Annotated in this window: 58 protein-coding genes and 1 tRNA gene (1 of these 59 only partly in view); 35 read left to right on the top strand and 24 right to left on the bottom strand. The window is 68.3% G+C overall.

Annotated features, from left to right (window positions below; genetic code table 11):
- Window positions 1-30 precede the first annotated feature (30 nt).
- From ABD088_RS10835 to ABD088_RS10870, 8 genes are all read right to left on the bottom strand, one after another.
- On the bottom strand, window positions 31-363 hold the full coding sequence (locus tag ABD088_RS10835) for a CHY zinc finger protein (protein WP_343901948.1): 333 nt from the start codon (window positions 361-363) through the stop codon (window positions 31-33).
- A complete protein-coding gene (locus tag ABD088_RS10840; protein ID WP_343901949.1) occupies window positions 360-956 on the bottom strand; it encodes an energy-coupling factor transporter transmembrane component T family protein in 597 nt (198 codons plus the stop codon). Before ABD088_RS10840 ends, ABD088_RS10835 begins: the two co-directional genes overlap by 4 nt.
- Complete coding sequence (locus ABD088_RS10845) at window positions 950-1,588, bottom strand: energy-coupling factor ABC transporter ATP-binding protein (protein WP_343902363.1); 639 nt, start codon at window positions 1,586-1,588, stop codon at window positions 950-952. The genes ABD088_RS10840 and ABD088_RS10845 overlap by 7 nt, the downstream gene beginning before the upstream one ends.
- Before the next feature lie 44 nt (window positions 1,589-1,632).
- The gene (locus ABD088_RS10850; RefSeq protein WP_343901950.1) at window positions 1,633-2,760 is read right to left on the bottom strand and encodes a thiolase family protein; all 1,128 of its coding nucleotides are present in this window, start codon (window positions 2,758-2,760) and stop codon (window positions 1,633-1,635) included.
- Window positions 2,750-3,919 carry a class I adenylate-forming enzyme family protein gene (locus ABD088_RS10855; protein ID WP_343901951.1) on the bottom strand — a complete coding sequence of 390 codons (1,170 nt, stop codon included), beginning with the start codon at window positions 3,917-3,919 and terminating at the stop codon, window positions 2,750-2,752. The genes ABD088_RS10850 and ABD088_RS10855 overlap by 11 nt, the downstream gene beginning before the upstream one ends.
- Window positions 3,916-4,542, bottom strand: a complete 627-nt coding sequence (locus ABD088_RS10860; protein WP_343901952.1) for a biotin transporter BioY — start codon at window positions 4,540-4,542, stop codon at window positions 3,916-3,918. Before ABD088_RS10860 ends, ABD088_RS10855 begins: the two co-directional genes overlap by 4 nt.
- 131 nt (window positions 4,543-4,673) lie before the next feature.
- Entirely contained in the window at window positions 4,674-5,126 is a 453-nt protein-coding gene (locus ABD088_RS10865) for a universal stress protein (protein ID WP_343901953.1), read from the bottom strand.
- A gap of 45 nt (window positions 5,127-5,171) precedes the next feature.
- Window positions 5,172-6,212, bottom strand: coding sequence for a YeiH family protein (locus ABD088_RS10870; protein WP_343901954.1), 1,041 nt, complete (start codon window positions 6,210-6,212; stop codon window positions 5,172-5,174).
- Between the two features lie 70 nt (window positions 6,213-6,282).
- Between ABD088_RS10870 and ABD088_RS10875 the strand changes: the two genes are divergently transcribed.
- Window positions 6,283-7,173, top strand: a complete 891-nt coding sequence (locus ABD088_RS10875; protein WP_343901955.1) for a LysR family transcriptional regulator — start codon at window positions 6,283-6,285, stop codon at window positions 7,171-7,173.
- A gap of 4 nt (window positions 7,174-7,177) precedes the next feature.
- Here ABD088_RS10875 and ABD088_RS10880 read toward each other — a convergent pair whose 3' ends face one another.
- From ABD088_RS10880 to ABD088_RS10910, 7 genes are all read right to left on the bottom strand, one after another.
- Complete coding sequence (locus ABD088_RS10880) at window positions 7,178-7,522, bottom strand: SdpI family protein (protein WP_343901956.1); 345 nt, start codon at window positions 7,520-7,522, stop codon at window positions 7,178-7,180.
- 127 nt (window positions 7,523-7,649) lie between these two features.
- A tRNA-Arg gene (locus ABD088_RS10885) sits at window positions 7,650-7,725 on the bottom strand.
- 82 nt (window positions 7,726-7,807) lie between these two features.
- Window positions 7,808-8,407, bottom strand: a complete 600-nt coding sequence (locus ABD088_RS10890) for a hypothetical protein (RefSeq protein ID WP_343901957.1) — start codon at window positions 8,405-8,407, stop codon at window positions 7,808-7,810.
- Window positions 8,404-9,765, bottom strand: coding sequence for a DUF58 domain-containing protein (locus tag ABD088_RS10895; RefSeq protein WP_343901958.1), 1,362 nt, complete (start codon window positions 9,763-9,765; stop codon window positions 8,404-8,406). Before ABD088_RS10895 ends, ABD088_RS10890 begins: the two co-directional genes overlap by 4 nt.
- Window positions 9,762-10,769: an AAA family ATPase gene (locus ABD088_RS10900; RefSeq protein ID WP_343901959.1), complete on the bottom strand. Its 1,008-nt coding sequence runs from the start codon at window positions 10,767-10,769 to the stop codon at window positions 9,762-9,764. The genes ABD088_RS10895 and ABD088_RS10900 overlap by 4 nt, the downstream gene beginning before the upstream one ends.
- Entirely contained in the window at window positions 10,766-11,284 is a 519-nt protein-coding gene (locus tag ABD088_RS10905; RefSeq protein ID WP_343901960.1) for a hypothetical protein, read from the bottom strand. The genes ABD088_RS10900 and ABD088_RS10905 overlap by 4 nt, the downstream gene beginning before the upstream one ends.
- Window positions 11,281-12,036: a DUF4129 domain-containing protein gene (locus tag ABD088_RS10910; protein ID WP_343901961.1), complete on the bottom strand. Its 756-nt coding sequence runs from the start codon at window positions 12,034-12,036 to the stop codon at window positions 11,281-11,283. The genes ABD088_RS10905 and ABD088_RS10910 overlap by 4 nt, the downstream gene beginning before the upstream one ends.
- A gap of 160 nt (window positions 12,037-12,196) precedes the next feature.
- On the opposite strand from ABD088_RS10910, the gene argS reads away from it, so the two are divergent.
- From argS to ABD088_RS11020, 22 genes are all read left to right on the top strand, one after another.
- Window positions 12,197-13,837, top strand: coding sequence for an arginine--tRNA ligase (argS, locus tag ABD088_RS10915; protein ID WP_343901962.1), 1,641 nt, complete (start codon window positions 12,197-12,199; stop codon window positions 13,835-13,837).
- 2 nt (window positions 13,838-13,839) lie between these two features.
- Complete coding sequence (lysA, locus tag ABD088_RS10920) at window positions 13,840-15,258, top strand: diaminopimelate decarboxylase (RefSeq protein WP_343901963.1); 1,419 nt, start codon at window positions 13,840-13,842, stop codon at window positions 15,256-15,258.
- Between the two features lie 7 nt (window positions 15,259-15,265).
- A complete protein-coding gene (locus ABD088_RS10925) occupies window positions 15,266-16,573 on the top strand; it encodes a homoserine dehydrogenase (protein WP_343901964.1) in 1,308 nt (435 codons plus the stop codon).
- Entirely contained in the window at window positions 16,574-17,674 is a 1,101-nt protein-coding gene (thrC, locus tag ABD088_RS10930) for a threonine synthase (RefSeq protein ID WP_343901965.1), read from the top strand. It begins immediately after the preceding gene.
- A gap of 3 nt (window positions 17,675-17,677) precedes the next feature.
- On the top strand, window positions 17,678-18,682 hold the full coding sequence (gene thrB, locus ABD088_RS10935) for a homoserine kinase (RefSeq protein ID WP_343901966.1): 1,005 nt from the start codon (window positions 17,678-17,680) through the stop codon (window positions 18,680-18,682).
- 317 nt (window positions 18,683-18,999) lie between these two features.
- A complete protein-coding gene (gene rho / locus ABD088_RS10940) occupies window positions 19,000-21,099 on the top strand; it encodes a transcription termination factor Rho (protein ID WP_343901967.1) in 2,100 nt (699 codons plus the stop codon).
- Window positions 21,100-21,246: 147 nt separating this feature from the next.
- On the top strand, window positions 21,247-22,332 hold the full coding sequence (prfA, locus tag ABD088_RS10945) for a peptide chain release factor 1 (protein ID WP_343901968.1): 1,086 nt from the start codon (window positions 21,247-21,249) through the stop codon (window positions 22,330-22,332).
- The gene (gene prmC, locus ABD088_RS10950; protein ID WP_343901969.1) at window positions 22,304-23,188 is read left to right on the top strand and encodes a peptide chain release factor N(5)-glutamine methyltransferase; all 885 of its coding nucleotides are present in this window, start codon (window positions 22,304-22,306) and stop codon (window positions 23,186-23,188) included. The genes prfA and prmC overlap by 29 nt, the downstream gene beginning before the upstream one ends.
- A gap of 29 nt (window positions 23,189-23,217) precedes the next feature.
- The gene (locus ABD088_RS10955; RefSeq protein WP_372710563.1) at window positions 23,218-24,009 is read left to right on the top strand and encodes an L-threonylcarbamoyladenylate synthase; all 792 of its coding nucleotides are present in this window, start codon (window positions 23,218-23,220) and stop codon (window positions 24,007-24,009) included.
- Between the two features lie 123 nt (window positions 24,010-24,132).
- Window positions 24,133-25,950 carry a polysaccharide biosynthesis protein gene (locus ABD088_RS10960; RefSeq protein WP_343901971.1) on the top strand — a complete coding sequence of 606 codons (1,818 nt, stop codon included), beginning with the start codon at window positions 24,133-24,135 and terminating at the stop codon, window positions 25,948-25,950.
- On the top strand, window positions 25,947-26,960 hold the full coding sequence (locus ABD088_RS10965) for an MraY family glycosyltransferase (RefSeq protein WP_343901972.1): 1,014 nt from the start codon (window positions 25,947-25,949) through the stop codon (window positions 26,958-26,960). Before ABD088_RS10960 ends, ABD088_RS10965 begins: the two co-directional genes overlap by 4 nt.
- A gap of 131 nt (window positions 26,961-27,091) precedes the next feature.
- Window positions 27,092-27,574, top strand: coding sequence for a hypothetical protein (locus tag ABD088_RS10970; protein WP_343901973.1), 483 nt, complete (start codon window positions 27,092-27,094; stop codon window positions 27,572-27,574).
- Entirely contained in the window at window positions 27,574-27,816 is a 243-nt protein-coding gene (locus ABD088_RS10975) for an AtpZ/AtpI family protein (RefSeq protein ID WP_343901974.1), read from the top strand. The genes ABD088_RS10970 and ABD088_RS10975 overlap by 1 nt, the downstream gene beginning before the upstream one ends.
- Window positions 27,817-27,900: 84 nt before the next feature.
- Entirely contained in the window at window positions 27,901-28,707 is an 807-nt protein-coding gene (atpB, locus tag ABD088_RS10980) for a F0F1 ATP synthase subunit A (RefSeq protein ID WP_343901975.1), read from the top strand.
- 69 nt (window positions 28,708-28,776) lie between these two features.
- Entirely contained in the window at window positions 28,777-28,995 is a 219-nt protein-coding gene (gene atpE / locus ABD088_RS10985) for an ATP synthase F0 subunit C (protein WP_343901976.1), read from the top strand.
- A gap of 55 nt (window positions 28,996-29,050) precedes the next feature.
- Complete coding sequence (locus ABD088_RS10990) at window positions 29,051-29,602, top strand: F0F1 ATP synthase subunit B (protein WP_343901977.1); 552 nt, start codon at window positions 29,051-29,053, stop codon at window positions 29,600-29,602.
- Window positions 29,602-30,417 carry a F0F1 ATP synthase subunit delta gene (locus ABD088_RS10995; RefSeq protein WP_343901978.1) on the top strand — a complete coding sequence of 272 codons (816 nt, stop codon included), beginning with the start codon at window positions 29,602-29,604 and terminating at the stop codon, window positions 30,415-30,417. Before ABD088_RS10990 ends, ABD088_RS10995 begins: the two co-directional genes overlap by 1 nt.
- Window positions 30,418-30,527: 110 nt before the next feature.
- A complete protein-coding gene (gene atpA, locus ABD088_RS11000; RefSeq protein WP_343901979.1) occupies window positions 30,528-32,165 on the top strand; it encodes a F0F1 ATP synthase subunit alpha in 1,638 nt (545 codons plus the stop codon).
- Window positions 32,166-32,236: 71 nt separating this feature from the next.
- Complete coding sequence (locus tag ABD088_RS11005) at window positions 32,237-33,127, top strand: F0F1 ATP synthase subunit gamma (protein WP_343901980.1); 891 nt, start codon at window positions 32,237-32,239, stop codon at window positions 33,125-33,127.
- A 57-nt stretch (window positions 33,128-33,184) separates the two neighbouring features.
- Complete coding sequence (atpD, locus tag ABD088_RS11010) at window positions 33,185-34,639, top strand: F0F1 ATP synthase subunit beta (RefSeq protein WP_343901981.1); 1,455 nt, start codon at window positions 33,185-33,187, stop codon at window positions 34,637-34,639.
- A gap of 2 nt (window positions 34,640-34,641) precedes the next feature.
- Window positions 34,642-34,926, top strand: coding sequence for a F0F1 ATP synthase subunit epsilon (locus ABD088_RS11015; protein WP_343901982.1), 285 nt, complete (start codon window positions 34,642-34,644; stop codon window positions 34,924-34,926).
- Between the two features lie 7 nt (window positions 34,927-34,933).
- Entirely contained in the window at window positions 34,934-35,365 is a 432-nt protein-coding gene (locus ABD088_RS11020) for a DUF2550 domain-containing protein (protein ID WP_343901983.1), read from the top strand.
- A gap of 93 nt (window positions 35,366-35,458) precedes the next feature.
- On the opposite strand, the gene ABD088_RS11025 is transcribed toward ABD088_RS11020, so the two are convergent.
- The 3 genes from ABD088_RS11025 to nucS form a co-directional block, all read right to left on the bottom strand.
- Window positions 35,459-35,662: a cold-shock protein gene (locus tag ABD088_RS11025; protein WP_343901984.1), complete on the bottom strand. Its 204-nt coding sequence runs from the start codon at window positions 35,660-35,662 to the stop codon at window positions 35,459-35,461.
- A gap of 208 nt (window positions 35,663-35,870) precedes the next feature.
- Window positions 35,871-37,106 (bottom strand): N-acetylglucosamine-6-phosphate deacetylase, encoded by a 1,236-nt coding sequence (locus ABD088_RS11030; RefSeq protein WP_343901985.1) that lies wholly within the window; start codon window positions 37,104-37,106, stop codon window positions 35,871-35,873.
- Between the two features lie 64 nt (window positions 37,107-37,170).
- Window positions 37,171-37,866: an endonuclease NucS gene (nucS, locus tag ABD088_RS11035; protein WP_343901986.1), complete on the bottom strand. Its 696-nt coding sequence runs from the start codon at window positions 37,864-37,866 to the stop codon at window positions 37,171-37,173.
- Window positions 37,867-37,940: 74 nt separating this feature from the next.
- On the opposite strand from nucS, the gene ABD088_RS11040 reads away from it, so the two are divergent.
- Window positions 37,941-38,285 (top strand): hypothetical protein, encoded by a 345-nt coding sequence (locus ABD088_RS11040; RefSeq protein ID WP_343901987.1) that lies wholly within the window; start codon window positions 37,941-37,943, stop codon window positions 38,283-38,285.
- 35 nt (window positions 38,286-38,320) lie between these two features.
- On the opposite strand, the gene ABD088_RS11045 is transcribed toward ABD088_RS11040, so the two are convergent.
- Complete coding sequence (locus ABD088_RS11045; RefSeq protein ID WP_343901988.1) at window positions 38,321-39,682, bottom strand: AI-2E family transporter; 1,362 nt, start codon at window positions 39,680-39,682, stop codon at window positions 38,321-38,323.
- Window positions 39,683-39,878: 196 nt separating this feature from the next.
- Here ABD088_RS11045 and ABD088_RS11050 point away from each other — a divergent pair, with 196 nt between their 5' ends.
- The 8 genes from ABD088_RS11050 to ABD088_RS11085 all read left to right on the top strand — a co-directional run bounded on the left by ABD088_RS11050 (window position 39,879) and on the right by ABD088_RS11085 (window position 50,798).
- Window positions 39,879-41,567, top strand: coding sequence for a hypothetical protein (locus tag ABD088_RS11050; protein WP_343901989.1), 1,689 nt, complete (start codon window positions 39,879-39,881; stop codon window positions 41,565-41,567).
- 60 nt (window positions 41,568-41,627) lie between these two features.
- Window positions 41,628-42,557 (top strand): tetratricopeptide repeat protein, encoded by a 930-nt coding sequence (locus tag ABD088_RS11055; RefSeq protein ID WP_343901990.1) that lies wholly within the window; start codon window positions 41,628-41,630, stop codon window positions 42,555-42,557.
- An 82-nt stretch (window positions 42,558-42,639) separates the two neighbouring features.
- Window positions 42,640-43,419: an ABC transporter ATP-binding protein gene (locus tag ABD088_RS11060; RefSeq protein WP_343901991.1), complete on the top strand. Its 780-nt coding sequence runs from the start codon at window positions 42,640-42,642 to the stop codon at window positions 43,417-43,419.
- On the top strand, window positions 43,401-44,972 hold the full coding sequence (locus tag ABD088_RS11065; protein ID WP_343901992.1) for a transporter: 1,572 nt from the start codon (window positions 43,401-43,403) through the stop codon (window positions 44,970-44,972). Before ABD088_RS11060 ends, ABD088_RS11065 begins: the two co-directional genes overlap by 19 nt.
- A gap of 29 nt (window positions 44,973-45,001) precedes the next feature.
- Window positions 45,002-45,313, top strand: a complete 312-nt coding sequence (locus ABD088_RS11070) for a DUF3039 domain-containing protein (RefSeq protein ID WP_343901993.1) — start codon at window positions 45,002-45,004, stop codon at window positions 45,311-45,313.
- A 175-nt stretch (window positions 45,314-45,488) separates the two neighbouring features.
- Entirely contained in the window at window positions 45,489-47,237 is a 1,749-nt protein-coding gene (locus tag ABD088_RS11075) for a DEAD/DEAH box helicase (RefSeq protein ID WP_372710589.1), read from the top strand.
- Window positions 47,238-47,359: 122 nt separating this feature from the next.
- Complete coding sequence (locus tag ABD088_RS11080) at window positions 47,360-48,826, top strand: GntP family permease (RefSeq protein WP_343901995.1); 1,467 nt, start codon at window positions 47,360-47,362, stop codon at window positions 48,824-48,826.
- Between the two features lie 304 nt (window positions 48,827-49,130).
- Window positions 49,131-50,798, top strand: coding sequence for an APC family permease (locus tag ABD088_RS11085; protein ID WP_343901996.1), 1,668 nt, complete (start codon window positions 49,131-49,133; stop codon window positions 50,796-50,798).
- Window positions 50,799-50,950: 152 nt separating this feature from the next.
- On the opposite strand, the gene ABD088_RS11090 is transcribed toward ABD088_RS11085, so the two are convergent.
- The 5 genes from ABD088_RS11090 to ABD088_RS11110 all read right to left on the bottom strand — a co-directional run bounded on the left by ABD088_RS11090 (window position 50,951) and on the right by ABD088_RS11110 (window position 54,702).
- Complete coding sequence (locus tag ABD088_RS11090) at window positions 50,951-51,586, bottom strand: maleylpyruvate isomerase family mycothiol-dependent enzyme (protein WP_343901997.1); 636 nt, start codon at window positions 51,584-51,586, stop codon at window positions 50,951-50,953.
- Window positions 51,583-52,161, bottom strand: a complete 579-nt coding sequence (locus ABD088_RS11095) for a TIGR03086 family metal-binding protein (RefSeq protein WP_343901998.1) — start codon at window positions 52,159-52,161, stop codon at window positions 51,583-51,585. The genes ABD088_RS11090 and ABD088_RS11095 overlap by 4 nt, the downstream gene beginning before the upstream one ends.
- Before the next feature lie 112 nt (window positions 52,162-52,273).
- The gene (locus tag ABD088_RS11100; RefSeq protein WP_343901999.1) at window positions 52,274-52,726 is read right to left on the bottom strand and encodes an SRPBCC family protein; all 453 of its coding nucleotides are present in this window, start codon (window positions 52,724-52,726) and stop codon (window positions 52,274-52,276) included.
- 8 nt (window positions 52,727-52,734) lie between these two features.
- Window positions 52,735-53,373, bottom strand: a complete 639-nt coding sequence (locus ABD088_RS11105; RefSeq protein ID WP_343902000.1) for an isochorismatase family protein — start codon at window positions 53,371-53,373, stop codon at window positions 52,735-52,737.
- Between the two features lie 15 nt (window positions 53,374-53,388).
- Window positions 53,389-54,702, bottom strand: coding sequence for a nicotinate phosphoribosyltransferase (locus ABD088_RS11110; protein WP_343902001.1), 1,314 nt, complete (start codon window positions 54,700-54,702; stop codon window positions 53,389-53,391).
- Between the two features lie 110 nt (window positions 54,703-54,812).
- Here ABD088_RS11110 and clpS point away from each other — a divergent pair, with 110 nt between their 5' ends.
- From clpS to murI, 3 genes are all read left to right on the top strand, one after another.
- Window positions 54,813-55,109, top strand: a complete 297-nt coding sequence (gene clpS, locus ABD088_RS11115) for an ATP-dependent Clp protease adapter ClpS (protein ID WP_343902364.1) — start codon at window positions 54,813-54,815, stop codon at window positions 55,107-55,109.
- A 4-nt stretch (window positions 55,110-55,113) separates the two neighbouring features.
- The gene (locus tag ABD088_RS11120) at window positions 55,114-55,698 is read left to right on the top strand and encodes a DUF2017 family protein (RefSeq protein WP_343902002.1); all 585 of its coding nucleotides are present in this window, start codon (window positions 55,114-55,116) and stop codon (window positions 55,696-55,698) included.
- Window positions 55,699-55,762: 64 nt separating this feature from the next.
- A protein-coding gene (murI, locus tag ABD088_RS11125; protein WP_343902003.1) for a glutamate racemase crosses the window boundary here: on the top strand, window positions 55,763-55,816 show its beginning. Its footprint extends 882 nt past the window's final position; the window shows 54 of its 936 coding nt (coding positions 1-54); it begins with the start codon at window positions 55,763-55,765; the stop codon falls past the right edge of the window.

The raw sequence follows: 55,816 nt of genomic DNA on the forward strand, positions 1-55,816 counted from the left end.
CGGGAGAACCTGGTCGTGGGCCGCTGCCGTTCAGCTCCCGGCCGTCTCGAAGTAGAGTCCGGCGTGCAGCAGGCAGCCCGGGTTGAACCGGGCGCCGCATCCGGGGCAGTCGGAGCGGGACAGGTACTCGGTGATGGGCAGCGTGGTGCCGCACACCCCGCACAGCAGGGCCCGCGCGTCGTGCAGTGGTGCTGGCCAGGGGGTCGCCGCGTGCTGGCCGGGGACCTCCGCGTGGCAGCGGTGGCAGGGGTAGAACTCCCCGCAGCAGTGGAAGCGGATGGCCACCACATCCAGCACGGTGCGATAGTGCACGCAGCGGGTCTGGCCGTCGACCACGGCGCCGCGGACCACGGGCCGGGTCACCGCACGCCCCGGGCGGTGAGGGCCTCGCCGAGTTCGTCGGCGTGCTTGAGCGAGACGACCAGGAACGGGATGACGAACCGGGCCAGGCTGGCGCGGGCGCCCCGGGCGCGCTGGGCCTCGCGGACGCCGGCCCCCAGGCGGGCCAGGACGGGGACGGTGGTGATGGTGATGCTCAGCAGCAGGGAAGCCCGGGCCGGGTCCAGGCCCCAGCGGGCCGTCGGCGCCAGCACCTTCTCCACGGCGTCGAGCAGGTCGGTGATCCGGGTGGTGAACACCAGCAGGGAGGCCAGCAGGATCGTGGCCAGCACCCGGCTGGTATTCGCCGCAGCGGCTTCGGGGCTGAGGAAGACCAGCTGGAACCCCAGGGTGATGGCCAGCAGCCAGCGCAGCGCGAGGAGCTGGCGGAACAGGGTGCGCGGGCCCAGCCCGGCGACGGCGTAGCCCAGCGGCGGGACGGCCACGGCCACGCCGGCGGCCCACCAGCTCGAGGGCAGGAAGGACAGGCCCAGCACCACCACAGCCAGGGCGAGGGCCTTGGGCCCGGTGGGCGCGCGGTGCAGCAGGCCGGTGCCCGGCTGGTAGAGGCTCAGCACACCAGCAGCCGTTCGTAGGCGGCGATGACCTCGTCCGGGGCACCGGTGGCGGCAATCCTGCCGCCGGCCACCATCACGGCCACATCGCAGCGCGCGGCCAGGGCCAGGTCGTGGGTGACCAGCACCAGCCGGTGGCCCGGGCGCTCCAGCAGGTGCGAGGCGACCCGGCGGGCATTGCGGGCATCGAGCAGCGCCGTCGGCTCGTCCGCGATGACCAGTTCCGGGGCGCGCACGAACGCCCCGCAGACGGCCAGCAGCTGCTTCTGCCCGCCGGAGAGCTCATGGGCCGAGCGCCCGGCGAGGTGGGCCAGCCCGAAGTCGGCCAGCGCCGCCTCCACGCGCCGGGCGGCCTCGGGGCGGGGCAGCTTCTGCGGGCGCAGCGAGAACGCCACGTCCTCGGCGACCGTGGGCATGATGATCTGCGCGTCCGGGTTGCTGAAGACCACTGCCGTCTTCCGGCGCAGGGCCCGCGCATCGCGCACCGCATCGACCCCCTGGACGTGCACCTCGCCGCTGCTGGGGGCGACCAGGCCGCCGATCACCCGGGCCAGCGTCGACTTGCCCGAACCGTTCTCCCCGATGATGGCGATCCGCCGGGCGTCGAGCTCCAACGAGGCGGCCTCCAGCACCATGGACCCGCCCAGGGCAACCGAGACGCCGGCCAGCGAGATGGCGCTCACCGGACCACCTCGAAGACCGCGGCCACGCCGAGCCCGCCACCGACCGAGGCCGCCGCCACGCCGAGGGTCCCGGCGGGGGCGCCGCCACGGACCAGCCGGCTGAACAGGCGCACCACCGAGACCGCACCGCTGGCTCCCCACGGGTGGCCCCAGGCCAGGGCCCCGCCGTCGGCGCAGACCCTCGGGTCCTCGTCGGCGACGCCAATGGCCTCCAGGACCGCGAGGGTCTGGACGGCGAAGGCCTCCACCAGTTCGATGGCCGCCAGGTCGGCGACGTCCAGCCCGGCGGAGGCCAGCGCCGCGATGATGGCCGGTGCGGCACCGATCCCGGGCAGTGCCGGGTCGCAGCCGATGACGGCGTGGGCCCGCACTGCCAGGCCGGGCGCCGTGTTCGCGGGGCCGGGTACCAGGGCGACGGCCGCCGCGCCGTCGCTGGTGCGGCAGCTGTTCCCCGCGGTGAGGGTGCCGCCGGGAAAGAGCGGGGTGAACCGGGCGAGCAGGGACTCCGCGCGTCGGGGGAGCTCATCGGCAGCCAGTGGGCCGGTGCCGACCAGTTCCGCGTCCAGCGCGCCGCGGCGCAGTGCCGATGCGGCCCGGCGGTGGGACTGCGCCGCATAGGCGTCCTGGCGGGTGCGGCCGATTCCCGTGGCGGCGGCGAGGTCCTCGGCGGCACGGACCATGCCGGGATCCGGCCAGCCGGCCGGGACAAAGGGGGCCCTGTCGTAGGGGACCCCGTCGATGGAGCGCACCGGTGCTGTGGAGGCGCTCTCGGTGCCGCCGGCCAGGTGCAGCCGGTCGTCGCCGGCGGCAATGGCAGTGGACGCGGTGATGATGGCGGCCAGGCCGCTGCCGCATTGGCGGTCGATGCCCATCCCGGGGACCTCGTGGCCGAGTCCCGCCGCCAGTGCGGCCACCCGGGCGGTGTTGCCCCCCGGGCCCATGCAGTTGCCCAGCACCACGTCCCCGACCCGGTGGTCCCGGCCCGTCGCGGCGCGGGCATCGGAGAGGGCCGCGCCCAGCACCGGGGCGGCGAGGGCGTCGACGCCGAGCCGTGCCAGGGAGCGCCCGCGCGTGGCGATCGGCGTCCTGCGGGCGGCAACGACCACCGGGTTCCTAGTGTCCAAGGGGGGCCACCTCCCCGGCGGCCACCTGGCGGGCCAGCTCGGCCCGGGCGGGTTTGCCGCTGGCGGTGCGTGGCAGCGTGACGGTGAACCAGCGCCGGGGCCGGTGGGCCGGGCCGAGCAGTTGCCCGGCGGCCCGGCGCAGCGTGGCGGCATCAGGCGCCGTGGCGCCGGTGGAGGGTTCGATGACGGCGGCCAGCAGCGAGCCGATCGACGGTGCGGGCAGGCCCAGCACGACGGCGTCGCGTACCCCGGGCACCAGGCGCAGGCTGGCTTCGACCTCCTCGGGGACCACTGTCGCCGAGGCGGTGAGGATCGCGCCGTCGGCCCGGCCGCCGAACACCAGGGTGTCACCGGACCACGTCGCCCGGTCCCCGACCGTGTGCCACCCGTCGACGCGACGCAGCGGGCCCGGCCCCTGGTGCGTGCCGGACTGGGGCAGGTAGCCGTCGGCGACGTAGGGCGAGCGGACCCAGACCTGGCCCTCGCGCAGCTGGATGCCGACCCCGGGGAACGGGCGGTACCCGGTGCCGTCGTCCACGGCCACCAGCGACAGCTCGGCGGCCCCGTAGTAGGACAGGACCCGGATCCCCTGCGCGGTGGCCTGCCGGCGCAGGGCGGGATCCAGCTGGCTGCCCCCGACCAGTGCCGTGCGCAGCCGGGGCGGGGCACCGTGGTCGAGCAGGCGGGCCAGCGCCTGCGGGGTGCCGTGGAAGGCGGTGGCCGCAGCGAAGTCCTGCGAGCCGCCGGCCTGTCCGGAGGGCAGGAGGGGGCGGGGGCCGCCGTCGAGGGCGTGGGCCAGCGAGAACAGCGAAATCGAGGCCGAGGGCGGAGCGGGCAGGGCGACGATGTCCTCGGAGTCCAGCCCGGCCAGGGCCTCCAGGGCGGCGAAGGAATCCGACCAGGAGCGCCGGGAGCGCAGCACGATGCGCGGGAAGCCGCTGCTGCCGGAGGTCAACGCGGCCCACCCGGTGCCTTCCGGGACGCGGGAGGTGGCGCACAGCGCCTCCACGCCGTCCCACTGCCCGGCGGACCAGCGATCGTCTCCGACCAGGGGGACGTCCCCGGCGGCAAGGATGCCCGCGAGCCGTTCCAGCAGGCGGGTCGCCGCCGCGGGGGCCGCGGGCCGGAAGCGGACCGGGACCAGGGCCCCGCCGCTCATCGGGTGTGGTCCGCGACGCGCTCGCCGGTTGGCGTTGACGGGGCGGGGGCCTGCGGCGTGGCGGCCAGGGGGCGGCGGAAGGCCCGGGGGTAGGCGCGGGCCAGGGTCAGGGTGATCGCCACGGCCAGGGCCGCCTTGACCAGGTCCCCGGGCAGGAAGACGAGCGACTGGAAGGCCGTGCCGTCCAGCGGCAGGCGGGTCACGGCCGCCTGGACCGGAATGCCGACGGCGTAGATGGCCACGATGCCCCCGACGAGCATTCCGGCCAGGGTGCGCGGCCGGGTGATCCGGGCACCGCCGTGGACGATCGCCCCGATGACTGCGGCGCCGAGGACCCAGCCGATGAGGTAGCCGGCCGAGGGGCCGACCAGGGCCCCCAGACCGCCGCGGCCACCGGAAAGCAGCGGCAGGCCGAGGGCCACCAGGGCGAGCAGCACGACCATGGACAGTGCGCCGCGCCAGGGGCCCAAAACGGCGCCGGCCAGCATGACGCCCAGGGTCTGGGCGGTGATGGGCACGGAGCCGAAGACCGCAAATCCTCCCGGCAGGCCCAGGGCCGCAACGAGTGCGGCGAAGATGGCGATACGGGCAAGGTCGGTGGCATCGAGTCGGAGGCGGTTCATGGTGGTCCTGGCGCTGGTACGGGTGGCACGCCTTGAACGGCGTTCACTTGAACAGCGTTCAGCCTAGCCGGACCGCACCGGAAACCACAAGAACGGGCCCGCCGAGGACACGGGCCCGTCATGCGGTGCGATCAGGCGTCCGGACCGTGCAGCCCGGCACGAACGGTGAGCACCGGGACCGCTGCATGGGCGATGCATTCGAGCGAGACCGAGCCCAGCAGCATGGACACGAATTCGTTGTGGCCGCGGGTCCCCAGCACCAGCAGGCGCGCATCGGCGGATGCGGCGACCAGTTCGTGCCCCGGCCGGCCGTGGCGCAGGACGCGTTCGAGCGGCACGGGGCAACCGGAGGCAAACGCCGCGGCGAGCAGCTCCTCCTGGGCGGTCCGGGCGTCCGCCTCGAATTCCGTTTCCTCCAGGCGTAGGTCCGCGTTGTAGAACTGCGGGACGGTCCAGCAGGTCACCACGCGGAGACCCGTGCCCAGCGACGCGGCAAGCGCGGCGCCCTGGTGCAGGGCCGCTGCCGAGGAGGGGGAGCCGTCGATGCCGACGACGATCGGGCGGGAGGTTGCTGGGGAGTTCATGGCGGGCCTTTCCTGGGGGCATGGGGGTTGGGGGTGGGGCGGGGATCAGCTGCCGAGGTGGACCAGCAGGATGCCGCCGAGGGCGATGCACGAGACCAGGACGGTGGAGGCCGCCGCCAGGACGAAGGGGCGCAGGCCCACCCGGACGAGGTTGCGGATCTTCACCCCGCATCCCAAGCCGAACATGGCAGCGGCGAGCAGGGCCGTCTGCACGAACTTGCCGGCCTCGAGCACCCCGCCGGGCAGATCGAGGGTCGAGCGCAGGGCGATCATGGCCAGGAAGCCGATGATGAACAGCGGGACGATGGGGGGACGCTTGCCGTCGGCGGCCGCGCCGTTGCCCTTGCGGCGCTGGATGACGCTCAGCACGGCGACGACGGGGGCCAGCAGGAGGACTCGGGCGAGCTTGACGATGACGGCGACGGCGAGCGCGCCGCCGCCAATGATCCCCCCGGCGGCGACGACCTGGGCGATCTCGTGGATGGACCCCCCGGCCCAGAGCCCGTTCATCTCCGCGTCGAGGCCGAGGGCGCCGCCGACGAGGGGAACCAGCGGGATCATCAGGGTCCCGAAGATGACCACCAGGGCGACGGCGGTCACGACGTCCTCCTCGTCGGAGTCGGCAACGCCTTCAACGCCGGCGACGGCGGCTGCACCGCAGATGGAAAAGCCGCAGGCGATCAGCAGGACCTGGCCGGGGCGCATCTTCATCAGACGGCCCATCAGCAGCGTGCCGAAGATGCCCCCGGCGACGATGCAGACGATGACCAGCAGCATGGGCGCGCCCAGCGAGACGATGTCCCCGATGACCAGTTGCAGGCCCAGGAAGACGATGCCCAGGCGCAGCAGCTTCTTCGCCGCGAACGTGATGCCCGGTGCGGTGCGCTCGGGCAGGCGGAGCAGGTTCGTGGTGGCGATGCCCAGCACGATGGCGATGATCAGGGCGCTGACCCCGGGCAGCAGGTGGCTCAGCGTCATCGCCACGGCGGTGGCGAGCGCGCAGACCAGCAGCCCGGGGCCGAAATGTTGAAGGAGGTGGCTGCCGCGGGTGGCGGCGCCTGGACGGGGTGCGGGGGTGATGCTCATGTTTCGACGATTTCACGGTGCACCGGCCCGCGGTAGCCATCGATCGGGCATGGGGTCATATCATGTCCATATGGGTGGTGAATGGCCGGATCTGCATGCGCTGGAACTCCTGGTGGCCGTGGTGGACGCGGGCAGCGTGGGCGCGGGAGCCCGCAGCCTGGGCATGGCCCAGTCCAATGCCAGCCGCCTCGTCTCCCGGCTGGAAACCACGGCCGGGGCCCCGTTGCTGCAGCGTGGCCCCCGGGGATCGGTGCCCACCGACAAGGGCGTGGAGCTGGCCGCCGCGGCGCGCACGCTGCTGGAGCAGTCCCGGCAGTTCCTGGCCATGCTGGGCGAGGGGCGGGCCAGCGGCCCGGTGGAGGTGCGGGTCGGGGCCAGCCAGACGGTCGCCGAGGTCCTGATGCCTGCTTGGTTGGCCGAACTGCGGCGGCGCCTGCCCGAGGTGCGGGTGCAACTCCAGGTCCTGAATTCCTCCCAGGTGATCACCAAGGTCCACCAGGGGGAGTTGCAGCTGGGGTTCGTGGAGACGCCGCAGCTGCAGGTGGGGATCAGCGCCGCGGTCGTCCAGGAGGATGAGCTGGCCGTGGCGGTGGGTCCGGGGCATCCGTGGGCCAACCTGCGCGGGCGCCTGTCCCTGCGGGAGCTTGCGGCGACGCCGTTGGTGGTGCGGGAGCGCGGATCCGGCACGCGGGAGGCCCTCGAGCAGCTCCTGGCCGGGCGGGAGGCAGCCGAACCCGCCCTGGTGCTGCAGGGCAACGCCGCCGTGCGCATCGCCGTGGCCTCCGGCGCCGGGCCAGCGGTGCTGAGCGAGCTGGCCCTGCGCGAGCAGCTGGCCGCCGGGTCGCTGCTGCGCGTCCCCCTGGAAGTCGAGGTCCCCAAGCGCCCGTTGACAGCGGTCTGGCTGGGCCCGCAGCGCCTGGCCGGGGCCATGGCCGAGCTGGTGGCGATCGCCGCGTCGTAGCGGATCAGGGGGCCGTGGCGGCCGCCCGCGTCGCGAGCACGAAGGACGTGGCGACGGTGGCCGCGAAGACCGCCACCGCCCCGAGCCGGGCGAGGGGAACCGCCAGGCCAACGAGCAGGCAGGTGGCGGCGAGGCCGAATCCGCACCAGGAGATGGGCAGAGCGGCTGCATGCCCGGCCCGCCAGCGTGCGTCGCTGCTTTTGAGCCGGGGGGTGCGCAGGCCCAGCAGGGAGTTCGGAGCCAGCCGGCCGTGGGCGGCCAGCTGGCAGACGATCCCCAGGCAGAGCAGCAGCAGGGTGAAGACCGCGGAGACGATGGCCAGCCAGGCCGGCCCGAATGCCGTTCCCATGGTGTCAGGGTAGCTCCCGGCGCGGTCCGCGTCCCGGGGCGAAGGTCCCCTGGCTCGTCGGGACTGCCGGAGGCGCGAAAAAGGCCCCCGGCATGACTGCCGGGGACCTGATCCGTGTGCCCCCCAGTGGTGCCCTCGAAAGGATTCGAACCTTCGACCTGCTGCTCCGGAGGCAGCCGCTCTATCCCCTGAGCTACGAGGGCGTGCCGCGATCGTGCCTGCGGCGGGAACCTCAAAGAGCTTAGCAGGAAGTCGGGGCCGTCGCGTAACCGGTGGCGGCGGGCCCTAGCCAGGGTTCTCGGGGCGCCCCGCGATCCGTGAGGCGGCCAGGGCGCCACCGGCCAGTACACAGGCCGAGACGATCCCGGCGGCGGCCCCCAGGGCACCGGAGGCCCCCCGGCCCCACCACGCCAGCAAGAGCGCGACGGCGGCGAGCAGCTGGGCGCCGATCTGGGCCCAGAGGGCCGCCCGGGCCGCGGCGCGCAGGGCGGCGCGGGTGAACCGGGAGGACCGCGGGCCCATCGCGGCCAGGCCGAGCAGCACATAGAGGAGGTGTGCATCCAGCACGTACAGCGGCAGCGTCCAGGCACCCACCGCGGCGATGCGCACATAGGCCGCCCCCAGCAGCAGCAACGCGATGAGCGCGCTGATGTGCTGGGGCCACAGCAGGACGAGTGCGGCACCGGCGCCGACGGCCGCCAGGGCGCCGACCCATTCGAGCAGGCCCTGCCCGGCCGCCGCAGCGATCGCCGCCGGCAGTGTCCCGGCCACCAGCAGGGCGGCGGCAGCCAGGGCCAGGGCCGCCCCGGGAACCGTGCCCGGCCCCAGCGGTTCCAGGGAGGCGTGCCGGTGGACCGGGGCCAACGCCCGGATCATCGGCTTCACCGGGCGCCACCGGGGACGGTCCGGGAGCGGGTGTGTTGCAGGGCCCACTGCTCGAGGGATTCACGCAGGTTGTCTGCGGGCAGGACCGGGATGCCCTCCCGGGCCAATTCGGCCCGGACGGCGGCCCGGGTGGCCAGCAGCAGGGAGAGGGCCTGCGCCTCGGCGGCCGGCAATCCCGTGGCATCGGGGTCCGGCAGGGTGTCCACGACGGCGACGAGGTGCCCGGATCGCACCCAGTGGGCCGGAACCGCTGCGGTATCGGGGTCAAGCAGCGGCGAAAAGAAGTAGACGAGGCTCCCGGGGGCGGGGGCCGGGGTGCGGGAGGGCTCGATGCTGGTGGAGGGCACGGCCAGTGCGGCCAGCCGGCGGCGCAGCAGCTCGAGCTGGCGGTGCCCGCCGGCGGGACGCAGGGGGGCGCCGAATCCAAAGGCGTCCAGCAGCCCGACCCGGTCGCCCCGGGCGGCATACGCCGCCGCCACCGATCCGGCGGCACGGCGGGTCAGCTGCAGGCTGGAGGGCATCCGCAACGCGTCCAGGCTCGGGGCGATCCAGGCGGCCACCCGGGAGGGGATGTCCACCCGGGCATCGATGGCCAGGGTGACCCCGGCGTCGGCCGGCGCGAGGTAGCGGCGCACCAGCGGCGTGGCTGCGGCATCGGTGCTGCGCGCGGTGGCCCGCCAGTCGATGTGGCGCCGGTCATCGCCGGGGCGCATCGGGCCGATGTCGCGGATTTCGGTGCCGCCGCCGCGGAGCCGGGCATGGTGCGAGCCGGCGTGCGCCCGCAGGGCCGAGGGCACCGGAAGCCGGCGCAGTGGTTCGGCCTGCGGTTGGAGCATGGCGGTGAGCACCCCGGTGGTGGCTTCGTCGCGGCTAATGCCCAGGTCCGGGCTGTACGTCGACACCCGGTAGTCCAGCAGGTCCCGCCGTCCCCCCAACGGCACGCGGACCCCCACCAGCGTGGTCTCGGCCGTCGTGGCGATCAGCGCGGATTCCCTGCCGCCCGGGGCCAGGGCGCGCACGGCCATCAACGCGGGTGCCGCGTCGGCGGTGCCTGCCTGGTCGCTAAAGGCGACGGCCCGCCGCGCCCCCCGGGCGCCATCCCGGACGGTGTCCGGCACGAAACCCAGCCCGGGTGCGTGCCGTTGGCTGAAGCGGTGCGGTGTCGACACGGCGACCAGCGCGAAGAGTCCGCCGAACACGGCGAGGTCCGGACGCCGGGCGACCGCCGCCCCGACGGCGAAGAGCAGGGCCAGGACGACGGCGACACCCCACTGTGGCGAGCGGGCCGCCGGGCCGGCACCGGCCGGGCGGTTGCGGGCGTCCAGTAGCCGGGCCGGACGGTCCGGGGTCTCGTTCACGGTGTGGTGGCCGGCCCGGGGACCGCGGCGGTGAGCCGGCGGACCAGCTCCACCGGGTCCGACCCCCGCGCCCACGCCGCGGGGGAGAGCACCAGCCGGTGGGCCAGCCCCGGGACCGCGACGGTCTTGACGTCCTCCGGCACCACGTAGGCCCGGCCGTCCAGGGCGGCCACCGCGCGCGCCAGCAGCACCAGGGCCTGGGAGCCTCGGGGGGAGGCGCCCACCTGCACCTCGTCCAGGTCGCGGCTGGCGGCGGCGAGGCGGACCGCATAGGCGACGATGTCCGGCGAGACCGGGATCCGAGCCAGCTCCTCCTGCAGGTCGCGCAGTCCCGCGGGGTCCAGCACGGGATCCAGCACCGGCTCGGCGAGCCCGCGCACCAGCCGGCGTCCTACGATGTCGGCCTCGGCGTCGGGCGTGGGGTAGCCCAGCGACAGGCGGACCAGGAAGCGGTCCAACTGCGCCTCCGGCAGCGGATAGGTTCCCTCGACCTCGACGGGGTTCGAGGTGGCAAAGACATGGAACGGCACCGGCAGCGTCCGCGTGGCCCCCTCCACTGAGACCTGCCCCTCGGCCATGGCCTCCAGCAGTGCCGATTGCGTCTTCGGGGAGGTGCGGTTGATCTCGTCGGCCAGCAGCAGGCCCGTGAACACCGGCCCCGGCTGGAAATCGAAGGTGCGCTCCACCGGATCGAAGATCGAGGAACCGGTGACGTCGGAGGGCAGCAGGTCCGGGGTGCACTGGAGCCTGCGGAACCCCAGGCCGAGGGTCTGCGCCAGCGACCGGGCCACCAGGGTCTTGCCCAGCCCGGGCATGTCCTCGAAGAGCACATGCCCGCCGGCCAGGACCGCGGCCAGCGCCAGGCGCAGCGGTTCGCGGGTGCCCACCACCGCCCGGCCGACGCTCTCGAGGACGGAGGCGCCGGCGGCTGCAATGCGCTCGACGGCCGGTTCGGCGTTCCCGGTGCCGGGGTGGGGGCCGGCCGGGACGGGGCGTTCGGTCATGGGGTTCCTTTCGAGGGGGCAGTGGCCGGGCCCAGGGCCGGGCCCAGCGGGTCGGCGAGAAAGGCCCGGACCTCGTGGGCGGCCGCCGTCGCCTGCCGGGCGGTCAGGTCGTGGCCCGCGGCCAGTTCACGCTGCACGATGGCGGTCGCCGGGCCCACGGCTGCGGCGCCACCCGCGAGGCGGGCCGCCGTCCCCACCGCTTGTTCCAGGGCCCGTGCAGCGGGGGAGTGGCGGTGCAGGCGCCGGGCCAGCAGGGCGAAGGCGGTGGTGCGGAAGGCCTCGTTGCCGTTCGCGGGCCGTCCGGGGGCGAGCATGGCCCGCCCGGAGAAGGTCAGCAGCGGGAACAGGGTGAACAGGTATCCCAGGCAGATTCCCAGCGCGGTGAACAAGGCGACGTGGCCGGGATCGATGCGGGTGTAGAGGCAAAAGGCCAGGGCCAGGGCGCCGAAGCACAGCGGCCCGATCCACGCCGTCGGCCGCCGTGCGCCGGGAGGGCGGCGTCTGGAGCGCCTCATGTCCGGGTCCCCGTGCGGGCCCGGCCGGAGGCGCCGACGTCGGCGGCCAGGCGGGCGAAATCGGCCCCGGCCTGGCGCACCTGGCCGGGGTCGGGCTGGAAGCCGGGCACCGCGACGTCGTACCTGACCCGTTCATAGAGGGCCAGCAGCCGGGCCAGGGGCGGCGCGGCCACGCCGAAGGCCGCCAGCATGGCCGCGGCCTGCTCGGTCGGCGTCAAGGCCCGGTCCCGCCGCAGGCCGTGGGCGGCCGCCAGGCGTTCGAGTTCGGCCCAGCAGGCAATGATGCCCGGTCCGGCCTGTGCCGGCGTGGCGTCCACCAGGGAAGTCTGCGCCCGGGCCAGCGTGGCGGCGACCTCGGCACGCAGTCGCGCCTCCGCGGCAATGTCGTCGACCGGGACGGCCGGGGGCGGGTCGGCGGCGCGGGCACCCCGGCGCAACGAGAGCGCCATGCCGACCACGAACAGGACGACGACGCCGAACAGGACCGCCGCAATTGCCTGCCCGATCCTGCCGATCGCCGCATCGTCAGGTCGGTGCCCGGCGCCGGTGTCCTCCTCGGCAGGCGCGGAGGACGCCGGCGCTGCGGCCGGCTGGGTAATGTCCGGCGCCGGCAGCACCAGCCCCTGCGGGCTGTGGTGGGTCATCGACGGCAGGGCAGCGGCGCCGAAGACGACCAGCAGCGCACCAAGGAAGACGAGCACGAACACGGCGGGCGGCCGTGGCAGCCGTCGACCGGTGCGGTCCCCGTCCATGCTTTCCCCGTCCCTGTGAAGCAGTTGGTTCGGAATCTACCAGCCACGGGGCCCGAGCGGGAGGGGTGCGCCGGGGCCCGGTCCGGGCACGGCCGCCGCGTCGGTGACCAGCGGATTCACCGAGTCGGGGAGCGGGCGCTACGCCCGTTATCCTTGGGGGGTGACTCCTGAAGAACTCTCCCTCGCCATTTCCGCCTGCCTGCGCGACGCCGTCGACGCCGGTGAATTCGCCGTCGACGTCCCCGACGAGGTGCGGGTGGAGCGACCGAAGAGCCGCGAACACGGCGACTGGGCGACGAACATCGCCCTGCAGCTGGGCAAGAAGGCCGGCATGAACCCGCGCGAATTCGCCACCGTGCTGCGCGGGCGCCTGGTGGAGATCCCCGGCGTCACCGCCGTGGAGATCGCCGGACCCGGATTCCTGAACATCACCGTCGACGCCGCCGCCGCCGGCGAACTGGCGAAGGCGATCGTCGAGGCGGGCGCGGCCTACGGCTCCAACCAGGCGCTCGCCGGCCATGTGGTGAACATGGAGTTCGTCTCCGCCAACCCCACGGGACCGCTGCACATCGGGCACACGCGCTGGGCCGCCCTGGGCGACTCGATTGCCCGGGTGCTTAAGGCCAGCGGCGCCTCGGTGACCAGCGAGTACTACATCAACGACGCCGGCAACCAGATGAACGTCTTCGCCCAATCGGTCTACAACCGCCTGCACTCCCTGCCGGTTCCCGAGGGCGGCTACCCCGGCGAATACATCGCCGACCTGGCCCACCAGGTCGCCGCCCAGCACCCCGGGATCCGCGAGCTCACCGAGGAAGCCGCCCTGCCGGTGGTCCGGGAGCTGGCCTACACCGCGCAGCTGGCCGACATCCAGGAGACCCTCGCCGACTTCGGGGTCGCCTTCGACGTGTTCTTCTCCGAACAGCAGCTGCACTCCGGCGGCGCCGTGGAGGAGGCCGTGGAACGGCTGCGCGGGCAGGGCCACGTCTTCGACCAGGACGGGGCACAGTGGCTGCGCACCACCGACTTCGGCGACGACAAGGACCGCGTGTTGATCCGCGCCAATGGGGAACCGACCTACTTCGCCGCCGACGCCGCGTACTACCTGTCCAAGAAGGACCGGGGCTTCCCGGAGAAGATCTACCTCCTCGGCGCGGACCACCACGGATACGTCTCCCGCCTGCGCGCCATCGCGGCCTGCGCCGGGGACGATCCGCAGCACAACATCGAGATCCTCATCGGCCAGCTGATTTCCGTCAACGGGGCCAAGCTGTCCAAGCGTGCCGGCAACATCATCGAGCTGCGCGACCTGATCAACTGGCTCGGGGCCGATGCTCTGCGCTATTCGCTGGGCCGCTACCCCGCGGACTCGCCGATGGCCCTGGACCCGGAACTGCTGAAGAAGAACACCAACGACAACCCGGTGTTCTACGTCCAGTACGCCCATGCGCGCTCCTGCGCCGCCGCACGCACCGCGGTCGCCAAGGGCGTCGAGCGCACCGACTTCGACGCCTCGCTGCTGACCCACCCCACCGAAAACGAGCTGCTGGCCATGCTGGGGCAGTTCCCCTCCGTCGTCGGCCAGGCAGCCTCCTTCCGCGAACCGCACCGGGTGGCCCGCCACATCGAGCAGATCGCCGGTGCCTACCACCGCTGGTACGCCGCCTGCCGCGTCACCCCGGTCAACGACGAGGCGGTGGAGCCGATCCACCGCACCCGCCTCTGGCTCAACGACGCCACCACCCAGGTCCTGGCCAACGGGCTGGACCTGCTCGGCGTCTCGGCACCGGAGAAGATGTAGCCGTGGCCGCCTCGAACCTGGCCCCCGACTGGCTGTCCTACCCCGATGACGCGAACGCCCTGCGACCGGGGCAGTGGGCCGCCGGCGTCGCGCGCACCGGGGACGGCGAGCTCGCCGTCCAGGGACTGCGCGTGGGCGAGCTGGCCCGCGAGCACGGCACCCCGCTGTTCGTGCTGGACGAGGACGATTTCCGCTCCCGCGCCGCCGGCTTCCGCGACGCGTTCAATGCGGCCTTCGGGCAGCTGTGCGGCGGGGTCGACGTCTACTATGCCGGCAAGGCGTTCCTGTGCACCGAGGTCGCCCGCTGGGTGACCGAGGAGGGGCTGCGGCTGGACACCTGCTCCGGCGGCGAGCTCGCCGTGGCCCGGCGCGCCGGGGTCCCGGCCGCGAACCTGGGCCTGCACGGGAACAACAAGTCCACCGCCGAGATCGAGACGGCCCTGGGAATGGGGCTGGGCCGGATCGTGGTGGACAGCCAGGACGAGCTCGAACGCGTCGCCGCCATCGCCGGGCGGCTCGGCACCACCGCCAACGTCATGCTCCGGCTGACCCCCGGCGTGCATGCCAGCACCCACGAATTCATCGCCACCGCCCACGAGGACCAGAAGTTCGGCCTCTCCATGGTGGCGGACGACGCCGGTGCCTCGCCGGCCGCCGCGGCCGTCGCCTTCGCGCTGGGCGCACCCACCATCACCCTGCTGGGCATCCACGCGCACATCGGCTCACAGATCTTCGAGGCCGAGGGGTTCGAAATGGCCGCCCGCAAGATGCTCGGCTTCCTTGCCGCCATCCGCGACGAGCACGGGGTCCAGCTGCCGGAGCTGGACCTGGGCGGCGGCTACGGCATCGCCTACACCGAGGCCGACACCCCGCGGGAGCCCGCCGACCTCGCCCAGGCGATGGCCGCCGTCGTGCAGGAGGAAGCCGCCGCGCTCTCCCTGGCGGTCCCTCGCATCTCCATCGAGCCGGGCCGGGCCATCGCCGGGCCCGGCACCTTCACCCTCTACGAGGCCGGGGTGCGCAAGACGGTGGCGGTCGACGCCGACGGGGGCACGCTGCCGCGGCGCTACGTCTCCGTCGACGGCGGGATGAGCGACAACGCCCGCCCGGTCCTCTACGACGCGGACTACACCGCCGTGCTGGCCTCGCGTGTGACGGATAGCGAACCGATTATGTCCCGCGTGGTTGGAAAGCACTGCGAAAGTGGTGACATAGTCGTGCGGGACGTTTACCTGCCGGACGATGTGGCGGCGGGCGACCTGCTCGCGGTCCCCGGGACCGGGGCCTACTGCTGGGCATTGGCCAGCAACTACAACTACCTGGCCCGCCCTGCGGTCGTCGCCGTTCGCGGCGGCACGGCCCGCACCATCATCCGCAGGGAAACCGAAGACGATTTGTTGGCCCGTGACATGGGAGCGTAGATAACACGTGAAGAAACTCAGGGTGGCCCTGCTCGGCTGCGGCAATGTCGGATCACAGGTGGCACGAATCCTGTTGGACGACGCCAGTGAACTGACCACACGGGTGGGCGCCGAGCTCGAGCTCGCCGGCATCGCGGTACGCAACACCGCGGCACGGCGTGACGTCGAGTTGCCCGCGTCGCTGTTCACCACCGATGCCGAGGCGCTCATCGACGACGCCGACATCGTCATCGAGCTCATGGGCGGGCTGGAACCGGCGGCGACGCTGATCCGCCGGGCCATCGACGGCGGTGCCACGGTGGTCACCGGGAACAAGGCGCTGCTGGCCAAGGACCTGCCCGGGCTGTCCGCCCGCGCCGGGGACGCCGGCGTCCAGCTCGCCTACGAGGCGGCGGTTGCCGGGGCCATCCCGATCCTGCGGCCCATCCGTGATTCGCTGGCCGGTGACCGGATCACCAAGGTCATGGGCATCGTCAACGGCACCACGAACTACATCCTGGACGCCATGGACACCACCGGCGCCGCCTTCGATGACGCTCTGGCCCGGGCCAAGGAACTCGGTTACGCCGAGGCCGACCCCACCGCTGACATCGAGGGGCACGACGCCGCCGCGAAGGCGGCCATCCTGGCCACCCTGTCCTTCCATGCGCCGTTCGACCTGGACGACGTGCACTGCGAGGGCATCACCGCCGTCACCGCCGAAGACGTCGCCGCGGCACGTCAACAGGGCATGGTCATCAAGTTGCTGGCCATCGCCGAGCGCCTCGGCGACGGCAACGGCTCCGAGGGCGTCGGCGTGCGGGTCCACCCCACGCTGATCCCACGCGTCCACCCGCTGGCCGCCGTCCACGGCGCGTTCAATGCGGTGTTCGTCGAGGCCGACAACGCCGGGGAGCTGATGTTCTACGGCCAGGGGGCCGGCGGCAAGCCCACCGCGTCCGCAGTGGTCGGCGACGTCGTCTCCGCAGCACGCCGTGTGGTGCTGGGTGGACCCGGACGCACCGAGGCCACCACCGGAACCGTACGGGCCCTGCCCATCGAGGCCGTCTCCACCAGCTACAGCATCGGGCTGCGCGTCAACGACAAGACCGGCGTGCTGGCCAAGATCGCCACGATCTTCACCGACCGTGGGGTCTCCATCGAATCCATGCGCCAGATCCCCGAGCCCGTCGACGGGGACGAACCCGGATCGGCCACGCTGCGCTTCGTCACCCACCAGGGCAGCGAGGCCGCCCTGGCCGCCACCGTGGCGGACATCGAGGCCCTGAAGGTCGTCACCGCCGTTACATCAGTACTGAGAGTCGAAGGAAACTAAGTGGCCCACCAGTGGCGCGGAGTCATCCGCGAATACGCATCCCGCCTGCCCGTCAACGAGTCCACCCGGATCATCACGCTGGGGGAGGGTGGCACCCCGCTGGTCTTCGCCCCGGCGCTCTCCGAGCTCACCGGCTCCGAGGTGTACCTGAAGGTCGAGGGGATGAACCCCACCGGCTCCTTCAAGGACCGCGGCATGACCATGGCCATCACCGCTGCCGTCGCTGCCGGCGCCCAGGCAGTGGTCTGCGCTTCGACCGGGAACACCTCGGCCTCGGCCGCGGCGTACGCCACGCAGGCCGGGCTGACCTGCGCCGTGCTGGTTCCGGACGGCAAGATCGCCATGGGCAAGCTCTCCCAGGCCATCGCCCATGGTGCCGAGTTGCTGCAGGTCAACGGCAACTTCGACAACTGCCTGGACGTGGCCCGCAAACTGTCCGAGAACTACCCGGTCTTCCTGGTGAACTCGGTGAACCCCGCGCGCATCGAAGGCCAGAAGACCGGCGCTTTCGAGGTCGTGGACTTCCTCGGCGACGCACCGGACTACCATCTGCTGCCCGTCGGCAACGCCGGGAACATCACCGCGTACTGGAAGGGCTACAAGGAGTACTCCGAGCCCTACGATTCCGAAACTGCAGGGACGTTGCCCGCGGTGTCCACGAAGCGCCCCATCATGTGGGGCTTCCAGGCCGCCGGATCCGCGCCGATCGTCGCCGGGCACCCGATCACCGAACCGGACACCATCGCCACCGCCATCCGCATCGGCAATCCCGCCTCCTGGGAGCAGGCCGAAGCGGCACGGGATGAATCCGGTGGCCTGATCGACGCCGTCACCGACGAGGAGATCCTCGAGGCCCACCGCTGGCTTTCGGCCCGTGAGGGCGTCTTCGTCGAACCGGCCTCCGCCGCCGGGGTCGCCGGCCTGCTCAAGTACCACGCCGCCGGCGAGGTGCCGAGCGGCAAGAAGATCGTCATCACCGTCACCGGGCACGGATTGAAGGACCCGCAGTGGGCCCTGCGCAACGCCGATGGCTCCGATGTCACCCCCACCAAGGTGGACTTCGACGTCGTCTCCGTCGCCAACGCCCTCGGCCTGGCCTGAGCGATGGCCTCCAGCAACACGGCCGGCGCGCCCGTCCCGCAGGCTCCGGCGATCGGACCCTCGGTCGCTCCGGGACAGAGCGTGACCGTCGTCGTGCCGGCAACCACCGCCAACCTGGGCCCGGGCTATGACTGCCTCGGGCTGGCGCTGGGTCTGCATGACACCCTGACGGTCACGACCACCGCCGAAACGGGAGTGCACGTGGACATCGAGGGGGAGGGGGCCGGCTGCCTGCCCACCGACTCCAGCCACCTGGTGGCCCGGACCATTCTGGCCCGCTGGTCAGATGCGGGTGCGGCACCCGCCGGGCTGCGGTTGCAGGCCCGCAACGTCATCCCCCATGGGCGTGGACTCGGCTCCTCTGCCGCCGCGATCGTCTCGGCGCTCACGGCGGCCGACGCCCTGTTGCCCGCCACGCTGCGCCGCGCGATCACCGACCGCGAGCCGATCTTCGCAGCGGCCGCCCGCTTGGAGGGGCACCCGGACAACGTGGCGCCCGCGGTCTTCGGTGCCCTGACGCTGTCGATGCAGGATGACTCCGGATCCACCAGTACCCGGCTCTCGTTGGACGAGCGCATCGTTCCCGTGGTGGCCGTCCCGGACATCGAACTCTCCACCCGCACGGCACGCTCGCTCCTGCCCGATTCCGTCCCCCATGCCACGGCTGCAGCGAATGGCGCGCGGGTTGGACTCCTGGTGCATGCCCTGGCCGCGGATCCGTCATTGCTGTTGCCCGCCACCGAAGACCGCCTGCACCAGGGATACCGTGCGCCCGCCATGCCGGCCTCGGCAGAGCTGATCGAGCGGTTGCGTGCTGCGGGGCATGCGGCGGTCGTTTCCGGCGCCGGCCCCACCGTGTTGGTGTTGGCCGCCTCCGAGGACGAGGCGCGCCGGGTCGCCGACATCGTCGCGGCGGCGCCGGGCGACGGGGCCGGGACGACCGGCGTGTCCTGGCGTGTCCTGATGCCCGGCGTCGACCGCGTCGGTGCTAGACTGGAAGGGCACTAGCGGTATTGACCCCGGTTTCCGGGTCCGTGGCGAGTTGCCACAGCCGGAATCCGGACTCGCGTGGATCGTGCACTTCGAGAACCCCACTTTGTGGATCCCATGTGTCGGCCCGACGCGTCACCGCGTGCGGCTTTCAGACTGGCCGTTCCCCGACTCCTGGGGAATCAGACGGCCACCACACAGGATGAATGCATCAGGACGCCATCGGCTTTCCGCCGCTGCGTCCGGCAGCCGGCCCGCATCTGAAGCGGATCACCGGAAGACAACCCAGCGGATCGTTCCGACACGATCCGCCTGACGAGGGGGAAGGAACCTTCGTGACCGAAACCACCAGCCTGACTGCAGGCGTGGAAGAAACTTCGACGGCACCACAGAACGGACTGGCCGGGCTCAAGCTCGCCCAGCTCCAGGCATTGGCGTCGCAACTGGGGATCACCGGTGGATCACGCATGCGCAAGGGCGACCTCGTGACCGCGATCTCGAACCACCAGCGTGGCGGCTCCGTCGCCGACCGCGAGAAGGCCCCGAAGGCCGAATCCGCCCCGAAGCAGGCAGCCGCCACCGAGCAGGCCCCTGCCGACAAGGCCACCTCCGGCAAGGATGCCGACTCCTCCGAGCGCCCCGCCCGTGGCCGTGGCCGCAGCCGCCGCGCCAGCAGCGATGGCCAGGCACCGCAGGTCACCGAGACGGCCGAGTCCGCTCCCGCGCAGACCACCACCGCAGGCGACTCCGAGACCTCGGGCGAAACCGGTGCGAACCAGCGTCGCGGACGTGGCTCCCGTCGCGCCTCCGACAACGGAAATGCCAACCAGCAGTCCGTCGAGTCCACCCAGGATGCCGGGCAGGATCAGGGCAACGCCGACCAGGGCGGCAACGAGGACCGTTCCGATGAGCGCAACGACCGGGGCGATCGCAACGACCGCTCGCGCAATCGCCGCTCCCGCAACCGCCGCGACAACAATGATGGCGACACGTCCAACGAATCGCGCGACAACAACCGCGACAGCAACCGCGACGAGAGCCAGAAGAGCCAGCAGAACGACTCGGGTCGAAACAACCAGCAGGAGAACCAGCGGGAGAACAACAACCGCCGGGACAACCAGCGGGACAACGACTCCAACGACCGCAACGGCCGCAACAACCGTCGCGAGCGCAACCGCGACCGGAACAACCGCAACGACCGCAATGACCGGAACAACCGTCGCGGACGCAACCGGAACCAGCCCGAGGTCGACGACACCGAGGTGACCGAGGATGACGTCCTGTTGCCCGTGGCCGGCATCCTGGACGTGCTGGAGAACTACGCCTTCGTGCGCACCTCCGGCTACCTGCCCGGTCCCAACGACGTCTACGTCACGCTGAACCAGGTCAAGAAGAACAACCTGCGCAAGGGCGACGCCGTCGTCGGCGCCATCCGCGCACCGCGTGACGGCGAGAACAACAACAACAGCGGCAACCAGCGCCAGAAGTTCAACGCGCTGGTGAAGCTGACCTCGGTGAACGGCAAGCCCGTCGAGGAGAACAAGGACCGTGTCGAGTTCAACAAGCTCGTCCCGCTCTACCCCTCGCAGCGTCTGCGCCTGGAGACCGAGGCCAAGCTCGTCGGCCCGCGCGTCATCGACCTCGTGGCCCCCATCGGCAAGGGCCAGCGTGGCCTGATCGTCTCCCCGCCGAAGGCCGGCAAGACCCTGATCCTGCAGTCCATCGCGAACGCGATCACGGTCAACAACCCCGAAGTACACCTGATGATGGTCCTCGTCGACGAACGTCCCGAGGAAGTCACCGACATGCAGCGCACGGTCAAGGGCGAGGTCATCGCCTCGACCTTCGACCGCCCGGCAGATGACCACACCACGGTCGCCGAACTGGCCATCGAGCGTGCCAAGCGCCTCGTGGAGATGGGCATGGACGTCGTGGTCCTGTTGGACTCGATGACCCGCCTGGGCCGTGCCTACAACCTCAGCGCACCCGCGTCGGGCCGCATTCTCTCCGGTGGCGTGGACTCGGCGGCGCTGTACCCGCCGAAGCGCTTCTTCGGTGCCGCCCGCAACATCGAGAACGGTGGCTCGCTGACCATTCTGGCCACCGCCCTGGTGGAGACCGGTTCCAAGATGGACGAGGTCATCTTCGAGGAGTTCAAGGGCACCGGCAACATGGAGCTGCGCCTGTCCCGCCAGCTGGCTGACAAGCGCATCTTCCCGGCCGTCGACGTCAAGGATTCCGGCACCCGCCGCGAGGAGAACCTGCTCTCTGCCGAGGAGATCAAGATCATGTGGCGCCTGCGCCGCGTGCTCTCCGGCCTGGAGACGCAGCAGGCCCTGGAGGTCCTGACCTCCAAGATCCGCGAGACGCAATCCAACGCCGAATTCCTCATGCTGGTGTCCAAGACGACCCTCGGGTCCAAGTCCGACTCCTAGCTGCCTGACACGCCCGGAACCGGTCCCGCCATCATGTGCGGGGCCGGACCGGGCGTTGTGCGTTAAGCCGCCAACGCGGCACAAACCTCCCTAGACTGGGGCACAACGTGGCCAAGCGGCCGCGGTGATGCCGAGAAAGAAGAGCCAATGTTCGAGTCCGTCCAGGGCCTGCTCGACGAGCACGCCGACCTGCAGCGCCAACTCAGCGATCCCGCCGTCTACCAGGACCAGTCGCTGGCCCGCAAGCTCGGGCGGCGCAGCGCGCAGCTCAATGGCATCGTCGAGGCACACAAGCGCTATACCCAGCTCGTGGACGACCTCGAGGCAGCCCGCTCCATGGCCGACGAGGACCCGGAATTCGCCGAGGAAGCTGCCCGTCTGCAAGAAGACCTGCCCGTGGTGGAGGAGAAGCTGCGCCGGCTGCTGATCCCGCGTGACCCCAACGACGCACGTGATGTCATCCTCGAGGTCAAGGGCGGGGAGGGCGGCGACGAGGCGGCCCTGTTCGCTGCGGACCTGTTGCGCATGTACACCCGCTATGCTGAGCACATGGGCTGGAAGACCGAACTCATCTCCTTCAATGAGTCGGATCTTGGCGGCTACAAGGACGCCCAGATGGCCATCAAGGGCAAGTCGAACGACCCCGCCGAGGGTGTCTACGCGCACCTGAAGTTCGAGGGCGGTGTCCACCGTGTGCAGCGCGTGCCGGTCACCGAGTCGCAGGGGCGCATCCACACCTCCGCCGCCGGTGTCCTGGTGCTGCCCGAGGTCGACGAGCCCGAGGAAGTGGAGATCCACGCCAACGACCTGAAGGTCGACGTCTACCGCTCCTCCGGTCCGGGCGGCCAGTCGGTGAACACCACCGACTCCGCGGTGCGCCTCACCCACCTGCCCACCGGCATCGTGGTGGCCATGCAGAACGAGAAGTCACAGATCCAGAACCGCGAGGCCGCGATGCGCGTGCTGCGCTCCCGCCTGCTGGCCCACCAGCAGGAGATCATCGACGCCGAGAATTCCGACATCCGCAAGTCCCAGGTGCGCACCATGGACCGCTCCGAGCGCATCCGCACCTACAACTACCCGGAGAACCGGATCGCGGACCACCGCACCGGGTACAAGGCCTACAACCTGGACCACGTGATGAACGGTGAACTGGGCCCGGTGATCACCTCCTGCATCGAGATGGACGAACAGGACCGGCTCGATGCCATCGGCGACGACCAGAAGAAGTAGGGTGTCGGTGGATCTCGAGGAGGCACTGCGCCGGGCCACGGCACAACTGCACGACGCCGGTGTCCCCTCCCCGCGTGCCGATGCAGAGTTGCTGGCCGCGCATCTGCTCGACGTCTCCCGGGGACGGGTGGGCGCACTGGCCCTCGCCGGTACCCCAGCCCCCGTCGGCTACGCCGAACTGGTGGACCGGCGGGCGACGCGCATCCCTCTCCAGCACCTGACGGGGGTCGCGTACTTCCGCCATCTCGAGCTATCCGTCGGGCCCGGGGTGTTCATCCCCCGTCCGGAAACCGAGCTGCTGGCCCAACTGGCGATCGACCGGGCCCGTCAGGTCCTGGCCGAACGCGGTGCCGTGCGCGTCGTGGATCTGGGTACCGGTTCCGGCGCCGTCGCCGCGTCGGTCGCCAGCGAAGTCCCCGGGGCCGAAGTGCACGCCGTCGAGCTCAGTGAAGATGCCTATCCGTATGCCGCGGTGAACACGGCACCCCATGGGGTCCAGCTCGTGGCCGGTGACCTGCGCACTGCGCTCGAGGGGCAGGAGGGGCGCTTTGACATTGTCGTATCCAACCCTCCCTACATCCCTCCGGGCGCCATTCCGCGCGACCCCGAGGTCCGTGACCACGACCCGGAACTGGCGCTGTACGGTGGCGGCCCTGACGGGCTGGAGCTGCCGCGCGCGGTGATCACCACCGCCGAGCGGCTCCTGGTCCCCGGTGGCTATCTGGCGCTCGAACATGCAGACCTCCAGGGTCCCGCCATGCTGGGTCTCTTCGGCGCCAGCTCCCGCTGGGTCGACATCAACGGTCACCGCGACTTGAACGACGCCGACCGCGTCACCTCCGGGTACCTCGCCTGAGGGCGGAACCCACAGCACGACATGGAAGAATGGATCCCGTGACCGAACGCTTTGACTGCAGCACAGAACCTGCCCGATCCGAGGGGCTGGCCGCCGCCCAGGAGGCCATCGCCTCCAAGCAGTGCATCGTCCTGCCCACGGACACCGTGTACGGGATCGGGGCCGACGCCTTCTCCCCGCAGGCCGTCGCCACGCTGCTGGCGGCCAAGGGCCGCGGGCGCACCATGCCACCGCCCGTGCTCATCCCGCGGGTGGGCACGCTGGACGGACTGGCGACGGACATCCCCGAGGACGCTCGTCTACTGGCCAACTTCTTCTGGCCCGGCCCGCTGACCTTGATCCTGCGTAGCCAACCGAGCCTGACCTGGGACCTGGGGGAGACCCGGGGCACCGTTGCCTTGCGCATCCCCGATGACGACCTGGCCCGCGACCTCCTGGACGCCACCGGGCCGCTGGCCGTGTCCAGCGCCAACCGTTCGGGCCAGCCTGCAGCAACCACCGCTGCCGAGGCCGAGGCGATGCTGGCCGAGTCGGTTGCCGTCTACCTGGACGGGGGGCCCCGCCCAGCGGTGGACCCCGACGAGGTGGATGCCCCGGACGACGCCGTCGTGCCCGGTCTGGCATCCACGATCGTGGACTGCACCGGCGACGTCCTGCGCGTCGTCCGCCAGGGCGCGCTGCCCCTGGAGGAACTACGCCGACACGTCCCCTCGCTGCTCGGCTTCGGCGAGGAGGGGCCCGACGCGACCAACGTTCAAGCAGAACCGGAAGGTTCTGGTGTAGAACTGAAGGACGACGCGGAGCACGATCCGGCCGGCTGATCGTCTGATCGGCTGACCCGCCCCGCAAGTACCACCCACGATGTCCGGACGCCGCAGCGTACGGCGACCCGGCCGGGAATCCGGCCCCTTCACGAGGAGCACAGACCTGAGCGTCGCCCATCCATGAGCAGCAGGCAAAGCCCCGACGTCCCCAAAACCGCCAGCAGCGACCGCATCCTCTGGCTCGGCTCCCAATTCCTTCTCGATGCCGTGGCCTGGATCATCGCCATCGTCGTGGCAGTGATCCTGCGCTACGAGATGACCTTCGATCCCGGCAAGATCGACGGCATCGCGATCGTCTGCGCCGTGGCCATCGTCAGCCAATTCATCGTCGGCACCACCCTCTCGCTCTATCGCGGCCGGTACAGCTTCGGGTCCTTCCACGAGGCCAAGCTGCTGGTCATCGTCACCGTCGCCGTCTCGGTGATCCTCACCGCGGTCCTGCTTTTCGCCGGTATTCCGATGCAGATCGCCCGCGGCACCGGGCTCATCGCGTTCCCCTTCGCCTGCATCTTCATGGCAGCCATCCGCTATGCCAAGCGCATGCACGTCGAGTCCAAGACCAAGCCCGGGGACCACGCCGAACGCACCCTGATCTACGGTGCCGGATTCGTCGGCAAATCCATCGTCACGCGGATGAGCAATGACCGGCTCTCCCCGTGGCAGCCCGTCGGCCTGATCGACGACGATCCCAGCAAGAAACACCTGCGGATCTCCTCCGTACCGGTGTTGGGCCGCCGCGAGGACCTCGCCGACGTCGTCAAGCGCACGCGAGCCACCGTGGTCCTGCTGGCGATGGCCAATATCGATGCCGTCACCATCCGCGAGATCAGCGACCTGGGCCACTCCTTGGGGCTGAAGGTCCTCGTGGTCCCACCGCTGCGCGACATGCTGACCGGCGGACACGAGTTCTCCTTCCGTGAGGTGGCCATCGAGGACCTCATTGGACGCCACCCCGTGGACATCCACGTTGACGAGATCGCCGGCTACGTCACGGGCAAACGGGTGCTGGTCACCGGGGCAGGCGGCTCCATCGGCTCCGAGCTGTGCCGTCAGATCAACGTCTACAAGCCGGCCGAGCTCATCCTGCTCGACCGCGACGAAACCGGGCTGCAGACCACCCAGATCTCCCTGACGGGCCGTGGGTTGCTCGACGGACAAGACACCGTACTGGCCGATATCCGCGACGCCGAGACCCTGACCGGGATCTTCTTGGACCGTCGGCCCGAGGTCGTCTTCCACACGGCGGCGCTCAAGCATGTTTCCCTGCTGGAGCAGTATCCCGACGAGGCCTGGAAGACCAACGTGATCGGCAGCCTCAACGTTCTCAATGCCGCCCGGGCGGCCGACGTGGGCACCTACGTGAACATCTCCACCGACAAGGCAGCGAATCCGACCACTGCCCTGGGCCACTCCAAACGCGTTGCCGAGAAGCTCACCGCGTGGATGGGTGAGCAGACCGGACGCAAGTACGTCTCGGTGCGCTTCGGCAACGTCCTCGGCAGCCGTGGGTCGGTCCTGCCGCTGTTCACCGAGCAGATCCTCAAGGGCGGGCCGGTCACGGTCACCGATGCCGAGGCGACTCGGTTCTTCATGACCATTCCGGAAGCCTGCCAGCTGGTGATCCAGGCCGGAGCCATTGGCCGAGGCGGCGAGGTCATGATCCTGGACATGGGTAATCCGGTGCGCATCATGGATGTGGCCGAGCACATGATCCAGCTCAGCGGCAAGGACGTGGAAATCGAGATCACCGGACTGCGTCCGGGGGAGAAGCTGCACGAAGACCTGATCGGTGAGGGCGAAGGCGACGAGCGGCCGCTGCACCCGAAGATCTCCCACGCCCACATCGACATGCTCGACCCGGCGGACATGGACCTCGGTGAGTGGAAGGAACGCCAGGGCCACCTGGGCAAGCCGGACGCAGGGGAAGCAGTGTCATGACCGGCGTCGAGACCATCGCCGTCGTCGCCTCTTTTGCGGCCGGCGTGCTGCTGCCCTTCGCCCTCATCCCGGTGCTGAAGCGACTGGGGGTCATCGATGTCCCCAACGACCGTTCCTCCCACACCATCACTGCGGTGCGTGGGGTCGGGCTGACCATTGCGGTCGCCGTGCTGCTGGGCTTCGCGATCGTCTGGTTCGTCGGTCCCTACGCCGCTGGCCCGCTGCTTCCCGTGGTGGCCGGTGTGGCGCTGGCGGCTGCAACGCTGGGGTGGATCGAGGACTACCGCGGCGTCTCGGTGGGGTGGCGTTTTGGGGTGCAACTGGTCATCGGTGCCGTCGGCACCGCGGCCATGGTCGCGGTCACCGACAGTTCGCTGTGGTGGATCCTCGTGGGAGCCTTGGCGGTCACCGCCTACATCAACGTCACCAATTTCATGGACGGGATCAACGGGATCAGTGGCCTCCACGGGCTGACCGTCGGCCTGTTCTTCGCCGGCGCCGGCATCATGGGCAACCAGCCGTGGCTGGTCGCACCGTCCTTGGTCGTTGCCGCAGCGTTCGCCGCCTTCCTGCCCTGGAACCTCGGACGGGGACATGTCTTCCTGGGCGACGTGGGCAGCTACCTGCTCGGGGCAACGTTGGCCGCGCTGGGCGCCGCCGCGTTCCTCAACGGCATGGAAGCCGGTTATCTGCTCGGGCCGGTGGTCATCTACCTGGCCGATACCGGCTACACATTGCTGGTGAGGATCCGCGCGGGGGAGCGGTGGTATGCAGCACACCGCCAACATGTCTACCAGCGTCTGACCGACGTAGGCCTCAGCCACGTCGGTTCCGCACTGGTGGTTACCGTGGCCACGGCATTCTGCGCCGGCGGCGCCATGCTCAGCGTCCAGTCGCCTGGTGTGGGAAAGGGCGTATGGGGAGTGTTCATGGCTGCCGTGATCATCGCCTACCTCTCCAGCCCGGTATGGATCGCCCGTCTATCCGGCCAACGCCCGGCCGTCAGGTGACGGCGGGGGGAAGGTAACATTTCTATCTCGTGTAGAATTGTTCCGGGTTCCCCACGGGAACGCCAACAATCCTGATCCCTCGTCGTGGTGCCCTGCGCCCGGGCGAGGGACCGACAACGAGGTGGACGTACATGCCGGAGGCGGCGCATCCCCACGGCGCACATGCCGTGAGGGAGTCGGGGGAGACCCCGTCTCCCTGGCTGTCGATCCTGCGCAAATGCGTTGCCGTCACCGGCGTCGCCACCGTGCTGGTGGCACTTGTCGCCTGGTTGGCTGCGGGACCGGCAGCAGCCGGTAGCTCGTTGGCAGCCGGCATCGTCGTCATCGTCTTCTTCGGCATCAGCCTGGGCATTGGACATCTGGTCGGTCGACGGAATCCCTCCGCGGCCTTCGGTGCGTTCATGATCGGGTATGTCGTGAAGGTAGTCGTGCTTGGCGTGCTGGCCTTTAGTTTCGGCGCACCGGCATGGCTCGATGGAACCTGGCTACTGGTCGGGGTCATCTCGACGGTGGTCATCTGGCAGATCGTGGAGTTGCATGCCTTCTCCCGACTTCGCCTTCAGCTTTACAACGACCCCATCACTCCCACCCCCACGAGCGAAGGGAAAAACTGATGGCCCAGTCTGGCAACAGTGGTTCCCCGAAGTCGGAGATCTCACGTTTTCGTGAAAACTTCAACTACATCGTTGGCGGGATCATCGCGTGGGGTTTGATAGGGTGGTTGTTGGACTTCCTGTTGCATCAAAGCTGGATCTGGATGATCGGCGCCCTTCTCGGGGCCGTTGCCGGATATTATCTGGCCTTCCTCCATCGAAGAGAACGCGCCTCCCAGCGGGTTCGCGATGCGGACGAGTAACAGCCAACAACTTCATCCGGTAGGGGTCTTGAACGGCCTCCCACCGAAACTGCCCAAAGACGGACACTGCAGAGAGGAACCGCGTTGATCGCGCTTGCGCTTCCGGCGGCCCCAGAAGAAGGCGGCTTCAAAGCCCCCGGCCTAGAGGACATGCACCTCCCCGAAATCCTCCCTTGGGGAGCCGACTACGGGAGTGGCTTCGGCAAGCAGATGCTGCTGGTCATCATTTCCGTCATTCTCATCTCCTGGTTCTTCATGGCCGCGTCCCGCCGTCGCCAGATGGTCCCGGGCAAATTCCAGTTCCTGGGCGAGATGTCGTACAACTTCGTACGCAACTCCGTAGGCAAGGACATCATCGGCGAGAAGGACTTCAAGCCCTTCGTCCCGCTGCTGATGAGCCTGTTCTTCTTCATCCTGGTGAACAACCTCTTCGGCGTCGTGCCGATCTTCCAGATGCCGACCACGTCGCACGTGGGCACCGCCTACGCACTGGCTGGCATCGTCTACGTCTACTGGATCTTCCTGGGACTGAAGAAGCACGGCATCGCGTACCTGAAGCTGGCCGTCGTCCCCTCGGGCGTGCCGAAGGCCATCCTGCCGCTGATCGTCATCATTGAGATCATCTCCAACTTCTTCGTCCGCCCGTTGACGCACAGCCTTCGTCTGTTCGCCACCATGCTCTCCGGTCACCTCATCGTGATGCTGGCCGCGGCCGGTACCTCGTACATGATCGTTGAGGGCGGCGTCTTCCTGAAGGGACTGGGCGTCCTGACGTTCGTCGGCGGCGTCGGCATGGGCCTCTTCGAGGTACTGATCATGGCCCTTCAGGCCTACGTCTTCGTCCTGCTGACCGCCATCTACATCCAAGGCTCACTGGTCGAAGAGCACTAAAAGCTTTCCCCATCCGGGGAATACCCTGTATCCAAACACCCTGCCAATCGGCATTCTGAAAGGAACAAAATGGAAATCTACGGTAGCCTCAACGCCATCGGTTACGGCCTCTCCGCAATCGGCGGTGCCATCGGCGTGGGTCTCGTCTTCGCCGCTTACATCAACGGCGTCGCACGTCAGCCGGAGGCCCAGCGTGTGCTGCAGCCGATCGCCTTCCTCGGCCTGGCGCTGACCGAAGCTCTTGCCATCCTCGGCCTGGTCTTCGCATTCATCTGGGGCCGCGTCTAAACTTCGGGTCCTTTCAGGGAATCGAAGGTTAGAGTCTAAGAAAGACGGGTGAATTATGATCTACGCAGCACTAAGCGCGGCTGAGGGCAAGGTAAACCCCCTCGTCCCCAATATCTGGGAAATCGCACTGACGCTGGTGACCTTCCTCGTTCTGCTGTACATCGTCAACAAGTTTGTCGTTCCGGCATTCGAGAAGACGTATGAGGAACGCTCCGCAGCCATCGAGGGCGGCATTGCCAAGGCAGAAGCCGCACAGGCGGAAGCCAACGCAGCCCTCGACGAGTACAAGCAGCAGCTGCTGGACGCCCGCACGGAAGCCAATCGCATCCGCGAGGAAGCCCGTGCAGAAGGTTCCAAGATCTTGGCCGACCTCAAGGAGAAGGCGGCGGCTGAGTCCGCACGCATCACCGAACAGGCTCACGTCCAGATCGAGGCCGAGCGCCAGGCCGCCGTCGTTTCCCTGCGGGGAGAAGTCGGAACGCTGGCAACCCAGCTCGCCAGCCGCATCGTGGGCGAATCGCTCAACGATGATGCACGCTCCGCACGCGTGGTCGATCGCTTCCTGAGCGACCTCGAGAACCAGCAGAGCGCAGGTGCATCGAACTAATGGCAGGTGTATCGAGCCAGTCGTTGGCCGCCGCACAGTCCGAGCTGGAGGCAAAACTGCCCTCGGCCGACCTGGCGCTGGCCACGGACCTCTTCAACGTGTTGGGCGTCTTGGATTCCAATGCCGGTTTGCGCCGCGCATTGACGGATCCGTCGCGCAGCACCGAGGAAAAGACCGCCCTGACGTCCCGGCTGCTGCAGGGAAAGGTCTCCCCGGAGGCCCAGTCCATCGTGGCCGGTCTCGCCGGTTCCCGGTGGGGCTCGGCACGTGACATCGGCGATGCACTCGAAACGCTGGCCGCAACCGTGGCCATCAGCGTGGCAGAGCGCCAGGCCGAAGGACCCACGGGGCTCGAAGCCTTGGAGGAAGACCTCTTCGGCTTCATCCGGGTTGTGGGGTCCAGTCATGATCTGCAGCGCGCCCTTGACGACCCGCAGGCCTCGGCCGATGCCAAGCGCACTCTTGCGCTGAAGGTTTCGCCGCAGGCCGGCGAGGCGGCGAGGGTCCTGATCGCACAGGCCGTTGAATCCCCCCGGGGACTGAAGCCTGCTGCCCTCGTGCAGAAGTTCGTGGAGTTGGTGGCCAAGCGCCAGCAGCGGTGGATTGCGCAAGTCAGCGCCACCCGTCCGTTGACTGACGATCAGTTCAACCGACTGCAGGCCGGGCTCAACAAGCTCTACGGACGCGATCTGAAGATCAACGCCGCAGTGGATCCATCACTAGTTGGAGGAATCCGGGTAGTCGTCGGTGACGAGGTTGTTGACGCAACCGCCGCCACACGCCTCGCGGAACTCCGCCGTCGGCTGGCCGGCTAGCCCTCCCTCGGGAGGGCGGCCCGCCGCCGACACCACAGACTGAATCAAACCCCGGTTTCCACCAATCAGCACCGGTCGGGAACCACAATCTAGGAGAGCAGGGACTGCAGATGGCCGAATTGACCATCAACGCCGATGACGTCCGCAACGCCTTGACCGACTTCGCCGCGTCCTATGAACCGGGCAACGCGCAGCGTGTCGAGGTGGGTCGCGTGACCACGGCTAGTGACGGCATTGCAAAGGTGGAGGGTCTTCCCTCCGTCATGGCCAACGAGCTGCTTCGTTTTGAAGACGGCACGCTGGGACTGGCACAGAACCTCGACACCCGCGAAATCGGTGTTGTCGTCCTCGGCGACTTCGCCGGGATCGAAGAGGGCCAGGAAGTACACCGCACGGGCGAGATCCTTTCGGTCCCCGTCGGTGACAACTTCCTGGGCCGCGTCGTGGACCCGCTGGGCATGCCCATCGACGATCTGGGCGAAATCGAGGCAGAGGGCCGTCGTCCGCTGGAGCTCCAGGCTCCCGGCGTGACGCAGCGCCAGTCCGTCGGCGAGCCGATGCAGACCGGTATGAAGGCCATCGACGCCATGATCCCGGTCGGCCGTGGCCAGCGTCAGCTGATCATTGGCGACCGCCAGACGGGCAAGACCGCACTGGCCGTCGACACCATCATCAACCAGAAGGCCAACTGGGCCTCCGGCGATATCTCCAAGCAGGTGCGCTGCATCTACGTGGCCATCGGCCAGAAGGCTTCGACGATCGCTTCGGTTCGCCAGTCGCTCGAAGAGCACGGCGCCATGGAGTACACCACCATCGTGGCCTCCCCGGCTTCCGACCCGGCCGGCTTCAAGTACCTGGCACCCTACGCAGGTTCGGCCATTGGCCAGCACTGGATGTACGGCGGCAAGCACGTCCTCATCGTGTTTGACGACCTCTCCAAGCAGGCCGAAGCATACCGCGCCGTCTCCCTGCTCCTGCGCCGTCCGCCGGGACGCGAGGCATACCCGGGTGACGTCTTCTACCTGCACTCCCGTCTGCTCGAACGTTGCGCCAAGCTCTCCGACGAGCTCGGTGCAGGCTCGATGACCGGCCTGCCGATCATTGAAACCAAGGCAAATGACGTATCGGCCTACATCCCGACGAACGTCATCTCCATCACCGATGGCCAGATTTTCCTGCAGTCGGATCTCTTCAACGCCAACCAGCGTCCGGCAGTTGACGTGGGCATCTCCGTGTCGCGCGTCGGCGGTTCGGCGCAGATCAAGGCCATGAAGAAGGTTTCGGGCACGCTGAAGCTCGAGCTGGCGCAGTACCGCGACATGCAGGCCTTCGCGATGTTCGCCTCCGATCTGGATGCCGCGACCAAGCAGCAGCTCACCCGTGGTGCGCGTCTGATGGAACTGCTCAAGCAGGGCCAGTACGCCCCGTACCCGGTCGAGGACCAGGTGGTCTCCGTCTGGGCCGGCACCAACGGACACCTGGATGCCGTCCCCGTTGAGGACGTCCGCCGCTTCGAGCAGGAGTTCATCGAACACCTGCGCAACCGCACCGACGTGCTCACCACGATTGCCCAGACAGGCAAGCTGGAGGACTCGACGGTCGAGGCGCTGAAGTCCAATGTCGAGGACTTCAAGCAGGGCTTCTTCGGCCACGGCGGGGACCAGCTGGTCAACGCAGGACACGAAGAGCACGACGCCCTCGGTGAAGAGAACGTCGACCAGGAAAAGATCGTCAAGCAGAAGCGCTGACGTTCTCCGTGAGGTGGTGGCGGGGCCCCTCGGGCCCGGCCACCACCACCACGGACTAGGAAAGGATAAACATGGGAGCCCAGATTCGGGTCTACCGCCAGAAGATCGCCTCGACATCGTCGATGGGCAAGATCTTCAAGGCGATGGAACTGATCGCCACTTCCCGCATTGGCAAGGCCCGTAGCCGCGTGTCGGCCTCGTTGCCCTACGCCCGTGCGATTACCCGTGCCGTTTCTGCCGTCGCGTCCCAGTCCGAGGTCGACCACCCCTTGACCAGCGAGCCGGATCAGATCCGCCGCTCGGCGGTCCTGGTGATGACGTCCGACCGTGGTCTGGCTGGTGCCTACTCGGTCAGCGCCATCAAGCAGGCCGAGGCACTGAACGAATTGCTGCGCGCCGAAGGCAAGGAAGTCAGCACCTACATCGTCGGACGCAAGGCCCAGGCCTACTACGACTTCCGCAACCGCGATTATGCGCGGGTGTGGACCGGGGATACCGACGCGCCGAAGTTCGAGACGGCACGCGAGATCGGCGAGGCGCTGCTTGAGGCCTTCAACACGCCGTACGAAGAAGGAGGCGTGGAGGAGATCCACGTCGTCTTCACGCAGTTCAAGTCCATGGTCCTCCAGGAACCAACCGTCATCCGGTTGCTGCCCTTGGAGGTCGTGGAGGAGGAAGTGGCCCAGGAAAGCGACCTGCTGCCGCTGTACGAGTACGAACCGGAGCCCGAACAGGTCCTGGACGCACTCCTGCCGCGTTACATCGAGTCCCGCATCTTTGCAGCATTGCTGCAGTCGGCTGCATCCGAGTTGGCAGCACGCCAGCGCGCGATGAAGGCGGCCGGTGACAACGCCAACGAGCTGATCAAGAAGTACACGCGACTTCGGAACAATGCCCGTCAGGCCGAAATCACCCAGGAACTGTCGGAAATCGTGGCAGGCGCCGACGCGCTCAGCGCGTAGCAGCCGGCCGATCACCATTTACCCCCACGCTCTAGACATACAAGCGAAGTGAGAGAGATGACTGCCCAACTAAACGAGCAGGGAACCGCTGCCGCAGCCCCGGGTTCAACCGGGCGCATTGCACGCGTCATCGGTCCGGTCGTCGACGTCGAATTTCCGGCCGATGCCCTTCCCGCCATGTACAACGCCCTGACCGCCGACATCACGCTGAATGGCGAGACGCACACGGTCACCTTCGAGACCAGCCAGCACCTCGGCGACAACGTCGTGCGCGCCATCTCCCTGCAGGCCACTGACGGACTCGTCCGCGGTGCCGTGGTGCAGGACACCGGCGCCTCGATCTCCGTCCCCGTTGGCGACGGCGTCAAGGGACACATCTTCAACGTTCTCGGCGAGCCGCTAGACGTGGATGCCTCGGAGCTGCAGATCAGCGAACGCTGGCCCATCCACCGCAAGGCCCCGGCCTTTGCGAGCCTGGAATCCTCCACCGAGATCCTCGAGACCGGCATCAAGTCGATCGACCTTCTCACCCCCTACATCCAGGGCGGCAAGATCGGCCTGTTCGGCGGTGCAGGTGTCGGCAAGACCGTGCTGATCCAGGAAATGATCACCCGTGTCGCACGCAACTTCGGTGGCACCTCGGTGTTCGCCGGTGTCGGCGAGCGTACCCGTGAGGGCAACGACCTCTGGGTTGAAATGGAAGAGTCCGGTGTTCTGAAGGACACCGCCCTCGTCTTCGGCCAGATGGATGAGCCGCCGGGAACGCGCCTGCGCGTTGCGCTGTCGGCGCTGACCATGGCGGAATACTTCCGCGATGTGCAGAACCAGGACGTGCTGTTGTTCATCGACAACATCTTCCGCTTCACGCAGGCCGGTTCCGAGGTGTCGACCCTTCTGGGTCGCATGCCTTCGGCCGTGGGCTACCAGCCGAACCTCGCCGATGAGATGGGCACCCTCCAGGAGCGCATCACCTCCACGAAGGGCCACTCCATCACCTCGATGCAGGCCATCTACGTTCCAGCAGATGACTACACCGACCCGGCGCCGGCCACCACGTTCGCCCACTTGGATGCGACCACGGAACTTTCCCGTGAAATCGCCTCCCGTGGCCTGTACCCGGCCATCGACCCGCTGACGTCCACGTCGCGCATCCTCGACCCGCAGTATGTGGGCCAGGCGCACTACGACACGGCAGTCCGCGTCAAGTCGATCCTGCAGAAGAACAAGGAACTCCAGGACATCATCGCGATCCTGGGTGTCGACGAGCTGTCGGAAGAAGACAAGATCGTCGTCTCCCGCGCGCGCCGTATCCAGCAGTTCCTGTCGCAGAACACCTACACCGCCAAGCAGTTCACTGGCGTGGAGGGCTCGACCGTTTCCATCAAGGACACGATCGAGGGCTTCAAGGCCATCTGCGACGGCGACCTCGACCACATCGCCGAGCAGGCCTTCTTCAACATTGGCGGACTCGACGATGTCGAGCGCCAGTGGGCCGAAATCCAGGGCAAGTAGCCATGGCCGAACTCGAAGTCGAAATCGTCGCTGCCGACCACTTCGTGTGGTCGGGTGCGGCGACCCTGGTCAAGGCACGTACCAGCGATGGCGAGATCGGCGTCATGCCCGGGCACAGCCCGGTCCTGGCGATCCTCGCAGCCGGAGAATTGGCCATTACGCCCACCAACGGCTCGCGGTTCACCATCCAGGCAGAAGGCGGTTTCTTCTCGGTCGACAAGGACCGGGTCGTCATCGTGGCTGACAACGCGCAGATGGACGATTCCGCCTCGGCAGGAAACCGATAGTCCGCCGTTGAACTCCTTGGGCCTTCCCGTGATCATCCTGGCGGTAGCCCTGCTACTGCTGGTCATGATTTTGGGTGCCATGGGGGTCCGCCGCCTTCAATTGCGGCGGGCCCTGGGTACCTTCGACGCCTCCATCTCCACGACCTCCGGGAAGTGGATGATGGGGGTTTGTCGTTATACGGCGACCGAACTGGAATTCCTGCGGCTGTTCTCCGTCACGCCGGTTCCCCGGCATCGTTTCACCCGCACCGCACTCCAGCTCACCGGCTGGCGCGAATCGGAGGTGGGGGAGCGGACCCGGATCCAACCAGGCGCCGTTGTCGTGTCACTGGTGGCCGATGGTGAGCCGGTGCTGCTGGCCATGGACTATGGCTCGTATACGGGCTTACGCAGCTGGGTCGAGGCTGGTCCTGTTGCCGGAGTCGGTACCTGGCGCTGATCGGTATTCTCCACCTCGCGACAATGGCGCGCACCCCGCGGGGTGCGCGCCATTGTTCTTGGGTCACTGGCTCTCAGGAGGCCAGCGGATCAGTTAGATTCCGACAACTCCCGTCGCCTGGGGGCCCTTGGCTCCCTGGCCGATCTCGAACTCGACGCGCTGGTTTTCCTCCAGCGTGCGGAAGCCGTTGCTTTCGATTTCCGAGTAGTGGACAAAGACATCGCCGTCAGCTTCGTCCGGTGTGATGAAACCGAAGCCCTTTTCAGCGTTGAACCACTTCACGGTGCCCTGCGCCATGTATTTCTCCTCATAGATGTGAAACTAACCGGTCGTGGCTCCTTGCCTCGTCCGGGCGGTACCGAAGTGGGAAGATGCCGGCCGGGGCCGACGGGGCTTCGCACCCGCAACCTGCTTTGCGGGCATGAACATGACCAACACAAAGACTGAGTTGATCATCACATATCGATGTGATCTATTCAACGACAAAAGGATATTTGCCGGTGAATTACGCGCGAACGGGCTCGAGCTGACGCCCATCGCGGAACACTGACACGAGCCGCAGATGGCGGTCCACGATGACCGCGTCGGCACTGAAGCCAACGTCGAGGGCGCCGACTTCGTCAGCCAGTCCGACCAGCTCGGCAGGTACCGATGTCGCCGAATGCACCGCCTGCTCCAGCGGGACTCCTCCCTCGACTGCCGATCTTACGACGTCGAGCATGGTGGACGTCCCACCGGCCAATGAGTTGCCGTCGGCCAGGCGCGCAGCGCCGCCGGTGACCACGACGTCCTGCGGCCCGAGGGTGTATCGACCATCGGCGAGGCCGGTGGCGGCCATGGAATCGGTGACCAACGCGATGGCGCCCGGGCCCAGCAGGGCGAAGACCATGCGCACAGTGGCCGGATCCAGATGGACGCCGTCGGCAACCAGTTCGACGACGGCCTTGCCCTGGGCGGCAGCCTCCAGGCAGGCTGCCACCGGTCCGGGGGCCCGATGGTGCAGGGGTGGCATTCCGTTGAACAGGTGGGTGACCATGGCGCGTTCGGTGTATCCGTCGAATCCTGCCGACGAGAGCTCCTCCGTGGCTACCTCCAGCGAGGCGGTCACCGTGGCGGCATCGGCGTCGGTGTGGCCAATGGCGGGCAGGACGCCGTGGGAGACCAACTGCTCGACGAGGGCATCCGTGCCGGCCAGCTCGGGGGCGTACGTCATGGAACGCAGCTGCCCCTGTGACCTGGCGACGAGTTCGTCGACGAAGTCGGGATCCGGCGCCCCGAGATGGGAAGGATCCTGGGCGCCGCACCGGGCGGTGGAGAGAAACGGGCCCTCGGCATGCAGCCCCGCCAGGAGCTCTTGTTCGGCCAACGGAGCGAGAGCTTCGGCGGCCCTGAGCATGTCATCGCGTCCGGCGGTGACGAGGCTGGCCAGCAACGTGGTGGTGCCTGCCGCATGGAGGAAGCGGATGGCCCGTTTGGCGGCTTCGGGGTCTCCGCTGGGGAAGTCGGCACCGGCAGCCCCATGGCAGTGGACATCGACCAGTCCGGGGAGGATGGTGGCCCCGGCGGGGATACGGACCTCGGTGTAGGCCTCCGCTTCGGGCCACTGGGAAAACTCCTGGGGGGTCCCGACAAAGGAAATGCGGTCATCCTCGAAGGCGACGACGGCTTCCTCGGTGATCGTGCCCCCGGAGACGGTGCGGCCCCTCAGGGACAGACGGCTGGGTTCCTCGGTGGAAGTCATGTTTCCAGCATATGGTCTGTGACCGCGGGCACCTAGGACCCGGCGGCGCCGGGTGCAGGTGAGGTCAGAACAGGCGCGAGTCGCTGTCGTCGACCCCGCGCATGGCGTCGTAGTCCAGGGTCAGGCATTCGATCCCGCGATCCGTGGCCAGCGTCCGGGCCTGCGGTTTGATCTGCTGGGCCGCGAAGACCCCCCGGACCGGAGCGAGCAGGGGATCGCGGTTCATCAGTTCCAGATAGCGCGTGAGCTGCTCGACCCCGTCGATGTCCCCGCGGCGCTTCAGCTCGATGGCCACGGTGGCCCCGGAGGCATCGCGGGCCAGGATGTCCACCGGGCCGATCGCCGTCATGTACTCGCGGCGGACCAGGCGGAAACCCTCGCCGAGCATGTGGATCTGTTCGGCAAGCAGGCGCTGCAGGTCGGCTTCGACGCCGTCCTTGATCAGCCCCGGGTCGATCCCCAGTTCGTGGCTTGAATCGTGTTGGATCTCGTGGATCCTGATGACCAGGTGGTCATCGCTCTTGGCATGCTGGACACGCCAGGTTTCCTGCACTCCCTCGGCCTGGGCGTCCTCGTCCGCGGGGGCGATGTGCATGGTGGCCGGGGGGCTCATCCAGTTCAACGGCTTATAGGAGCCGCCGTCGGAATGTATGAGGACGGAACCGTCGGCCTTGACCATCAGCAGGCGGGTGGCCAACGGGAGGTGGGCACGCAGACGGCCCAGGTAATCGACTGAGCAACGGGCTATCACTAAACGCACACCCAGCACTCTACCGTCCGACGGGCCGCCCGGGCATTCCCGCCTCGGGCCCCGGAGACGATACGATCCGGAACATGCCCCGCTCGAACCGCCCCCGTCGTCCGAACCGCCCGGCCCGTCCGGGCAAGTGGTCGCCTGCCGGGCGTCAGCCGGAGGAGGAGGAAGGCGCCTTTCGGGGGCCCGGCCTCTCGATCCCGTCGTTGCAGAGCGCCCCGGACGGGCAATGGCATGTGCGCCGGATCTCGGCGGCGCGTGCCGGCAAGACGTATATCTGTCCGGGCTGCCACCGGAACATCGAGCCGGGGATCGAGCACATCGTCGCCTGGCGTGCCGACCACTGGAGCGGCGACGAGGCCTCGGCGGCCGGACGGCGCCACTGGCACCTGAAGTGCTGGAACGGACGCAGCTTCCGCTACTGATCCGGCGCCAGCCGCGTCGTCGTGCCGGGCGTCGGCTAGAGCCGTTCCTGGCGGGCCATGAAGACCTCGCGGATCAGCAACATCGTGGAGGCGGCGAGTGGGATGGCCATCAGCGCGCCCACGACCCCCATGAGTGATCCGCCGGCGATGACCGCGACGACCGCGACGGCCCCGGGGACGGCCACGGTGCGCTGCATGACGCGGGGGGAGATGAAGTAGGCCTCGAACTGCAGGTAACCGAAGTAGAAGATGGCGTAGACCACCGCCGTTTCCCAGCCGACGGTCAGCGCGATCAGCGATACCAGGATGCCCGCGATCACCGCGCCGACCAGGGGGATGAAGGCCAGGATGACCACCACCAGTGCCAGCAACAGCGAATACGGAACCCCGACGATGCTCATCACGATGAACGCGTAGAGGGCATTGAGCAGGGCGACCACTGCTTGTCCCATGACGTAGTTGCCGACACTGTTGGTGATCTGTTCGGAGAGCACCTGGACCCGGTCGCGCCGCGACCGTGGCGCCAGCCGGTAGCACCAGGCCTTCAGGCCGGGCAGCGAGGCCAGGATGTAGACGGCCAGGACCAGGACGATCAGCGTGCCGAACATGCCCTGCGCCACCACCGTGCCGACACCGATGACGCCGCCGAAGACCCCGCCGACGGCGTCCGAGTTCTGGAAGAACTTGTCCACTTCCTCGGTGATCCGTTCCCGGACTTGGAACTGGCGGTCCACGGTGGTGAAGAACTCCGAGTTCAGGAAGCTGTCCACGAAGTCCGGGGCCTTGTCCACGAAGGCGGTGGTCTGCCGCACGATCGTGGGGACGAGGGCGCCCACGACGCCACCGAAGACGGCAGCGAGCAACAGGATGGCCGCCAGCACGCCCAGGGGTCTTGGCACACGATGGCGCTCGAGGAACCTCACGATGGGATCCAGCCCCAGGGCGATGAACAGGGCGATCGCGATCCAGACCAGCAGCGATCCGACGTTGGTGAGGATGAAGTAGAGCAGCAGCGCCAGTCCGACGCCGACGCTGATCATGAACCCGGTGAAGATCGGGTGGTGGACGCCCGGGGTGCTTGCGAGGGGTTCGAACTCCTGCGGCTCCGCGGGGGACGGCGCCACGGGGCGGGCGCGTTGCAGTGCCTCACGCACCCGGCCGAGGAACGACGGCGGGGCGCCAGCGGGGGAGGGGGAGGCGGGGGTCTGCTGGGCGGCACCCTCCGTCGGGGGCATACCTCCAGCGGGCACCGGTGGCCCCGGTGCATCCGCCGGCTGCGAGGGCTGCCCGGTGGCCGGGACGTGACCCGGGCCGGCAGGTCCGGCTCCGGGCTCCGGGCCGGTCGACGTGGACCCGTGTTCCTCGTCATCTGGGTTGGCAGTACTCTCCGTCTTCACGGGGTTGAGCCTACCTGCCGAGGGGGCGGATCCGCTGCCTGCCGTGACCGCGCAAGGTCGCATATCGTGTCGCCAGACACAAACAGGAACCGCTGTGGTAACCGATTCGTTATCATTGGAGTGTGGCCGGGATACCCATGTGCCCCACCACGACCGAGGCCGATCCATCGACCCCCATTTTGTTAGGTGTAATTTAGTGCGAATCATCATTGCTGCGATATCGATCCTGCTGGGCGCCGTGGCGCTCGTGGTGGGCATCGGACAACGGACGTTCTGGGCCCCACCCGAGATCGCCACCGCGACGATGCAGACCCAGCTCAAGGACGCACCCGTGACCGTGATCGGTCCCGGGATCGCGAAGAACCAGGACCGACCGGTGGATGTGACCATCGAGGCCAACGGGGAATTCACCGCAGCCCTGGGTCGCAGTTCCGACGTTGGTGCCTGGGTGGGCAAGGCAGCGCACAACACCATTTCGGGAATCAACTCCGAGTCGACGGCCCTGGACGCCCAGCACACCGATGGCGAGTCCAAGGTGCCCAACCCGAAGAACTCCGATCTGTGGGTCGCCTCGGAATCCGCCGATTCGCATCTGGTGCACCGCTGGACGCAGCCGGCCGACGGTGACTGGTCGTTGCTGCTGGCCGCCGACGGCAGCAAGGCAGCTCCCACGAACATCACGGTCTCCTGGGAAAATGACGCCAGCGCACCCTTCTCGATCCCGCTGATCATCGTGGGCGCGCTGCTCCTCATCTTCGGTGCCGCCAGCCTGCTGGTCGGCCGCGGTCGCGGCAAGGATCCGCACGGCCCGACGGCCACCGGCCCGGGATCAGGGTCCGCGACGCCTGCTGCCGGTTCCGGAACAGGTTCATCGGCGCTTCAGCGCACCGCTGCAGTGGCCGCCGCCGCAGCGCTGGTGCTGGTCCCGGCGATGCCCGCCTCCGCGGCGGGGACGGAGTCACCGTCCGGCGCCTCCTCGGATCCCGCCGCCAGCACCGACCAGGATGTCTTCCCCGTGGTCCAGGAGGAACAGCTCAACCGCATTCTCGGCAACGTCTCCGATGCCGTTTCCGCCGGCGACAAGGCCAAGGATGCCAAGAAGCTCGGAAACCGGGTCGGGGGACAGGCCCTGGACCTGCGCAAGCACAACTACACCCAGCGCGGTGACGGCGTGAAGACCGCCGCTCCGGATCCGGTGGCCGCCGGTCCGCTTCGCTCGTCGGCCGTGACGACGACGGCCAAGTGGCCGCGCACCATCATGGTGGTCACCCAGGCCAAGGACGCCAAGGTCCCCGAGGTGCTGGTCCTCAAGCAGGACGATCCCCGAGCCAACTACAAGCTCATCAACTCCGTGACGATGCTTCCCGGTTCCGAATTCCCCGGTATCGGCGTGGGCGACACCTCGGTGCGCACGCTCTCCACCCACGACGACTCGGTGACCGTGGCACCGGAAACCGCGGCCAAGGACCTGGCCGAGTACCTGGGCAACTCGAAGTCGAGCAAGAAGGGCGAATTCGACAAGAGCCCCTTCATCTCGGCCACCCATGACGGCCAGGCGGCAGCGGTCAAGGACAACAAGAACGCCAAGATCAAGTACAAGCACCAGGCGGACGTGAAGTCGCTCAACGTGCTCTCCACCCCCAACGGTGGTGCGCTGGTCAGTGGTTACCTGACGAGCACCATGAGTGCCACGCCGAAGGAAGAAGGCGGAACCGTCAAGCTGGACTCCGTCAGTGCCAAGCTGGCCGGCGCCTCGAGCACCAAGGACGGCGTCGATATCAACTACGCCGAGCCCGTGGTGTTCTACATCCCGGCAGACGACAGCAAGGACAAGATCCGGCTGGTCGCCGGCGAATCGGTGCCGCTGTCGGCCAAGGTGAAGTAGCGCGCACGCGCGTTTGCCTTCCGTTGGGCAGCAGGCCAACGCAGACCATAAGGTAGGGACATGAGCAATACCGAACCAGCAGCAGCAGCTTCGAGCCGCGGTGCCGTGGACTTGTCCGCATTCGGCGCCCCCACCCCGGCACCGGGAGCCCCGGCGGGCACCGGCGGCCCCGCAGAGGGCGGACAGACCTGGGCTACCGCGGTGAATCAGCAGGACTTCACCCAACTGGTTCAGCTCTCCAACACTGCGCCGGTGGTGGTCTCGCTCGGTACCGGGTCTTCACCGGCTTCGGCCCAGCTTGATGCCACACTTCGTGACCTGGTCGACGGCTACGCCGGCCGTCTGGTCCTGGCTCTCGTGGACACGGACAAGGAGCCTGCCATCGCGCAGGCGTTCCGCGTCCAGCAGGTGCCCTCGGTCGTGGCCCTGCTCAACGGGCAGCCCGTTCCGCTGTTCCAAGGAGGTGCTGAGCCGCAGCAGATCGCCTCGCTGTTGCAGGAGCTGCTCCAGCTCGGTGTGCAGCATGGTGTGACCGGAACCGTCCCTGCCTTCGGTGGGGAGCCGGCAGAACAGCCGGTTCCGCCGTTGCACCAGGAAGCCATCGATGCGATCGATGCCGGCGACTACGATGCTGCTGCCGCCGCGTATCGCAAGGCGTTGGCCGAGAAGCCCAACGACGATGATGCGCGCACCGGACTCGAGCACGTGGAACTTCTGCGGAGGACCTCGGGGGCAGACCTCCAGATGGCCCGTCAGGCAGCCGCGGAGCACCCGGACGGCATCGACGAGCAGCTGGCGGTGGCCGACCTGGACGTCCTCGGCGGTCATGTCGAGGATGCCTTCGCCCGGCTCGTCGCGCTCGTGGGGCGTACCGTCGCCGAGGACCGCGAACGCGTTCGCGCTCGGTTGGTGGCCCTGTACTCCGTCGTGGGCACCCAGGACGAGCGGGTCGCCAAGTCGCGTCAGGCCCTGGCGCGGGTGCTGTTCTAACCGACTACCCCTGAAGGCTGATGAGCCTAATTCAGCCGCAGGGATGATGCCCGGCAGCAGAGGCCGCTGTTAGGTTCGGAGCATGAACTCCGAACTCGACCAGCAGCCAGCTGCCGCCGTGAGCCTGCGCGGCCTGGGCAAGCGCTACGGGCAGAAGATCGCCGTCAACGCCATCAGCCTCGACGTCCCGTCAGGGTCCTTCTACGGACTCGTGGGACCCAACGGTGCGGGTAAGACCACCGCCTTGTCGATGGCCACGGGCCTGCTGCGTCCCGACGTGGGCCAGGCATTCGTCCACGGCGTCGATGTCTGGCAGGACACGCGTCAAGCCAAGGGGCTCCTGGGGGTCCTGGCCGACGGGGTACGCCTCTTCGACCGGCTCAGCGGCAGGCAGCTGGTGACCTATTCGGGACTGCTGCGCGGCATGGATGCCGCCACGGTCGCCGAGCGAACCGATGACCTGCTGCGGGTGCTGGACCTGGAGGACGCCGGCGGGAAACTGGTCGTCGACTATTCGGCAGGCATGACCAAGAAGATCGCACTGGCGACGGCCCTGATCCACTCGCCGCGCGTCCTGGTCCTGGATGAGCCCTTCGAAGCAGTGGACCCGGTATCGGCTGCGAACATCCGCGACATCCTGGCCGACTATGTCCACCACGGAGGCACCGTCGTCGTCTCCAGCCACGTCATGGACCTCGTCCAGCGCATGTGCTCGCACGTGGCGATCATTTCCGATGGCAACCTGCTGGCCGCGGGGACCGTCGACGAGGTCCGCGGTGGGGGAAGCCTCGAGGACACCTTCGTGCAGATGGTTGGCGGACGCGCTGAGGGGGGTGGGCTCTCGTGGTTGCACACCTCCTGAAGCTCAAGCTGGCCCTGCTGCGCAACGGATTCCGCCGCAGCCCCTGGCAGCTGGTCGGTGTCATCCTGGGCGGGCTCTACGGACTCGGGGTCGCCGCCATGCTGTTCGTGGGAATGTATTTTCTCGGCGGGGAAGCCACCGACCTGGTCACCACCGCGCTGGTGCTGGCGGTATCACTGGTCACGCTTGGCTGGGCTGTCATTCCAGTCCTGCTCGCCGGCGTCGACCTCACGCTGGATCCGGCTCGGTTCACCAGTTTCACCATCCCGCCACGCCAACTGGTCACCGGCCTGCTGCTCAGCGGGTTCATCGGGGTCCCGGGCCTGGTGACCCTGCTCTTGTTCGCCGGCCAGGGGCTCGCCTGGAGGGCCAACGCCGGCCTGGTCGTCATCGGCGTGCTCTGCGGTGTCCTGGCGGCGGTCTTCGCCCTGGCCCTGTCCCGCCTGACCGTTACCGCTGCCACGGCGCTGACCTCCAACCGGCGGTTCCGCGAGATCGGGATGATCGTCTTGTTCATCCCGCTCATCCTGCTCGGACCGATCATCCAAACCGCCATGAGCGGCGTCGAAAACGCGCTCTCGTGGTTGCCCCGGGTCTCCGCGATCCTGGGCTGGACCCCGTTGGGTTCCTTCGCCGCTGTTCCCGGGGACGTTGCCGTCGGTGCGTGGGGGACTGCCGCCCTTCGCCTGCTGCTCTCATTGGCGTACCTGGCCGTTGCCGTCTGGGCCTGGCAGGTATCGCTGATGCGTGCCCTCGAAACGCCACCGCAGCAGTCGGGCGGCACCCGCGACGTCGCCGGGCTGGGGACCTTCCGGCTCTTCCCTGCCACGCCCTGGGGAGCGGTGGCAGCACGGTGCCTGACGTACTGGTTCAAGGACCCGCGCTATGCCATGAGCGTGATCATCGTCCCGCTGGTGCCGGTCTTCGTCTGGTTCATGTTCGCCCGCGAGGGGAACTTCACCGCCATGCTCTACATCGCGCCGATTGTCGTGGTGTTGATGGCGTTCAGTATCTCCGCGGACGTCTCCTATGACAACACCGCCTTCTCGCTGCATGTGCTCACGGGGCTGCGCGGCATCGACGACCGGTTGGGGCGGGTGGCGGCCTGTGCGGTGTTCACCATCCCCATCGTGCTCATCGCCGCCATCCTTCCGGCAGCGCTGATGGACGAGCTGTCCATCCTCCCCGCCATCCTGGGGCTCTCAATCGGCGCGCTCGGTGCGGGGTGGGGGGTCTCCAGTGTGGCCTCGGCGCGTTTCACCTACGCCGTTCCGCTCCCGGGGGACAACCCGATGAAGACCCCACCGGGGTCAGGCGCGCGGATGGCGCTGACCCAGTTGGCGACCTTTGGCACGACGATGGCGCTGGTGTTGCCGGAGATCGTGCTGCACATCGTCTACCTGGTGACCGGCAGGGAATTGTTCGCCTGGCTGGTACTGGTCACCGGCGTCGTGCTGGGTTCCGTGTTGCTCCTGCTGGGCCTGCGGATCGGCGGGCGCTGGTTCGACTCACGCGCCCCGGAACTGTTGCAGGCGACGGTGCTGAACCGGTAGCACCGGCACAGGTTGGTAGACTGGAGGACATGAGCATGCCCCCAGATCCGTTTGAGAACGACCCCCGCGACCCGGGCCAGGGTGGCGGCACCGCGACCATCGAGCGCGAGCAGCTGCGCGAACACGTGGAACCCGGTGACAGCGAACGCTTCGCCCACTATGTGCGCAAGGAAAAGATCATGGAGTCCGCCCTGACCGGCGAACCCGTGATTGCCCTGTGCGGCAAGGTCTGGGTCCCCGGGCGCGACCCGAACAAGTTCCCGGTGTGCCCGGAATGCAAGGCCGTCTATGACGGGATCAAGGCGCCGAAGGATGGCGGCGGCAGCGGCGACGACAAGTAGGTCGTAGCCGCGGGGACGGGCCGATCCGGCGCCGTCCCGTGTCGATGGAGGGCGGACTGTCGCGCCCACCGTAAGATGGTTTCTTCTTTCCGGCCGTGCGCGGCCGAATCCAGCTGCCACCAAGCAATCAAGGAGGTTGGCCGTGGGCGATGCCCTTTTCAGCCTGGGCGAGTCCATGCCACCGGCATACCCGGAGCGCGCGGCGTGGGGTACTGCCCCGAAACTCCGCCAATGGCAGACCGAGGCGCTGGATAAATACTTCACGGAAAAGCCGCGCGACTTCCTCGCCGTCGCCACCCCGGGAGCCGGCAAGACGACCTTCGCACTCCGCGTGGCGGCCATGCTGGTCGAGGCCGGGACGATCAACCGGATCACCGTGGTGGCGCCGACCGAGCACCTGAAGAGCCAGTGGGCCGACGCCGCGGCGCGCATCGGGCTGTCGTTGGATCCGAACTTCAAGAATGCCGACGGCCGGCATGGAGCCGACTTCATCGGCGTGGTCGTCACCTACGCCCAGGTGGCCAGCAAGCCGTTGCTGCACCGGGCCAAGACCGAGGCCGCCCGCACGTTGGTGATCCTCGATGAGATCCACCACGGCGGCGACGCACTGAGCTGGGGCGACGGCATCCGGGAGGCCTTTGAGCCGGCCACCCGCCGCCTGGCCCTGACCGGTACCCCGTTCCGCTCCGACACCGCGGCCATCCCGTTCGTGGACTATGTCGAGGACGCGGAGGGCATCCGCCGCTCCCAGGCCGACTACACCTACGGGTACGGTGACGCGCTGAAGGACCATGTGGTGCGCCCGGTGATCTTCATGGCCTATTCCGGCCAGATGCGCTGGCGCACCTCGGCCGGCGAGGAGATGGAAGCCCAGCTCGGCGAGGGATTCACCAAGGACATCACCGCCCACGCCTGGCGTACCGCGCTGAACCCCGAGGGCGAATGGATCCCCTCCGTGCTCGCCGCGGCCGACCGGCGCCTGACCGAGGTGCGCCGCACCATTCCTGACGCCGGCGGACTGGTCATCGCCACCGACCACTCCGATGCCAAGGCCTATGCTGCCCAGCTGAAACGGATCACGGGGGAGAAGGTCACCACGATCCTCTCCGACGATGCGGGGGCCTCGAAGAAGATCGAGGATTTCTCCGAGGGCACCGACCGGTGGATGGTCGCCGTGCGCATGGTCTCCGAAGGAGTCGACGTGCCGCGCCTGGCGGTCGGGGTGTATGCCACCTCGACGTCCACCCCGCTGTTCTTCGCCCAGGCCGTGGGACGCTACGTCCGCTCACGCAAGCGCGGGGAGGTCGCCTCCATCTTCCTGCCCTCGGTGCCGATCCTCATGGCGTTGGCCAACCAGATGGAGGTCGAACGCGACCATGCGCTGGACCGTCCGGACAAGCACGTGGAGGACCTGGACTTCATCCCCGAGGAAGACCTCATGGAAGAGGCCAACCGCGAGGAGAAGGCCTCCGACGAGCTGTCCAAGCAGAAGTTCGAGGCCCTCGGCTCGCAGGCCTCCTTCGACCGTGTCTTGTACGACGGCGGCGAGTTCGGCACGGGCGCGATGCTCGGCTCCGAGGACGAGCAGGATTTCCTCGGGATTCCCGGCCTGCTCGATGCCGACCAGGTCGGCGTGCTGCTGCGCCAACGCCAGCAGGAACAGGTCACCCGACGCAGCCGCAATTCAGGCGCCACACCACCGGCCGAGGAGCCGTCGGTCACCGACCACCGGCAGCTGACCGAGCTGCGCAGCAAGCTCTCCAAGAACGTCTCCGCCTGGGCAGCCAGGACCGGTACGCCCCACGGAGTGGTGCACACCAAGCTGCGTGAGGTGTGTGGTGGCCCGGCCGTCGCCCAGGCCAACGCCGACCAGCTGAACAAGCGGCTGAGCAAGCTGCAGGACTGGTTCGTCGGCAAACGCTGAGGTCTCGGCGGGATGGGCTTGCACCTGTGCTGCCGAGCCTGTTCGCAGTGTTCGCCCGACCTGGTGTGGGGGCGTCGACATGATCTTGGTGTGCTTCCCGCCAGAGGAATAACGTTGTTCCAATGACCAGTTCGCCCGTTTATCTTCTCCTCGTCCTCGCATGTTCGATCGGCCTGCTGATCTTTCTGATCAATTGGCGCACGAAGCTCCATCCATTCCTTGCGCTGGCGACGGTTTCCTTCCTCGCAGCGCTGGCAGCCGGTCAAGCTCTGCCCAAGATCCCCGAGGTGCTCATTGACGGAGCGGGCTCCACGCTGGGGGAGACAGGGCTCGTCGTTTTCTTGGGCGCCATGCTGGGCCGGCTGCTGGCGGAGTCGGGCGCGGTGAATAAGATTGCCGACCTGGTGATCAAGCACAGCTCGCCACGGTCGGCCCCCTGGGTGATGACGGCCGTGGCCTTCCTCATCGGGATCCCCATGTTCTTCGAAGTCGGTCTCGTGGTGCTCATGCCCGTGATCTACGCGGTTGCGTTGCGTCTCGACGTCGCCGCGGGCCGTCCAAAGACGTGGTATCTGCGGGTCCTCATACCGGCGATTGCCGCTTTGTCATGCCTGCACGGCATGCTGCCGCCGCACCCCGGGCCGGTGATCGCCGTCAACGGACTCCACGCGAACATGGGACTGACCATCGGGTTGGGTTTGATCTGCGCAGTCCCGACGGTGATTTTGGCGGGCCCTGTCTATGCGCGCTTCATTGCCCCGCGCATCTCGCTGGAACCCAGTGACGATCTCATCCACCAGTTCACCGGGACGACCGTTGAAGCAGCACAGTCGGAACACCAAGCAGCCAACACGACAGCACCGGTTGGCGGAGGGGTCGGTACGGCAACCACGCGCACGGCGCTGACGGAGGATACGGGGCTACGCCCGGTTCCCACGTGGTTGGCCTTCCTCTGCGTTCTCGTCCCGGTCCTGCTCATGCTCTTCCAGACAGTGGTCGATCTGGCGGCACCCAACTCGGTTCTCAAGGCACCGGCCGCATTATTCGGCAATCCGGTCATGGCCATGTTCGTTGGCGTGCTCTTCGCTGCGGTCGTGCTCAGCCTGGCCAGCGGCATGTCTGGCCAGATGGCACGGAAGGCCATGGGGGCCTCCCTCGGATCGGTTGCCGGGATCGCCCTCATTATCGCTGGCGGGGGCATGTTCAACGAAGTGTTGAAGACCTCGGGTATTGGCGACGCGATTGTGGACATCACCTCCCAACTCCACATGAACTACATCCTGCTCGGGTGGCTTGTCGGACTGATCCTGTCGTTCTGCACCGGGTCCGCAACGGTGGGCATCGTTTCCGCCACGGGGATCCTCGCCCCGTTGGTGAGCGGAATGCCGGATCCCTACGTGTCCCTGGTGGTTATAGCCATCGGTTCCGGTTCCATCGGCCTGAACTGGGTCAACCATGCGGGATTCTGGTTCGTCAAGGAATCGTTCGGCATGACCCTCGGTCAGGCAACGAAGACGCATATGACGGTGCAAACCCTCGTGTCGGTTTTCGGGCTCCTCTTCGCGCTGCTTCTCTCGCTGCTCTTTTAGGAGCTGACAGCACCCGTGCATTGAACGGTCGGAAGCAGTGCCGCCGGAACAGGGGACCGGCGCGGATGCGATGGATGGCCTCATGAGGCCCCTGTCGGAGGTCATGATTCCGGATCGTCGAGGCCGAGGATCCGAGTGGGCCGTCCGATCACACCGGAGCGTTGGAAGTTGTTTTTCCAAGTCAAGAGACGTTCGCGAGCCTTATTGACACCGGGAATCTGTGGGCAGATACTGCAAAAGTGACCCGCCTCACCGGGTTGCTGGATGGCAAGCCATCCATTGTTCCCGACGAGAGAGGCCATCGATGTCCTCACACACTCCGCAGCCGACGAAAGTCAAGGTCGAATTCGACCGGGGCCTGAAACGCGATATCGGAAAGATCGGCCTGCTCTTCACCGGGGTGGGCTCGATCATTGGTTCCGGCTGGCTCTTCGGGGCATTCGAAGCGGCGTCCCTGGTGGGACCTGCCGCGATCATCTCCTGGATCCTCGGCGCGGTCATGATCATCATCGTGGCGCTGAACTACGCCGAGCTGGGCGTCATGTTCCCGGTGGCGGGCGGCGTCATCCGCTTTCCGCACTACGCCTTCGGTTCGTTTGCCAGCTATACGAGCGGGTGGATCACCTGGCTGTCGGTGGTGGCCACCGTGCCCATCGAGGTCCTGGCGACCGTGCAGTACGCCTCGAGCTACCTGCCCGGGCTGATGCACACCGTTGATGGCACCCTGGTGCTGACCGGGCGGGGCATCGCGGTCAGCGTCGTGCTCGTGGCCATCTTCTGCGTCATCAATATGTTCGGCGTGAAGTTCTTCGCCAAGTTCAACAACATCCTGGTGTGGTGGAAGCTGCTGGTGATCGTCCTGGTCATCGTGGTGCTGGGGGTCCTGGCCTTCCACCCCGGCCATTTCCACGAAGCGCGGTTCGGCGGATTCATGCCCGAGGGCGTGGGGCCGATCTTCGCGGCACTTCCCGCGGCAGGCATCGTCTTCTCCTATCTGGGTTTTCGCCAGGGCGTCGAATTCGCCGGTGAGACCACCAACCCGCAGAAGAACGTGCCCTTCGCGCTCATCGGCTCTGTGGTGATCACTGGCATCATCTACGTCCTGCTGCAGGTCGCCTTCATCGGCGCCGTGCCGGACAGCATGCTGACGAACGGCTGGTCGGGACTTTCATTCACCAACGACGCCGGACCGTGGGCGGAAATCGCCATTGTCCTGGGCGCGATGTGGCTCGGAATCATCCTCTACGTCGATGCCGTGATTTCGCCCGCCGACACGGGGCTGATCTACACGGCGCTGTCCCCGCGGCTGTCCTACTCGCAGGCACGGGTGGGGAATGCGCCGTCGGGATTGGCCAAGCTGAGCAAGCGGGGGGTTCCCTGGGTCGGCTTGATCGTCACGTTCGTCGTCGCCTGTTTCATGTTCCTCCCGTTCCCGTCCTGGGCACAGTTGGTCGGTTTCATCACCACCGGCACCGTGCTGTCCTTCGGCAGCGGCCCCGTCACCGTTGCGGCGCTGCGCCGGCAGCTGCCGGACCAGGAGCGCCCGTACCGGTTGCCCGGCGGTGACTTCTTCCCCCTGCTGGGCTTCCTGTGCGCGAACCTGATCGTCTACTGGACGGGTTGGGCCACCAACTGGAAGCTGTTCCTGGCAGTGGCCGTCGGCTACATCGTGCTGGTGCTGCACTACATGTTCAGCGACCGCAGCAAGATCCCGCCCTTCCAGCTGAAGTCCGGTGGGTGGATGATCCTCTGGCTCGGCGCCCTGGGCGTGTTGAGCTACCTGGGCCATTATGGCGAGGGCGCGCTGGATATCCTCACGTTCGGTTGGGGTGAACTGGGCGCGGCTGTGGTGACGGTCGTCGTCTTCTACGTCGCCGTCTCCCAGCGGCTGCGGCCCCAGGACGTCGTCGACAACGTCGAGCGCACCCACATGGTCGATGTCGAAGACGAGGGGCTCGAAGCACAGGCCTAGTAGACCGGTTACTTTGACCGATCGGTTCCAGGTGGCCACCAGCGCAACATGCTGCTGGTGGCCACCTCTCGTGTCGCCGGTGTCTGCGGTCGGCCGGAATCCCGCGCAGCGAATACTCGTGCTCTCTGCAGGCCGAATCCGCCATATCCTGCTCAGCAGCGGGAACGCAGGATCTCCACCCCGGGCCCGCGGAGCTCCTCGAGGTAGGCAACGCGGCCGGCCATCACCATCACCAACGCCAGGGTCGGGCCGGTCGCCAAAGGTCCATTGCCTGCTGCGAACGGGCCATCTGACGCGCGCAGCGACAGGCCTGCTGCTCGGCTGCGGCTGGGAACAGTGAAGTTCCGGTGTGCGAAGAAGTCGGCGACCGGGGTCAACGCTTCGACTGCGGGGGTCCGCTTGATCCCGAGGGGGAAGCGGATGTCCTGCGCGTGGACCAGTACTTCACCCAGGTAGGCGGGAAGGTGGGAGGACGGTGCAACGCTGCTGGTGATGATGGCCCGGAACTTCTCCAGCGTTTCAGCGGGCGTGATGCCGCGGTATTCCTGCATGTGGCGCCGGTTGTGGACCTCAGGCCTGAACCGGGCGGCGAGCATGCTGCGCATCCACCGCCACTGGTTCAGGCTGGCAGCGGCGGTGAGATGGGCGAGGACCTCCTCGACGTTCCACCCGCCGCACAGCGTGTCGTGGAGCCATTGGTGGGGCATGGGGCCGGTGAGGTCCTCGGCCAGCGCCAGACGTTCGGCATGGGCGTGGACCCACAGCTGATCGTCGCGTGTTCCCGTCATGGCCGGGTTGCCGTGTCGAGCGGCCGGCCCAGGAAGGCGACGAGGCGGTCGATGGCCGGCGCATCATCGGCGACGGGTTGTGGCTCCTGGAACCGCTGCGCGCGGGGCCCGTCGCCGAGCTGGGTGCGGGCGAACTGCAATGCCGGCACGGCGACGTCATCGGGAACCTCGAAGTGTTGGCCGGTGGCCTGGGCAAGATCCCATCCGTGGGCGAGGAGATCGTAGATCCTGATCTTCAGGCGCTCGGCCGCTGTGGCGTCTCCGAGCGGACCGGTGAAGACCCGTTCCAGGGCCCCTGGTTGCCCGAAGGCGGCCTCCAGAGCGGCAGCGGAAGCCAGATAGGCGCCGATCGGGTCGTCACCCAGGGGGTCCTGGCCCCGTGGCGGCGGGGCCTGTCCGGCGAGCAGGGCGACGAACACCAGGTTCAACCCGGTGAGGTGCCCGAGGATGTCCCGAACGTTCCACTCGGTGCACGGTGTGGGGCGGTCCCATTGGTCGGGGTGGATGCCGCGGACCACCGGTTCAACGGCTGAGTGCGCGCGAGTGAGGGGTTCGATCTGTGACGGTGTATTCATCGGGTCTCCGGAGAGTCAGGGCCGGGGCTCATGCCCTGGTGCGATCGAGGTGGACCTCTTGGAACCATCTTCATCGCTGCCCGGTGCCGCGTCCAGCGCAGGGGAGCGGACCTCAGGCCCGGGTGGGCTCCACGAGGTGGCCGTTACGGGTCTCGATGAGCCGTTGGAGATACCGGGCCAGGATCATCTTCTCCACGAGCCGGCCCACGGGCCCGAAGGGGGCGGTGAAGTCCACGTGGTCCGTCATCGTGGTCACGCCTGCCGCGGAGTCGAAGTCATGGACGTGACGGAACGACGCGAACGGCCCCTTGACCTGTTCATCGACGAAGCGGTGGGGTGCATCCATCTGCGTGATCCGGCTGGTCATGCGCAGCGGTAGCCCAAAGTGCCAGGCCCGCCAGGTGACCTCTTGCCCGACCTGGATCAGACCGTGCGTCACCCCGGCAACTGCCCGTTCGCGGGAGTGGGCCAGTGATGCAGTGTGGGCATCGATGTCGCGGGCCAGGTCGAAGAGCTCGTCGCGGGGCATGGTGCTGCGGGTGGTGCAGGTGAAGGAGGCGGCCACGCGGCGCCCTACGCGTCCTCGTCGATGGTGATCCCGGCCCGGCGGAGCTCCTCGAGCACCGTGGGAACCGTGGCCCGGTGCACCGCCGCCGTCAGCCGGGGGAGCACCGTGGTGTCCAGGCGTGCCCGCACCGCATCCAGCGCGGTGGCCCGGACGCAGAAATCGGTGGCGATGCCGACGATGTCCACGGCGTGGATACGGCGCGTGTTCAGCCATTCGCCCAGGGATTCACCCGAGGTGCCGTCCTGCGATTCGATGGCATCCGCCGTCGTTCCCGGGGCATCTGAAGCGGGGTCTGACAGCACCGCCTCGAAACCCGAGTAGGCGGCCTCGTAGCGTCCCTTGCGGAACGTGGCAGTGATGGCACCGGCCTTGAGGATGGGTGCCAGACCGGGGTGGAGTTCGGCGCCGTCGGTTCCCGCCACGCAGTGCACCGGCCAGGAATCAAGGTAATCGGGTTCGGTGGAGAAGTGCTCGCCGGGGTCGATGTGCCAGTCCTGGGTCGCGAGCACGGCTGCATATTTCCAGCCGTTGTCGCGCAGGTAGGCGGTGATGGCGGCCGCGGTTTCCGCACCTCCCGAGACGCCCAGAGAGCCGCCCTCGCAGAAGTCGTTCTGCACATCGACGATGATCAGGGCGGTTTCCATAGGCTGCGTGTCCTCCTAGACGTGGTCCACGAATTCCGTGGGGATCACCGGCTCGCCACGCTGCAACCGCTTGGAGAGGCCCGGCATCTCCTTCACGCTATCGCGGTGGCGCTGCGTCGCACGCTCCAACCCCGCGTGTCCGGTGAATCCGGGCAACACCTCGCCGCCGGAGACGAAATCGACCAGCAGTTCGCGGTCGTTGCCGTCGGCGGCGGGGCGTTCGCCGATGCCGACGACCTCTGCTGTGGCCCGGCCCCGCTCGTTGAGCCGGCGCAGGGCGTACTTGCGCCCGCCGACGCTGACCTTGTTCTTCGCCGCCTTGGCCACATCGCGGAATTCGCCGTCGTCGCCCTCATGGGAGACCAGCTTGTAGACCATCGAGGCGGTCGGAGCACCGGAACCCGTGACCAGGGCGGTGCCCACGCCGTAGGAATCCACCGGGGCAGAGGCCAGCGCCGCAATGGCGTGCTCGTCCAGGTCGGAGGTGACCATGATGCGGGTGTTGTGGTTGCCCAGTTCGTCCAGCAGGCGCCGGACCCACCGGGCCTGGTCGATCAGGTCACCGGAGTCCAGCCGGACGGCACCCAACTCGGGGCCGGCCACCTCAACGGCGGTGCGCACCCCCTGCTCCACGTCGTAGGTGTCCACCAGCAAGGCGGTCCCGGTCCCCATGGAGGCCACCTGGGCCTCGAAGGCCGCGCGTTCGGAGTCGTGCAGCAGGGTGAAGGAGTGGGCTGCGGTGCCGACGGTCTTCACCCCGTAGTGCAGCCCCGCCTCGAGGTTGGAGGTGCTTTGGAACCCGGCGATCACCGCGGCCCGGGCGGCGGCGACCGCCGAATGCTCCTGGGTGCGGCGTGAACCCATCTCGATGCAGGGGCGGCTGCCCGCTGCGGCGGTCATGCGCGAGGCCGCCGAGGCGATCGCCGAATCGTGGTTGAGCACCGAGAGGACATAGGTCTCCAGGATGCAGGCCTCGGCGAAGGTGGACTCCACCGTGAGGATGGGGGAGTTGGGGAAGTAGAGGTCGCCCTCGGCATACCCGCGGATGTCGCCGGAGAAGCGGTATCCGGCGAGGTACTCCAGCGTGGTGTCGTCCACGACGTTGCGGTCCGCGAGGAAGTCCAGCTGGTCGGTGCCGAACCGGAAGTGCTCCAGCCCCTCCAGGATGCGTCCGGTGCCGGCGACCACGCCGTAGCGGCGGCCGTCGGGCAGGCGGCGGGCAAAGGCCTCGAACACCGAGCGGCGGTGCGCGGCCCCCGAGTGCAGGGACGCCTGGAGCATGGTCAGCTCGTAGTGGTCGGTAAAGAGCGAGGTCGGCTGCTGCCACATGGCTGGGGGGACTCCTCGGATTGATCGGGCGCGGACCGCCCGGCTGCGGCCCGCACCACACTCTATCCGCCGGGGCGTTCCCTGCGCCGTAGAATGAAGGCATGCCTGTCATGACCACTGCCACCGACGTCCTGCCCCGCGGCGAGACTTCCGAACGGCTGGACCTGGACATCCCGTACGTCCTGCTGGTCTGGAACGACCCCGTGAACCTGATGAGCTACGTCAGCTACGTCTTCCGCAGCCACTTCGGCTACACCCAGGCCAAGGCGGACACGCTGATGATGGAAGTCCATGAGCAGGGACGTTCCGTGGTGTCCACCGGATCGCTGGAGAAGATCGAAGCCGACGTCGCCGCCATGCACGCCTATGGGCTCTGGGCCACGTTCCAGCGCGCGGACCAGGGCTGAGCGCGTGGCACGAGCCTTCAAGTCCACGCCCCGCGGCTTCACCGCCCGGCTGGATGCCACCGAACGCGACCTGCTGCGCGGCCTGTTCCAGGACGTTGCCCAGGTCCTGTCCCCCGAGGACGACGGCGAGGCCCCGGGCGGGGAGGTCGACCCGCTCTGGGCCATGGTCGGCATGGATCCCCGCACCCACGCCGCCGGATTCGCCGCTCCCGCAGATGCCGCCGAACGCCGGCTGTTGCCCGATGCAGTCCACGATGACCCCGAGGCCTCGCTGGAGTACCGGAGGCTGACGGAAACCTCATTGCGCGAGACGAAGACCGGCAACCTCAAGGCAGCGGCCCTGGCCATGGAAACCGGGAACCTGGCCTTCGACACCGCGTCAGCGAACCAGTTCGCCCAGGCGTTGAACGATGTGCGCCTGGTGCTGGCCGAGCGGCTGGACCTGCGCACCGAGGCCGATGCCGCGCGCATCGGCGACATGACCGATGCCCGCGATGTCGCCGACGTCGACGAGTACCTGGCGCTGGTCTACAACTTCGTCACCTGGTTGCAGGAGACCCTGATGCAGGCGCTGCTCGGGGACTTGTGACGTGGGCCATATTCGCGTTTGGCTGCTGCCGCGGCGGCCCCGTAGGCAGTATGGTCGGTAGATCATGAACAGCCACCCACCCACGCAGCCCGGGGACGCCGCGTCGGCGGATCGCCGC

The organism is Arthrobacter rhombi (genome assembly GCF_039526245.1).
In the GTDB taxonomy this organism is placed as follows: Bacteria; Actinomycetota; Actinomycetes; order Actinomycetales; family Micrococcaceae; genus Arthrobacter_H; species Arthrobacter_H rhombi.

Excerpts from the sequence above, each read along its gene's own strand:
- ABD088_RS10855 (WP_343901951.1), bottom strand. The coding sequence starts at position 3,919 with ATGAGCGGCGGGGCCCTGGTCCCGGTCCGCTTCCGGCCCGCGGCCCCC.
- ABD088_RS11070 (WP_343901993.1), top strand. The coding sequence starts at position 45,002 with ATGAGCATGCCCCCAGATCCGTTTGAGAACGACCCCCGCGACCCGGGC.
- atpE (WP_343901976.1), top strand. The coding sequence starts at position 28,777 with ATGGAAATCTACGGTAGCCTCAACGCCATCGGTTACGGCCTCTCCGCA.
- ABD088_RS10960 (WP_343901971.1), top strand. The coding sequence starts at position 24,133 with ATGAGCAGCAGGCAAAGCCCCGACGTCCCCAAAACCGCCAGCAGCGAC.
- ABD088_RS10970 (WP_343901973.1), top strand. The coding sequence starts at position 27,092 with ATGCCGGAGGCGGCGCATCCCCACGGCGCACATGCCGTGAGGGAGTCG.
- ABD088_RS10905 (WP_343901960.1), bottom strand. The coding sequence starts at position 11,284 with ATGAGGCGCTCCAGACGCCGCCCTCCCGGCGCACGGCGGCCGACGGCG.
- ABD088_RS11080 (WP_343901995.1), top strand. The coding sequence starts at position 47,360 with ATGACCAGTTCGCCCGTTTATCTTCTCCTCGTCCTCGCATGTTCGATC.
- ABD088_RS10870 (WP_343901954.1), bottom strand. The coding sequence starts at position 6,212 with ATGAGCATCACCCCCGCACCCCGTCCAGGCGCCGCCACCCGCGGCAGC.
- ABD088_RS10995 (WP_343901978.1), top strand. The coding sequence starts at position 29,602 with ATGGCAGGTGTATCGAGCCAGTCGTTGGCCGCCGCACAGTCCGAGCTG.
- ABD088_RS10875 (WP_343901955.1), top strand. The coding sequence starts at position 6,283 with ATGGGTGGTGAATGGCCGGATCTGCATGCGCTGGAACTCCTGGTGGCC.
- ABD088_RS11110 (WP_343902001.1), bottom strand. The coding sequence starts at position 54,702 with ATGTGGCAGCAGCCGACCTCGCTCTTTACCGACCACTACGAGCTGACC.
- ABD088_RS10860 (WP_343901952.1), bottom strand. The coding sequence starts at position 4,542 with ATGAACCGCCTCCGACTCGATGCCACCGACCTTGCCCGTATCGCCATC.
- ABD088_RS11095 (WP_343901998.1), bottom strand. The coding sequence starts at position 52,161 with ATGAATACACCGTCACAGATCGAACCCCTCACTCGCGCGCACTCAGCC.
- atpA (WP_343901979.1), top strand. The coding sequence starts at position 30,528 with ATGGCCGAATTGACCATCAACGCCGATGACGTCCGCAACGCCTTGACC.
- ABD088_RS11105 (WP_343902000.1), bottom strand. The coding sequence starts at position 53,373 with ATGGAAACCGCCCTGATCATCGTCGATGTGCAGAACGACTTCTGCGAG.
- ABD088_RS10910 (WP_343901961.1), bottom strand. The coding sequence starts at position 12,036 with ATGGACGGGGACCGCACCGGTCGACGGCTGCCACGGCCGCCCGCCGTG.
- ABD088_RS11090 (WP_343901997.1), bottom strand. The coding sequence starts at position 51,586 with ATGACGGGAACACGCGACGATCAGCTGTGGGTCCACGCCCATGCCGAA.
- ABD088_RS11015 (WP_343901982.1), top strand. The coding sequence starts at position 34,642 with ATGGCCGAACTCGAAGTCGAAATCGTCGCTGCCGACCACTTCGTGTGG.
- ABD088_RS10880 (WP_343901956.1), bottom strand. The coding sequence starts at position 7,522 with ATGGGAACGGCATTCGGGCCGGCCTGGCTGGCCATCGTCTCCGCGGTC.
- ABD088_RS10955 (WP_372710563.1), top strand. The coding sequence starts at position 23,218 with ATGGATCCCGTGACCGAACGCTTTGACTGCAGCACAGAACCTGCCCGA.
- prmC (WP_343901969.1), top strand. The coding sequence starts at position 22,304 with ATGCCATCGGCGACGACCAGAAGAAGTAGGGTGTCGGTGGATCTCGAG.
- ABD088_RS11030 (WP_343901985.1), bottom strand. The coding sequence starts at position 37,106 with ATGACTTCCACCGAGGAACCCAGCCGTCTGTCCCTGAGGGGCCGCACC.
- atpD (WP_343901981.1), top strand. The coding sequence starts at position 33,185 with ATGACTGCCCAACTAAACGAGCAGGGAACCGCTGCCGCAGCCCCGGGT.
- ABD088_RS11075 (WP_372710589.1), top strand. The coding sequence starts at position 45,489 with ATGCCACCGGCATACCCGGAGCGCGCGGCGTGGGGTACTGCCCCGAAA.
- ABD088_RS10900 (WP_343901959.1), bottom strand. The coding sequence starts at position 10,769 with ATGACCGAACGCCCCGTCCCGGCCGGCCCCCACCCCGGCACCGGGAAC.
- thrB (WP_343901966.1), top strand. The coding sequence starts at position 17,678 with ATGGCCTCCAGCAACACGGCCGGCGCGCCCGTCCCGCAGGCTCCGGCG.
- ABD088_RS11005 (WP_343901980.1), top strand. The coding sequence starts at position 32,237 with ATGGGAGCCCAGATTCGGGTCTACCGCCAGAAGATCGCCTCGACATCG.
- prfA (WP_343901968.1), top strand. The coding sequence starts at position 21,247 with ATGTTCGAGTCCGTCCAGGGCCTGCTCGACGAGCACGCCGACCTGCAG.
- ABD088_RS10975 (WP_343901974.1), top strand. The coding sequence starts at position 27,574 with ATGGCCCAGTCTGGCAACAGTGGTTCCCCGAAGTCGGAGATCTCACGT.
- ABD088_RS10845 (WP_343902363.1), bottom strand. The coding sequence starts at position 1,588 with ATGGTGCTGGAGGCCGCCTCGTTGGAGCTCGACGCCCGGCGGATCGCC.
- ABD088_RS11085 (WP_343901996.1), top strand. The coding sequence starts at position 49,131 with ATGTCCTCACACACTCCGCAGCCGACGAAAGTCAAGGTCGAATTCGAC.
- ABD088_RS11025 (WP_343901984.1), bottom strand. The coding sequence starts at position 35,662 with ATGGCGCAGGGCACCGTGAAGTGGTTCAACGCTGAAAAGGGCTTCGGT.
- ABD088_RS10965 (WP_343901972.1), top strand. The coding sequence starts at position 25,947 with ATGACCGGCGTCGAGACCATCGCCGTCGTCGCCTCTTTTGCGGCCGGC.
- ABD088_RS11055 (WP_343901990.1), top strand. The coding sequence starts at position 41,628 with ATGAGCAATACCGAACCAGCAGCAGCAGCTTCGAGCCGCGGTGCCGTG.
- ABD088_RS10990 (WP_343901977.1), top strand. The coding sequence starts at position 29,051 with ATGATCTACGCAGCACTAAGCGCGGCTGAGGGCAAGGTAAACCCCCTC.
- ABD088_RS11060 (WP_343901991.1), top strand. The coding sequence starts at position 42,640 with ATGAACTCCGAACTCGACCAGCAGCCAGCTGCCGCCGTGAGCCTGCGC.
- ABD088_RS11040 (WP_343901987.1), top strand. The coding sequence starts at position 37,941 with ATGCCCCGCTCGAACCGCCCCCGTCGTCCGAACCGCCCGGCCCGTCCG.
- clpS (WP_343902364.1), top strand. The coding sequence starts at position 54,813 with ATGACCACTGCCACCGACGTCCTGCCCCGCGGCGAGACTTCCGAACGG.
- ABD088_RS10865 (WP_343901953.1), bottom strand. The coding sequence starts at position 5,126 with ATGAACTCCCCAGCAACCTCCCGCCCGATCGTCGTCGGCATCGACGGC.